This window comes from Kitasatospora sp. NPDC127111 (assembly GCF_042677465.1).
Lineage (GTDB): Bacteria > Actinomycetota > Actinomycetes > Streptomycetales > Streptomycetaceae > Kitasatospora.
Genome location: NZ_JBHXTG010000079.1, coordinates 1 through 42,156, shown reverse-complemented (window position 1 = coordinate 42,156; position 42,156 = coordinate 1). Strand labels below are relative to the sequence as shown.

At 73.9% G+C, this 42,156-nt stretch carries 29 protein-coding genes; 9 read left to right on the top strand and 20 right to left on the bottom strand.

The features are described from left to right. Positions 1 to 34: 34 nt before the first annotated feature. On the bottom strand, positions 35 to 1,537 hold the full coding sequence (gene miaB / locus ACFVHB_RS33640; RefSeq protein WP_380329786.1) for a tRNA (N6-isopentenyl adenosine(37)-C2)-methylthiotransferase MiaB: 1,503 nt from the start codon (positions 1,535 to 1,537) through the stop codon (positions 35 to 37). A gap of 129 nt (positions 1,538 to 1,666) precedes the next feature. On the opposite strand from miaB, the gene ACFVHB_RS33635 reads away from it, so the two are divergent. After that, positions 1,667 to 2,686, top strand: coding sequence for a TAXI family TRAP transporter solute-binding subunit (locus ACFVHB_RS33635; protein WP_380329784.1), 1,020 nt, complete (start codon positions 1,667 to 1,669; stop codon positions 2,684 to 2,686). Positions 2,687 to 2,740: 54 nt separating this feature from the next. Here the strand turns inward: ACFVHB_RS33635 and ACFVHB_RS33630 are convergent, their stop codons facing one another. Both ACFVHB_RS33630 and ACFVHB_RS33625 read right to left on the bottom strand, forming a co-directional pair. Beyond that, the gene (locus ACFVHB_RS33630; protein WP_380329782.1) at positions 2,741 to 4,198 is read right to left on the bottom strand and encodes a sensor histidine kinase; all 1,458 of its coding nucleotides are present in this window, start codon (positions 4,196 to 4,198) and stop codon (positions 2,741 to 2,743) included. 6 nt (positions 4,199 to 4,204) lie between these two features. Then, entirely contained in the window at positions 4,205 to 4,957 is a 753-nt protein-coding gene (locus ACFVHB_RS33625) for a response regulator transcription factor (RefSeq protein WP_380329780.1), read from the bottom strand. A gap of 385 nt (positions 4,958 to 5,342) precedes the next feature. Between ACFVHB_RS33625 and ACFVHB_RS33620 the strand changes: the two genes are divergently transcribed. From ACFVHB_RS33620 to ACFVHB_RS33600, 5 genes are all read left to right on the top strand, one after another. Continuing rightward, complete coding sequence (locus ACFVHB_RS33620) at positions 5,343 to 6,116, top strand: amino acid ABC transporter ATP-binding protein (RefSeq protein WP_380329778.1); 774 nt, start codon at positions 5,343 to 5,345, stop codon at positions 6,114 to 6,116. A 168-nt stretch (positions 6,117 to 6,284) separates the two neighbouring features. Next, on the top strand, positions 6,285 to 7,187 hold the full coding sequence (locus ACFVHB_RS33615; RefSeq protein WP_380329776.1) for a glutamate ABC transporter substrate-binding protein: 903 nt from the start codon (positions 6,285 to 6,287) through the stop codon (positions 7,185 to 7,187). 61 nt (positions 7,188 to 7,248) lie between these two features. Continuing rightward, a complete protein-coding gene (locus tag ACFVHB_RS33610; protein ID WP_380329774.1) occupies positions 7,249 to 7,899 on the top strand; it encodes an amino acid ABC transporter permease in 651 nt (216 codons plus the stop codon). Further along, entirely contained in the window at positions 7,896 to 8,747 is an 852-nt protein-coding gene (locus tag ACFVHB_RS33605; protein WP_380329772.1) for an amino acid ABC transporter permease, read from the top strand. Before ACFVHB_RS33610 ends, ACFVHB_RS33605 begins: the two co-directional genes overlap by 4 nt. 107 nt (positions 8,748 to 8,854) lie before the next feature. After that, entirely contained in the window at positions 8,855 to 10,612 is a 1,758-nt protein-coding gene (locus ACFVHB_RS33600) for an FAD-dependent monooxygenase (protein ID WP_380329770.1), read from the top strand. On the opposite strand, the gene rny is transcribed toward ACFVHB_RS33600, so the two are convergent. The 7 genes from rny to ACFVHB_RS33565 form a co-directional block, all read right to left on the bottom strand. Next, a complete protein-coding gene (gene rny / locus ACFVHB_RS33595; RefSeq protein WP_380329768.1) occupies positions 10,593 to 12,047 on the bottom strand; it encodes a ribonuclease Y in 1,455 nt (484 codons plus the stop codon). The two genes, ACFVHB_RS33600 and rny, sit on opposite strands and share 20 nt — an antisense overlap. A gap of 188 nt (positions 12,048 to 12,235) precedes the next feature. Beyond that, positions 12,236 to 13,372: a regulatory protein RecX gene (locus ACFVHB_RS33590; RefSeq protein ID WP_380329766.1), complete on the bottom strand. Its 1,137-nt coding sequence runs from the start codon at positions 13,370 to 13,372 to the stop codon at positions 12,236 to 12,238. Positions 13,373 to 13,376: 4 nt separating this feature from the next. Continuing rightward, a complete protein-coding gene (recA, locus tag ACFVHB_RS33585; protein ID WP_380329765.1) occupies positions 13,377 to 14,489 on the bottom strand; it encodes a recombinase RecA in 1,113 nt (370 codons plus the stop codon). A 154-nt stretch (positions 14,490 to 14,643) separates the two neighbouring features. Further along, a complete protein-coding gene (locus ACFVHB_RS33580; RefSeq protein ID WP_380329763.1) occupies positions 14,644 to 15,861 on the bottom strand; it encodes an AI-2E family transporter in 1,218 nt (405 codons plus the stop codon). A 192-nt stretch (positions 15,862 to 16,053) separates the two neighbouring features. Then, a complete protein-coding gene (locus ACFVHB_RS33575; protein WP_380329761.1) occupies positions 16,054 to 16,248 on the bottom strand; it encodes a DUF3046 domain-containing protein in 195 nt (64 codons plus the stop codon). A 49-nt stretch (positions 16,249 to 16,297) separates the two neighbouring features. Beyond that, positions 16,298 to 16,852, bottom strand: coding sequence for a GNAT family N-acetyltransferase (locus ACFVHB_RS33570; protein WP_380329759.1), 555 nt, complete (start codon positions 16,850 to 16,852; stop codon positions 16,298 to 16,300). 114 nt (positions 16,853 to 16,966) lie between these two features. Then, positions 16,967 to 18,556: a S8 family serine peptidase gene (locus tag ACFVHB_RS33565; RefSeq protein ID WP_380329757.1), complete on the bottom strand. Its 1,590-nt coding sequence runs from the start codon at positions 18,554 to 18,556 to the stop codon at positions 16,967 to 16,969. Between the two features lie 139 nt (positions 18,557 to 18,695). Between ACFVHB_RS33565 and ACFVHB_RS33560 the strand changes: the two genes are divergently transcribed. Continuing rightward, complete coding sequence (locus tag ACFVHB_RS33560; RefSeq protein WP_380329755.1) at positions 18,696 to 23,426, top strand: ATP-dependent helicase; 4,731 nt, start codon at positions 18,696 to 18,698, stop codon at positions 23,424 to 23,426. A 150-nt stretch (positions 23,427 to 23,576) separates the two neighbouring features. Here ACFVHB_RS33560 and ACFVHB_RS33555 read toward each other — a convergent pair whose 3' ends face one another. The 9 genes from ACFVHB_RS33555 to ACFVHB_RS33515 all read right to left on the bottom strand — a co-directional run bounded on the left by ACFVHB_RS33555 (position 23,577) and on the right by ACFVHB_RS33515 (position 36,950). Then, entirely contained in the window at positions 23,577 to 23,789 is a 213-nt protein-coding gene (locus tag ACFVHB_RS33555; RefSeq protein WP_380329753.1) for a hypothetical protein, read from the bottom strand. A gap of 159 nt (positions 23,790 to 23,948) precedes the next feature. Beyond that, entirely contained in the window at positions 23,949 to 24,317 is a 369-nt protein-coding gene (locus ACFVHB_RS33550; RefSeq protein WP_148642736.1) for a helix-turn-helix domain-containing protein, read from the bottom strand. A 381-nt stretch (positions 24,318 to 24,698) separates the two neighbouring features. Further along, positions 24,699 to 25,175, bottom strand: coding sequence for a CinA family protein (locus ACFVHB_RS33545; protein ID WP_380329789.1), 477 nt, complete (start codon positions 25,173 to 25,175; stop codon positions 24,699 to 24,701). Between the two features lie 58 nt (positions 25,176 to 25,233). Continuing rightward, a complete protein-coding gene (gene pgsA, locus ACFVHB_RS33540; RefSeq protein WP_380329751.1) occupies positions 25,234 to 25,872 on the bottom strand; it encodes a CDP-diacylglycerol--glycerol-3-phosphate 3-phosphatidyltransferase in 639 nt (212 codons plus the stop codon). Continuing rightward, the gene (gene rimO, locus ACFVHB_RS33535) at positions 25,869 to 27,362 is read right to left on the bottom strand and encodes a 30S ribosomal protein S12 methylthiotransferase RimO (RefSeq protein ID WP_380329749.1); all 1,494 of its coding nucleotides are present in this window, start codon (positions 27,360 to 27,362) and stop codon (positions 25,869 to 25,871) included. Before rimO ends, pgsA begins: the two co-directional genes overlap by 4 nt. 107 nt (positions 27,363 to 27,469) lie before the next feature. Further along, positions 27,470 to 28,333 carry a helix-turn-helix domain-containing protein gene (locus tag ACFVHB_RS33530; RefSeq protein WP_380329747.1) on the bottom strand — a complete coding sequence of 288 codons (864 nt, stop codon included), beginning with the start codon at positions 28,331 to 28,333 and terminating at the stop codon, positions 27,470 to 27,472. A 261-nt stretch (positions 28,334 to 28,594) separates the two neighbouring features. Beyond that, the gene (locus ACFVHB_RS33525; protein WP_380329745.1) at positions 28,595 to 31,300 is read right to left on the bottom strand and encodes a DNA translocase FtsK; all 2,706 of its coding nucleotides are present in this window, start codon (positions 31,298 to 31,300) and stop codon (positions 28,595 to 28,597) included. 146 nt (positions 31,301 to 31,446) lie between these two features. Beyond that, on the bottom strand, positions 31,447 to 32,082 hold the full coding sequence (locus ACFVHB_RS33520; RefSeq protein ID WP_380329743.1) for a response regulator: 636 nt from the start codon (positions 32,080 to 32,082) through the stop codon (positions 31,447 to 31,449). Between the two features lie 314 nt (positions 32,083 to 32,396). Beyond that, positions 32,397 to 36,950, bottom strand: coding sequence for a HAMP domain-containing protein (locus tag ACFVHB_RS33515; protein WP_380329788.1), 4,554 nt, complete (start codon positions 36,948 to 36,950; stop codon positions 32,397 to 32,399). Between the two features lie 543 nt (positions 36,951 to 37,493). Between ACFVHB_RS33515 and ACFVHB_RS33510 the strand changes: the two genes are divergently transcribed. Both ACFVHB_RS33510 and ACFVHB_RS33505 read left to right on the top strand, forming a co-directional pair. Beyond that, positions 37,494 to 40,055: a SpoIIE family protein phosphatase gene (locus tag ACFVHB_RS33510; RefSeq protein WP_380329741.1), complete on the top strand. Its 2,562-nt coding sequence runs from the start codon at positions 37,494 to 37,496 to the stop codon at positions 40,053 to 40,055. 357 nt (positions 40,056 to 40,412) lie between these two features. After that, a complete protein-coding gene (locus ACFVHB_RS33505) occupies positions 40,413 to 40,976 on the top strand; it encodes an acetate uptake transporter (protein WP_380329739.1) in 564 nt (187 codons plus the stop codon). 140 nt (positions 40,977 to 41,116) lie between these two features. On the opposite strand, the gene ACFVHB_RS33500 is transcribed toward ACFVHB_RS33505, so the two are convergent. Then, entirely contained in the window at positions 41,117 to 41,989 is an 873-nt protein-coding gene (locus ACFVHB_RS33500) for a phosphatase PAP2 family protein (RefSeq protein ID WP_380329737.1), read from the bottom strand. Between the last annotated feature and the right edge of the window lie 167 nt (positions 41,990 to 42,156).

Below are 42,156 nucleotides of genomic sequence, written 5' to 3'. Positions count from 1 at the left end.
GACGTGGAGTCCCGCCGGGCCGCCGGTGGTGCGATCAGTCGCCGCAGCAGGCGCCGCCCGCCGGAGCGGCGAGCGGCAGCGCGGCCGGGGCGCCGATGGTCGGCAGGCCGAGCATCACTCCGGCCGGCTTGGCGGCGGGCTTGGCCTGGCGCTTCTCCCAGGCGTCACCGGCCCGGGTGCGGCGCACCGCGAGGGTCGGCCCCTCGGCCAGCAGGTGGTGCGGGGCGGCGTAGGTGATCTCCACCGTGACCATGTCGCCGGGCCGGACCGGCTCGGTCGGCCGGGTGAAGTGCACCAGCCGGTTGTCGGGGGCACGGCCGGAGAGCCGGTCGGTCCTGTCGTCCTTCTTGCCCTCGCCCTCGGCCACCAGGATCTCCAGGGTGCGGCCGACCTGCTTCTTGTTCTCCTCCCAGGAGATCTCCTCCTGGAGGGCGATCAGCCGGTCGTAGCGGGCCTGCACGACGGCCTTCGGCACCTGGTCCGCCATCTCGGCGGCCGGGGTGCCGGGGCGCTTGGAGTACTGGAAGGTGAAGGCGTTGGTGAAGCGGGCCTCGCGGACCACGTGCATGGTCTGCTCGAAGTCCTCCTCGGTCTCGCCGGGGAAGCCCACGATGATGTCGGTGGAGATCGCGGCGTCCGGCATCGCCTCGCGGACCTTCTTGATGATGCCGAGGAAGCGTTCCTGCCGGTACGAGCGGCGCATCGCCTTGAGCACCGTGTCCGAGCCGGACTGCAGCGGCATGTGCAGCTGGTGCATCACGTTCGGGGTCTCGGCCATCGCGGCGATCACGTCGTCGGTGAAGTCGCGCGGGTGCGGCGAGGTGAAGCGGATCCGCTCCAGGCCCTCGATCTGCCCGGCGGCGCGCAGCAGCTTGGAGAAGGCCTCGCGGTCGCCCAGGTCGGAGCCGTAGGCGTTGACGTTCTGGCCGAGCAGGGTCACCTCGATGACGCCCTCGTCGACCAGCGCCTCGATCTCGGCGAGGACGTCGCCGGGGCGGCGGTCCTCCTCCTTGCCGCGCAGCGCGGGGACGATGCAGAACGTACAGGTGTTGTTGCAGCCGACCGAGATGGCCACCCACGCGGCGTACGCGGACTCGCGGCGGGTGGGCAGGGTGGAGGGGAAGGTCTCCAGCGACTCCAGGATCTCGACCTGGGCCTTGCGCTCGACCGCGGCCCGCTCCAGCAGCGCCGGCAGGTGCCCGATGTTGTGGGTGCCGAACACCACGTCGACCCAGGGGGCCTTCCGCACGATGGTGTCGCGGTCCTTCTGCGCCAGGCAGCCGCCGACCGCGATCTGCATGCCCTTGTGGCGGCTCTTGACCGGCGCCAGCTGCCCGAGGTTGCCGTACAGCTTGTTGTCGGCGTTCTCGCGCACCGCGCAGGTGTTGAACACGACCAGGTCCGGGTCGCCGTCCTGCCCGGCCTTCACGTAGCCCGCGTCCTCGAGCAGGCCCGACAGCCGCTCGGAGTCGTGGACGTTCATCTGGCAGCCGTAGGTCACGACCTTGTAGCTCTTCAATCCGCTCTCACCGCTCACCAGACCAGGGTACGGGCAGCCGCGAAGCGCTTTTCCCCGACCGGCCCCGGCCGCAGGTCACCGCCCCGGCGCCCGGCCGCGCGGCGTCGGCCCCTCCCGTTCGGTGCGCGCGCCTGGCACTATCCCTCCATGGCCCCCACCTCCGCGCCCCGACCCGGCGCCGCCCTCCGCGCGGCGGCGCGCAGTCCGCTCTGGCGGACGGTGCTGGTGCTGGTGCTGGTCCTGGCGGCGTTCGGCGGCTGGTGGCTCTCGGCGGGCCGCTCGCCGGGCTACCCGCGCGGCGAGACCGGCTTCGCCACCGGGGTGAAGCGCGGGGTCTACGACCGGTACGGGCAGCTGCTGGAGAACCACGTCGCCAAGGCGATGCCGGGCGTGCGGCTGCGGCTGGACAACTCGGAGGGCTCGATCGACAACCTGGCCCGGGTGACCAGCGGCCAGGACGACTTCGCGATCGCCACCGCGGACGCCGTCGCCCAGTACTCCGGCCCCGGCCGGGAGCGGCTGCGGGCGATCGCCCGGCTCTACGACGACTACCTCCAGCTGATCGTCCCGGCCAACTCGCCGGTGCACCGGACGGCCGACCTCAAGGGCCTGCGGGTCGGCGTCGGGCAGGCGAAGTCCGGGGTGAACCTGGTGACCCGGCGGCTGCTCGCCTCGGCAGGCCTGGACCCGGACCGCGACATCAGGCCCGCCATGCTGGGCGTCGGCGACGCGGCCGACCAGCTGCGGGCCGGCAAACTGGACGCCTTCTTCTGGTCCGGCGGGCTGCCGACCAGCGCGCTCACCGACCTCTCCGACCACGTCCGGATCCGGATCGTGCCGCTCGGCGACCTCGCCGAGGCCGTGCACAAGGTCGAGGGCGGCGGCACCGACGCCTACCGGGCGGCCACCATGCCCAAGGGCACCTATCCGAACGCCGAGCCCAAGGACGCGGTGGCCACCGTGGCGGTGCCCAATCTGCTGATCACCCGGGACGACGTGGACACCGACCTGGTCCAGGGCATGACGAAGGCGGTGATAGACAGCCGCGACCAGATCGGCTCCCAGGTGCACGCCGCCCAGCTGGTCGACCTGCGCACCGCCGTCTACACCGACCCGCTCCCGCTGCACGAGGGCGCGGCCCGCTACTACCGCTCGGTGAAGCCCTGAGGGCCGGGTAGGGCCCCCAGACACACTGGCCCCGGGCCCCGGCCCCGGCCGCCGCTAGCCCTTGCCCTCGGGCTCCGCGCGCTTGGCCTCCGCCCGGGGCACCGCCAGGGTCACCGCGAGGCCGGTCGGCTCCACCGGGGCGAAGGTGAGCGAGCCGCCGGCGGCCTGGAGCAGGGTCCGGGCGATCGAGAGGCCGAGGCCGGAGCCGTCCACGTTCTGGTGGCGCGCGCTGCGCCAGAACCGGTCGCCGGCCCGGGCCAGCTCCTCCTCGGTGAGGCCGGGCCCGGCGTCCGAGACGGTCACCGCGACCTCGCTGCGCCGCACCGCGACCAGCACCCGCACCCGGCTGCCGGCCGGGCCGAACTTGAGCGCGTTGTCGATCACCGCGTCCAGCGCGCTGCCGAAGCCGATCGGGTCGGCCATGCCGAGCGCCAGCGCCGGGCCCTCCCAGCCGAGCTCGATCCCGCGCTGGACGGCCACCGGCCGCCAGGCGTCGGCCCGGGCGAGGCTGAGCTCGGCCAGGTCGGTCGGCTCCGGCTCCGGACGGGCGTGCTCGGCGGTGGCCAGCCCGAGCAGGTCGTCCAGCACCCGGGCCAGCCGGGCGCCCTCCTCGCGGACCCCGCCGAGCTCCTCGTCGTGGCCCTCGGGCAGCTCCAGTCCCAGCACCTCGACCCGCAGCAGCAGCGCCGCCAGCGGGTTGCGCAGCTGGTGCGAGGCGTCCGCGACGAAGGCCTTCTGCTGGTCCAGGGCGAGCACCACGTGGTCGGCCATCTCGTTGAACGAACGGGCCAGGCGCTGCAGCTCGGGCGGCCCGCCGCCGGGCGCGACCCGGGCGTTCATCCGGCCGGTGGCGATGTCGTGGGTGGCCCGGTCCAGCGTCCGGACCGGCCGCAGCACCCACTCGGTGAGCCGGACGGCCAGCAGCACGGCGACGATCATCGCGGCGGCCTCGCCGGCCCCGATCACCAGCCAGCGGTGCAGCACCCGGGTGCGCAGCGCCCCGGTCGGGGACTCGCTGAGCACCACCGCGACCACGTCGCCGTCCCGGACCACCGGCGTGGCGATGGTCAGCGTCCGGTCGGGGGTCCACGGCCAGACCTGCGGCGGGTTGTGGCTGCGCCGCCCGTCCAGCGCCTCCTGGAAGGCCTGCTCGCCCCAGCCCGCGGCCGGTACCCGCCAGTCCGCCGGGGCGGTGGCGATCGGGACGCCGTCGCGCTGGAAGATGCCCAGCCGGACGCCGTACAGCTCGTGGTAGCGCGCCACCTCGGCGTCGAGCGCGTGGCGGCGGCTGAGGTCGCCGGGCGCGGGCTCCAGCTCGCCCTTGAGCGCGGAGTCCAGGGCCGAGACGCCCGAGGTGGGCAGGTCCTGGGCGAACCGGGCGGCGTCGTCGAGCCGGTCGACCACCACCCGGCTCTGCTCGGCGGCCGCGACGGCGGCGGCGAGCGGCAGCCCGAGGGCGGCCAGGACGCAGAGCATCAGCGCGATCAGGATGCCGAGCAGGCGGGTGCGCACGTGCGGTCAGTGCTCCGCGCGGGCCTGGGGGGCGTCCCCGGCGGCGGCCGGGGACTCCGGGATCAGCCGGTAGCCGACGCCCCGGACGGCCTCGACCAGGCCGGGCAGGGCGAGCTTGGTGCGCAGCGAGCCGATGTGCACCTCCAGGGTGCGGCCGTTGCCCTCCCAGCCGCTGCGCCACACCTCGCTGAATATCTGCTCGCGGCGGTAGACCACGCCGGGGCTCTGCGCGAGCAGCGCCAGCAGGTCGAACTCCTTGCGGGTGAGCGGGACGTCCCGGCCGTCGACGCTGACCCGGCGGCGCTCGCGGTCGATCACGATGCCGCGCGACTCCAGCGGCCCGCCCTGCTGCGGGACGGCGTCGGGCGTGGCCACCGAGACGGCGGCGGGCGCCGAGCCGCGCCGGGCCACCGCGTGGATCCGGGCGAGCAGCTCGCCCATGTCGTAGGGCTTGGTGACGTAGTCGTCGGCGCCGAGGTTGAGGCCGTGGATCCGGGAGCGGATGTCGGCGCGCGCGGTCACCATGATCACGGGCACGCCGCTGCCGGCCCGGATCCGGCTGCACACCTCGAAGCCGTCCCGGTCGGGCAGCCCGAGGTCGAGCAGGACCACCCGGTACGGCTCGTTGCCGTCCGGCACCAGCGCGTCGAGCGCCTCGTGCCCGCTGCGGGCGTGCCTGACCTGGAAGCCGTGCCGTCCCAGCACCGCGACCAGCGCGGCGGCCACGCGTTCGTCGTCCTCGACGAGCAGCAGTCGCATCGTTCCTCCTCTCCCCGACGTTCCCCGGGGTGTCGCGCGGTGTTCACGGGCCCCACCGGGCAGGTCCCGGTCCTGCGCAGTATGGGCCAGCGGAGCGCCGGACGCCAGGATCGGCCTCGCCCCGGGGCCCCTCGGGACGGCGCGCGGCGGGGCGGGTGCCCGCTGTCACCTGCCCCTGCGGGGACGTCGTGAACAGTACGCACCGGGCGTGTGGCCGGATCGTGATCCTCAAGTTCCGCTCAGATCGGCTGACGGCGCATCGTCAGGGCTCCTATGGTCACCCCACCGGGGGCCGCGGCTCCGCCGGCCAAGGCCCCCGGCTTTCCTATCACCATTGCCGCCCAAGGGAGTTCAGCTCTCGGGCCGACACCAGGGAGCAGGCGCGATGACCGAGAGCCTCGCCAAGGACTCCAGCGCCGCAACCGCCCCACTGGTGGTGCTGAGCGGGGTGAACAAGCACTACGGACCCCTGCACGTGCTCCAGGACATCAACCTGGAGATCCAGCAGGGCGAGGTGGTGGTCCTGATCGGCCCCTCCGGCTCGGGCAAGTCCACGCTGTGCCGGACGATCAACCGGCTGGAGACCATCGACTCCGGCACGATCACCATCGACGGCCGGCCGCTGCCCGCCGAGGGCCGCGAGCTGGCCCGGCTCCGGGCCGAGGTCGGCATGGTGTTCCAGAGCTTCAACCTGTTCGCGCACAAGACCGTGCTGGACAACGTGGTGCTCGGCCAGGTCAAGGTCCGCGGGATCGCCCGCGACAAGGCCGTGGCGACCGCCAAGGAACTGCTGGACCGGGTCGGGGTCGGCGCGCAGGCCGGGAAGTTCCCGGCCCAGCTCTCCGGCGGTCAGCAGCAGCGGGTGGCGATCGCCCGGGCGCTGGCGATGAACCCGAAGGTGATGCTCTTCGACGAGCCCACCTCGGCGCTCGACCCGGAGATGATCAACGAGGTGCTGGAGGTCATGCGCCAGCTGGCCGCGGACGGCATGACGATGGTCGTCGTCACCCACGAGATGGGCTTCGCCCGCTCCGCCGCCAACCGCGTGCTCTTCATGGCCGACGGCCGGATCGTCGAGCAGAACACCCCCGAGGCCTTCTTCACCGCGCCGCGCAGCGACCGCGCGAAGGACTTCCTCTCCAAGATCCTGCAGCACTGACCGCCCCCGGGCGCCCCGGTCCCCCGGGTGTCCCGGACGGTCCGGACCTCCGGGCCGGCATCCGGTCCGCGGTGGCGAGGGCGCCGCCGCAGACCCCCGCCGACCCGGACAACTTCCTGTCGCCAGAGCCCGGTTGAACCGTGGCCCAGCCCGAGGAGAGCTACCCTCATGAGGATCCGTCGCACCTTCGCCGTCGCGCTCTGTGCCATCGCGCTCACCGCCACCGCCGCCTGCGGCAAGGACGGCAAGCCCGGCGCCGACGCCGCCGGCGCGAGCAACGCCCCGCAGCTGCCCACCTACACGGTCAAGACCGACGTCAAGGTGGACTCGCCCCGGCTCGCCGAGGCCAAGAAGCGCGGCCAGCTGATCATCGGCGCCAAGGCCGACCAGCCGTTCCTCGGTTTCGAGGACGTCGCCAGCGGCGACCGCAGCGGCTTCGACATCGAGATCGCCAAGATGATCGCCGCCGACCTCGGCTTCACCCCGCAGCAGATCAAGTGGCAGACGCTGGTCTCCTCGCAGCGCGAGCCGGCCATCGCCAACGGCCAGATCGACTTCTACGTCGGCACCTACAGCATCAACGACGAGCGCAAGAAGACGGTCTCCTTCGCCGGCCCGTACTACGTCGCCGGCCAGGACCTCCTGGTGAAGTCGGACAACACCGCGATCACCGGCCCGGACTCGGTCAACGGCAAGAACGTCTGCACCGCCACCGGCTCGACCTCGATCAAGAACATCCAGAAGTACAACCCGAAGATCACCCAGTTCGACACCTACTCGGCCTGCGTCGAGAAGCTGATCTCCGGCGAGGTCGACGCCGTCACCACCGACGACGCGATCCTCAAGGGCTACGCCTCCAAGTTCGCCGGCAAGCTCAAGGTGGTCGGCCAGCCGTTCACCAAGGAGAACTACGGCGTCGGCCTGGGCAAGGACGACACGGCCCTGCGCAACGCGATCAACGACGCGCTGAAGGCCCACCAGGACAACGGCGACTGGAAGAAGGCGTACGACGCCACCCTCGGCCTGTCCGGCTCGGCCGCGCCCACCCCGCCGGCCCTGGAGCGGTACTGACCGCCCCGCTGACGACCTGTTGACCACCGTTCCTGACCACCTCTGAGAGGAGGGCCGCCGGATGGGTTTCCTGTTCGAGGACGGCAACTTCGCGCTGTTCCGCGACGGCTTCCTGCAGACGATCGAGCTGAGTGCGCTCAGCGCGCTGCTCGCCCTGCTGCTGGGCACCCTGCTGGCGGCCTTCCGGGTCTCCCCCGTGCCGGTGCTGCGCGCCTTCGGCACCGGCTGGGTGACGCTGTTCCGCAACACCCCGCTGACCGTGCTGTTCTTCGCCGTGACCTTCGGGCTCCCCCCGCTCGGCGTGCACCTCAGCCACCTCACCTTCGCGACGCTGGCGCTCGGCAGCTACACCGCGTCGTTCGTCTGCGAGGTGCTGCGCTCCGGCATCAACACCGTCCCGCTGGGCCAGGCCGAGGCGGCCCGCAGCCTGGGCATGACCTTCGGCCAGACGCTCTTCTCGATCGTCCTGCCGCAGGCCGCCCGGACCGTGCTGGCGCCGATGAGCAGCGTCTTCATCGCCCTGCCGAGGAACTCGGCGATCGCCGGCGCCTTCAGCGTCAGCGAGCTCTACAGCGCGCAGCAGACCTTCTCCGAGCGCGGCTACTCGATCTTCTCGATCTTCTTCTGGGTGGCCTGCGCCTATCTGGTGATCAGCGCCACCGTCGCCCTGACGTTCCGCTTCCTGGAAGACCGACTGGCGGTGGTCCGATGAGTTCCCTCTTCACCCGCGCCTCCACGGCCAGCGTCCTCTACGACGCCCCCGGCCCGCGGGCCCGCGCGCGGAACCGGCTGTTCGGAGTGCTGTCGCTCGCCGGCATCGCCGGACTGCTCTGGTACGTCTTCGCCACGCTCTCCGACAACGGCCAGTTCGACGCCGACCTCTGGGACGTCTTCCAGTACACCTACGTCCAGCAGAAGATCGTCGACGGGCTGCTGTCCACGCTGCAGGCCTTCGGGCTGGCCGCGCTGTTCTCGCTCGTGCTGGGCGCGCTGCTGGCGGCCGGGCAGCTGTCCGACCACAAGCCGGTCCGCTGGGCGGCCGTCTCCGTCGTCCAGTTCTTCCGGGCGATGCCGCTGCTGATCCTGATCGTCGCGCTCTACTACGCGTTCTTCGCCAAGCAGCCGATGTGGGCGCTGGTGCTCGGCCTCACCCTCTACAACGGCTCCGTCCAGGCCGAGATCATCCGCAGCGGCGTCAACGCCGTTCCGCGGGGCCAGGGCGAGGCGGCGTACGCGCTCGGCCTGCGCAAGACCCAGGTGATGACCACCATCCTGGTGCCGCAGGCGATCCGCTCGATGCTGCCCTCGATGATCGGCCAGCTGGTCGTCACCCTGAAGGACACCTCGCTCGGCTTCATCATCACCTACCACGAGCTGCTGTTCGTCGGTAAGGCGATCGCCAGTCAGCCGATCAACGCCGCGGGCTTCCCCTACATCCCGGTGGTGCTCGTGATCGGGCCGATCTACGTCGCCCTGTGCCTGCTCCTCACGGCGCTCGCCCGGTGGATCGAAGCACGCGGCCGCCGCGGCGCGAACCGGCGCACATCGGCTGCTGCTTGACGGACACGCAGGTGAACTGTTGCATTGCTCTTCGTGACACCATCCGGGACCATCCTCGCGGCATATGACGCCACCCCGTCGGCCCGCCCATGCCCGGAGGTCCCGGCATGGACCCGGTGATCGTGGTCGGGGCCGGACCGGTCGGTCTGGCCCTGGCCCTCGCGCTCGCCCGGCACGAGGTGCCGACCATAGTCCTGGACGAGGGCTCCGGGCTCTGCCCCGAGAGCCCGCGCAGTGTCGTGCTCGGCGCCGACACCGCCGCCTTCCTCACCCGGATCGGCTACCCGCGGGCCGTCTCCGACGCCGCCCGGTGGGACGCCTTCACCATCTGGCGCCGGCGCCAGGAGGTGCTCCGCTTCGACCTCGCCGACACCCCGGTCCTGCACCTACCGCAGCACCGGCTCCAGCGCGGCCTGCGCGACGCGCTCACCGGCACCCCGCTGGTCCGACTGGTCCCGCTGAGCCGGGTCACCCGGCTCGAACAGGACCGCGACGGCGTCAGCGTCCACACCCGCAACCCGCAGGACGGCACCGAGACCTGGTGGCGCGGCAGCCACCTGGTCGGCTGCGACGGCGCCCGCTCCACCGTCCGCAAACTGCTGAAGATCCGCTTCCCCGGGCGGCCGGCCGTCGACCGCAACGCCATCGCCACCGTCCGGGTCGACCTGCCCTTCACCGAGGCCCGGCTGCACCGCGAGCCGCCGTGGCGCGGCGACCGCGAGGCCTCCGCCCGACCGCTCCCGGACGGCGTCTGGCGGCTCGACTGGCGGCTGCCCCCGGGCAGACCGGCGCCCACCGAACCGGTCGACCCGCACGCCACCTGGCCCGGCATCGTCACCGGCGACACCCTGCTGACCCGGGTCACCGCCACCCTCACCGGCTGGTGCGGCGAACTCCCCCGCTACGAGCTGCTCGCCGCCGCCGACCACACCGCCCAGCAGCGGCTCGCCGCCAGGTTCCGCAGCGGCCGCTGCTTCCTCGCCGGCGACGCCGCCCACCTGCACGGCGCGCTCGGCATGCAGAACCTCGCCGACGGGCTGCGCGACGCCGACAACCTCGCCTGGCGGCTCGCCCTCGCCTGGCACCTCCACACCGGCGGCCCCCAGCCCGGCGGCTCGCTGCTCGACGGCTACGAGGCCGAGCGGCGCGGCGCGGTCGGCGCCCGGCTGCGCGCCGTCGACCAGGCCATGCCGCTGCTGCGCCCGCTGCGCGGCTGGCCGGCCACCCGCCGCTCGCTGCTCACCGGCTCGTTCCGCAAGCACGCGCCGCTGCTCGCCGACGGCCAGCTCGGCACCGGCCGGTTCGGCGGCGCCCCCGCCTACCCGGCCGCCCCCTCCGGCGTCCCCGGGCGGGTGCCGGTCCAACGCGGCGCGCGCGGCACCACCTCGCTCAGCGAACTGCTGCCCGCCACCGCCCCCGGCGTGCTGGTGCCGGACCTGCCGGTACTCGCCACCGACGGCACGCCGGACCGGCTGCACGCCCGGCTCGGCGCGACCTTCCTGCTGCTGCTGGTCGCCCCCGGCACCGCGGTCTGGTCCGCCGAGCACTGGCTGGGCGCCGGGCTGATGCCCCGGCTCGCCGAGGTCGCCGACGCGCTCCCGGTACCGGCCGAGGTCCTGGTCACCGAGGAGTACCCGGGCGCCGGGCCGCACACCGTGCTGCTGATCCGGCCGGACGGCCACCTGGTCGGCGTCACCCAGGGCGCGGCCGCCGAGGACCTCCAGGCGCTGGCCGACGGGGCCCGCGGCGGACCGCAGCCGCTCACCGGGGGCCCCGAGCCCGCGCCGACCCCCGGGACGGGCGGCGGCCAGGCCGCCGCACCGGCCGCACCGGCGGTGGACTCGGCTAGCGGGCCACCTCGGTGACCCGGCTCTCCCGGACCACCGTGACCCGGATCTGGCCCGGGTAGGTCAGCTCCTCCGCCACCTGCTTGGCGACCTCGCGGGCGATCACCTGCGCCCCGAGGTCGTCCACCTCCTCCGGCCGCACCATCACCCGCACCTCGCGGCCGGCCTGCATCGCGTACACCTTGGCCACGCCGTCGTGCGCCCGGGCGATCTCCTCCAGCCGCTCCAGCCGGCGCACGTACACCTCCAGCGACTCCTTGCGGGCCCCCGGCCGGCCGCCCGAACAGGCGTCGGCGGCCTGGGTCAGCACCGCCTCGACCGTCCGCGGCTCGACCTCGCCGTGGTGCGCGGCGATCGCGTGCACCACGTCCGCCGACTCGCCGCACCGCCGGGCGAGTTCCGCCCCGATCGCCGCGTGGCTGCCCTCGGCCCGGTGCGTCATCGCCTTCCCGATGTCGTGCAGCAGCGCAGAGCGGCGCACCGGCTCCGGGTCCACCCCGAGCTCGGCGGCCATCATCCCGGCCAGGTGCGCCGACTCCACCAGGTGCCCCAGCACGTTCTGGCCGTACGAGGCCCGGTAGCGCAGGGTGCCGAGGGTGCGGACGAGCTCCGGGTGCATCGCACCGACCCGCACCGCCAGCAGCGCGTCCTCGCCGGCCCGGACGCAGCGCCGCTCGACCTCCTCGCGGCTGCGCTCGTGGACGCGCTCGATCCGCGCCGGGTGGATCCGGCCGTCCTCGACCAGCTGCTCCAGGGTGAGCCGGGCGGTCTCCCGGCGGACGGGGTCGAAGCAGGACAGCTGCACCGAGGCCGGGGTGTCGTCGATGATCAGGTTGACGCCGGTGACCGCCTCGAACGCCCGGATGTTGCGGCCCTCCCGGCCGATGATCCGGCCCTTCATCTCCTCGCCGGGCAGCCGGAACAGCGACACCGCCGTCTCCGCGGTCTGCTCGGCCGCCAGGCGCTGGATCGCCCCGGCGACGATCGCCCGGGCCCGGGCCTCGCCCTCCTCCTCGGCCGCCCGCTCGATCTCCCGGACGGTGACGGCCGCTTCGCGCCGCGCCTGCGCCTCGGCCTCCCGGACGAGTTGGGCCCGGGCCTGGCCGGCGGAGAGCCCGGCGGCCCGCTCCAACGCCGCCGACCGGCGCCGGACCAGCTCCTCGGCCTCGCCCCGGGCCCGCTCCAACGCGACGGCCCGTTCCGCGAGTTCGCCCTCCCGGACGCTGAGCCGGCGCAGCTCCTCGGTCAACCGCTCCTCGCGCCGGTCGAGTTCGGCCCGCAGTTGTCCGGCCTGCTCCTCGGCCCAGCGCCGGGCCCGCTCGGTCTCGGCCACGGCGCGCCGCTGCGCGGCCTGGAGGCGTCTGACCATCAGCCAGGCCGACACCACGACGGCGACCAGCACCACCGCCGAGAGCAGGGAGGCGACCGTTCCGGTGCTCAGCGCGATCCTCATCCTGGCCACTCCCCGTCCCTGTACGGCACGCCGTCCGGGACCAGCCGCGACCGGGCCCGGGCATGCCTGCCCGAGGGCGTGGCCGAGGAGTGATCGACGCGCTCCCGCACTGAGTGCGAGGCTAAGCGCAGGTTACGAAACGGTCAAGACTGGCCAGGGGCTTGGCCAACTCCCCCACTGAACCGCCGTCAGTCCCACGCGTCGGCGGGTGCTCCGTCCACGTCCTCTTCCTCCGGACCGGCGCCGGCGGCCTCCTCGTCCAGTGCCTCGCGGACCACCCGGAAGGCCAGGCCCTCGGAGTAGCCGCGCCGGGCGAGCACGCCGACGAGCCGGCGCATCCGGGCCTGCCGCTCCAGGCCGCGGGTGGTGCGCAGCTTGCGCTCGACCAGCGCCCTGGCCGCCTCGGTCTCGTCGTCCTGGTCGAGCTGGGCGAGGGCCCGCTCGGCCGGCTCGCCGGTCACGCCCTTGGTCCGCAACTCCTGGGCCAGGGCCCGGCGGGAGAGGCCGCGGACGGCGTGCCGGGACTCCACCCAGGCCTGGGCGAAGGCCGCGTCGTCGATCAGCCCGACCTCCTCCAGCCGGGCCAGCACCTGCCCGGCGACCTCGTCCGGGATCTCCCGCTTGCGCAGGGCGTCGGCGAGCTGCTTCCTCGACTTGGCGGCGCCGGTGAGCAGCCGCAGGCAGATGTCCCGCGCGCGGGTCTCCGGGTCGGCCTGCTCCTCGGCCCGGGCGGCCCGGGCCGTCCGACGCGGCTTCTCCGTTCGGCCGTCGCCGCCGGGGCCACCGTCCGTGCCGTTCGTGCGGTTCGGAGCGTCCAGGCCGTTCGGGCCGTCCTGGCCGCGATCCGATTCGGACCACGACTCACCCGCGCGCCCGGGGGTACGTCCGGTGCGGTCCGTGCGGGCCCGGGTGCGGGTGCGGGCACCACGGCCGCCCGGGCCGGCGGTGGCGGGAGAGACGGCCGCACCCCCGTGACCGGCCGCCTCCTCCCCGGCCCGGTGGCCGGAGGTCTCCTCCGCCAGCGCCGAACGACGCCGTCGCCGCCCGGTGGGCAGCTCGGACGCGGACACCAGCCCGAGCCCGTCGTCCAGGCCGCCGAGGCCGGCCCGGCCCGCGACGCGGACCGACGACGATTCCGGGGCCGGCGTCCGCCCGGGCTCCGGCCGCCGGGTCGCGGCCGGGCGCGGAGCCCGGCCCCGGGTGCGCTCCGGCTCCGGTGCCGGCCGTGGCTCCGGCTCTGCCACCGCGGCGAACCAGTCCGGCGGCCCGTAGTCGTCGTCATCCTCCGGGCCGGCCGGGCTTCCCGCCCTGTTGTGCTGCGTCAACGGCTCAGGCCTTGGCGGCCGCCGCCGTCTTCTTCGCCGCGGCCGTCTTGGCGGCGGTCGCGGTGATCGGCTTGGCGGCACCGTCGGCGGCCGCCGCCTCGCCCTCGGCGGGCTCCTCCGTCTTCGGGCCGATGCCCAGCTTGCCCTTGATCTTCCGCTCGATCTCGTCGGCCAGCTGCGGGTTGTCCCGCAGGAAGTTGCGGGCGTTCTCCTTGCCCTGGCCGAGCTGGTCGCCCTCGTACGTGTACCAGGCGCCCGACTTGCGGATGAAGCCGTGCTCGACGCCCATGTCGATCAGGCCGCCCTCGCGGCTGATGCCCACTCCGTAGAGGATGTCGAACTCGGCCTGCTTGAACGGCGCGGCGACCTTGTTCTTGACGACCTTGACCCGGGTGCGGTTACCGACCGCCTCGGTGCCGTCCTTCAGGGTCTCGATCCGGCGGATGTCCAGGCGGACGGAGGCGTAGAACTTCAGCGCCCGGCCACCGGTCGTGGTCTCCGGCGAGCCGAACATCACGCCGATCTTCTCGCGGAGCTGGTTGATGAACACCGCGGTGGTGTTCGACTGGTTCAGCGCACCGGCGATCTTGCGCAGTGCCTGGCTCATCAGCCGGGCCTGCAGACCGACGTGCGAGTCACCCATCTCGCCCTCGATCTCCGCGCGCGGGACGAGCGCCGCGACGGAGTCGATGATCACCAGGTCGATCGCGCCGGAGCGGATCAGCATGTCGGTGATCTCCAGGGCCTGCTCACCGGTGTCCGGCTGGCTGACCAGCAGGGCGTCGGTGTCCACGCCGAGCTTCTTGGCGTACTCCGGGTCGAGCGCGTGCTCCGCGTCGACGAACGCGACCGTGCCGCCGGCCCGCTGGGCGTTGGCCGCCAGGTGCAGGGTCAGCGTGGTCTTGCCGGAGGACTCGGGGCCGTAGATCTCGATCACCCGGCCGCGCGGGATGCCGCCGACCCCGAGGGCGACGTCCAGGGCGGTGGACCCGGTGGAGATCACGTCGATCGGCTCGTTGGCCTTCTCGCCCAGGCGCATCACCGAGCCCTTGCCGAACTGCCGCTCGATCTGGGCGAGTGCGGTCTCAAGGGCCTTCTCGCGGTCCGTACCTGCCATGGCTTCCACCCTCGGGTTCTGTGCTGTGCGCTTCATCGTCCTCGACGCTAGCGCGTCCCACTGACAAACGGCCCTGACCGGGCTCGGCCTGTGGAAAACTCCACGCCGGAGAGTACAAAGAACACCTGTTCGATTCAAGCCTCGCCCGTTCGGCCTACCGCGCGTCCTCGCGCTCCCCGTCCGCGCCACCCGCCCCCCGGCCCGGGCCGGAGCCCGGCCGCCCGCCGGCGCCGGGGCCGGGTTCCGCGCCCGCCCCGACCATCCGCCGCAGCCGGCGCGCCGCCTCCCGGCGCAGCTCCCGCCGGGCGCGCCGTTGCGCGCCCCGGTCGATCCGCGGGTCGGTGGTCACCTCGTACCGGCGCACGTAGGTGCCGACGAACCCCTGCAGGGTGGCCGCCGCCGGGATGGCGATCAGCGCGCCCACCGCACCGAGCAGCGCCGCGCCCGCGATCACCGAGCCGAACGCCACGGCCGGATGCACGTCCACCGTCCGCGCGGTGATCCGCGGGTGCAGCAGGTAGTTCTCGACCTGCTGGTAGACCACCACGAAGACCAGCACCCAGACCGCGTCCACCGGCTCCACGGTGAGCGCGACCAGCACCGGCAGCGCGCCCGCCAGGTACGTCCCGATGGTCGGCACGAACTGCGACATGACGCCGACCCAGACCGCCAGCGCGGCCGAGTACGGCAGGTCCAGCAGCGCGAACGTCACCCAGTGCGCGAGCGCCGAGGCCACCGCGAGCAGTGCCCGCGAGTACAGGTAACCGCCGGTCTTGGCCAGGGCGATCTCCCAGGCCCGCAGCACCTCGCCCTGCCTGGCGGGCGGCAGCAGCGAGCAGACGGTCCGCCGCACCCGCGGCCCGTCGGCGGTGAAGTAGAAGGTGAAGAGGCCGACCGTGAAGGTCTGGAAGAGCCCGCCGATCAGGGTGGAGGAGACGCCCCAGACGTTGTCGGCGGCCCGCTGGGCGTAGTTCTCGATGGCGCCGGAGTCCTTGAGCAGCTTCTTCTGCAGCTCGTCCAGGGAGAGGTCCTGGTGGAAGGTCCGGTTGATCCAGCCGATCAGGTTGTCGAGCAGGTGCGGCAGGTCCCCCGCGATCTTCGCCACCTGGTCAACCAGCAGCGTGCCGAGCGCGGCCAGGAAGCCCGCCACCGCGACCGCCACCGCGACGAAGACCAGGAAGGTGCCGACGCCGCGGCGCACCCCGCGGGCCGCCATCCGGTCGACGGCCGGCTCCAGCGCCAGCGACAGGAAGAAGGAGACCAGCAGCATCACGAAGAGGTCGATCAGCTGGTGGAAGGCCCAGTCGGCGAGCTGGAACAGCCCGACCAGGACCAGCGCCAGCACCATCGCCCGCGGCAGCCAGCGCGGCATCCCGGCACCCAGGAGCCCGCCGGCCGCGCCCCCGGGCGGCTCCGACGCGCCGGCGGACCCGGGCCGTGGGCCCGCGACCTCGTCGCCGGCCTTCGCCGGCCTGTCCGGATTCTGGCGTTCTGCGCTGCTTGTCACCCGGACAGTCTGTCCCATGCCCGACGCCCGTCCGAGCACCGGGCGCCCGGGCCCGGCCTACCGGAGCAGCGGCGACACGCCCTGGGTGTCGCAGACCACCCGCCAGACGTCCTTGGCCTCCCAGCCCGCCTCCAGCGCCTGACGCACCGTCCGGCCGCCCAGCTCGGTCATCACGTGATCGGTGGCGAACGACTCCGCGTACGCCTCCCCGAAGTGCGCGTACATCCGTCGCCAGAACTCGGTCAGCCTCATGCCCCCCAGTATCCCGGACCGCGCCCTCCCGGACCTCGGCCGCAGCCCCCTACGGCTTCCAGTCCGCCGCCGCGAGGGCGTACTCGACCTCGCCCAGCTCGGAGCCGGGGATCGCCTCCGGATGGTCCTCGTGGAAGGTCCGGACGTAGCGGAGCCCGGCCTTCTCCATCACCCGCCGCGAGCCCCGGTTGACCGCCATCGTGTACGCCACCACCCGGCGCACGCCGAGCCCGGTGAAGCCCTGGCGGATCAGGGCCCGCGCGCCCTCGGTGGCGTAGCCCCGCCCCCAGGCCGGCCGGCGCAGCCGGTAGCCGAGCTCGACCTCGCCCCGGTCCGCCGGGTCGAGCGGCCGGAACTCGAACCAGCCCAGGAAGGCCCCGCCGTCCCGCTCCTCGGCCGCCCACCAGCCGAGGTCGCCGTAGCGCTCGTAGTGGTCGAAGTAGAGCGGCAGCAGGGTCTCGACGACGACCTCGCGCGGGGTGGGCCGGCCGCCGGTGAGGTAGCGCATCACCTCGGGGTCGCCGTCCAGCTCCGTCAGGTGGTCGGCGTCCTCCGGGGTGAAGCGGCGCAGCACCAGCCGCTCGGTGGTCAGGTGGACGGTCATGGGCCGATCGTGCACCACCCGTCGCCGCCCGTCACCCGGTTTTCCGCCCGCCGGCCCGCCCGCCCAGGAGCCCGGAAGCCCGGCCCGGAAGCCCGGAAGCCGCCGCGGCGCCGCTCAGTGCGGCAGCACCAGCGCCCCCGCCCCGTAGTACTCGCGGTCGCCGCAGCCCTGCGGGCCCGGTGGGCAGGCGGCCGCCGCGGTGGTGGCCAGCAGGGCGGCGAGCCGGTCCGAGTCCCAGTCCGGGTGGAGCGCCGCGGCCACCGCGACCGCGCCGGTGACGTGCGCCGCGGCCATCGAGGTGCCGGCCAGCGCGGCGTACTGCCCGCCGGGCCAGTCGGAGACGATCGCCCCCTGGACCCCGCCGTCCGGGTCGCCGCCGGGGGCGGCCAGCGAGACCCTGCCCCGCCCGTAGTTGGTGTACGCGGACGGGCTGCCGTCCCGGTCGACGGCGGTGACCGTGACCACCCCGGGCAGTTCGCCGGGCAGCCGGACGCACTCGGTGCCGACGTAGCGGGACTGCGCCGGGCCGGAGGCGCGGTCGTTGGGACTGCGGTCGTCGCTGCGGGGGGCGCCGAGGTCCTGCCCGTCGTTGCCGGCCGAGGCGACCACCACCGCGCCGTGCCGCCGGGCGTAGCCGACCGCCCGGTCCACCGCCGCGGTCAGCGCGGCCTGGTCGCGGTCCTGCGGGCAGTTGTACTTCCACGGGTCGGCGAAGTAACTGTTGTTGATCGCCCTGGCGCCGTGGTCGGCGGCCCAGAGCATGCCGCAGACGATGTTCTCCGCGTAGTACTGGCCGAGCGGGCCGAGCAGCCGGACGGCGGCGATCCGCACGCCGGGCGCCACCCCACTGACGCCGTGGCCGTCCCTGGCCGCGCCGACGATCCCGGCGACGTGCGTGCCGTGGCCGCTCTCCCCGACGCCGGCGTCGGGCCGCCAGGCGCCGGTCCGGGCGTCGGGACGGCCGTCGGCGCAGGAGACGGAGCTCTTCGGGTCGACGGCCGCGCGCAGGTCCGGGTGGGTGTCGTCGACGCCGGAGTCGAGCACGGCGACCAGCACCTTGCGGAGCGCGTCGGCCGGCGGCGCGCCCGGGACGGCGGAGGGGGTCTGCAGCAGGGTGGGGCCGGTGTCGCCGGCCGGGCCCCCGGCGGCACCCACCATGGCGAGGTTCCAGGAGTCGCGCTCGCCCGGGTCGGCCACGGTGGCGGTGGCGTCGTCCGCCCGGTCGGCGCTCCGGGCGCCGGCCGCGGCGTGACCGCCGTCCGCGCTCCGGCCGCCGCCGGTCCGGTCGGCACCGGTGCCGGCGCCCGCGCCGAAGTTCCCGGCCCCCTCCAACGGCCGGGGCGGGCTCGGCACCGGCGCCGTCCGGGTGGCGCCGACGGCGGCCACCCCGGGGCGTCCCCGGACCTTGTCGGCGAAGCCGCCGGCGCCGTACGCGAGGACCGCCCCGATCTGCGGGTACTCCTGGACGACCTGCCCGCCGGCCGCGCGCGCCTCGGCCCCGGCCCTGGCGGCGCCGGCGGCGTCCTCCTGCTCGGCCAGCACCAGGTAGCTGAGGTAGGACCGGCCGGGCCCGGCCACGTACGGGACGGCGCCGCCGGCCACCAGTGCGGTGAGCAGCATCGCGAGCAGCGCCCGGAGGGGACCGCGGGCCCGGTGCGGACCGGACCGGGCGGGCCCGCCGCCGGACGGGTGCGCCTGCGCCATCGCACGGCTCCCCTCATCGGTCCCGATCGCCTGAATCATCACCATATGAGCGGATTGTCTACTTTGCCTTCTTTAACTACCCCGGACGCCCCCCGCCGACGCTCCGCCCGTTGTCAGTGGCACCCGGCACCATGGGGGCATGGCGCCGCAGACCCAGCCCCAGCCGCCCGCCGACCCGCTCGCCGGATTCGCCCCGGCCACCCGGGCCTGGTTCACGGGCGCCTTCCACGCGCCCACCACCGCCCAGGCCGAGGCCTGGCAGGCCATCGGCCGGGAGACGGACGTCCTGGTGGTCGCCCCGACCGGCTCCGGCAAGACGCTCGCCGCCTTCCTCTCCGCCCTGGACCGCCTCAGCAGCACGCCGGTGCCCGCCGAGCCCAAGCGCCGCTGCCGGGTCCTCTACATCTCGCCGCTCAAGGCCCTCGCCGTCGACGTCGAGCGGAACCTGCGCGCCCCGCTGGCCGGCCTGCGCCAGGCCGCCGTCCGGCTCGGCCTGCCCGAGCCCGACGTCCAGGTCGGCATCCGCTCCGGCGACACCGCCGCCGCCGACCGCCGCCGCTTCGCCACCCACCCGCCGGACATCCTGATCACCACCCCCGAGTCGCTCTTCCTGCTGCTCACCTCCGCCTCCCGCGAGGCGCTGCGCGGCATCGACACGGTGATCCTGGACGAGGTGCACGCCGTCGCCGGCACCAAGCGCGGCGCCCACCTCGCGCTCTCGCTGGAGCGGCTGGACGAGCTGCTGGAGCGCCCGGCCCGCCGGATCGGCCTGTCCGCCACCGTCCGCCCGGTCGAGGAGGTGGCCCGCTTCCTCAGCCCGCAGCGCGGCGCCACCGTCGTCCAGCCCGCCGCCGCCAAGGAGTTCGCCCTCTCGGTCGTCGTCCCCGTCCCCGACCTGGACGACCTGCCCGCCGCCCCCGCCGGCCCGGGCGCCGACGACGACCCGCAACGGAAGCAGTCGATCTGGCCGCACGTCGAGGAGCGGATCGTCGACCTCGTCCAGGCCCACCGCTCGACCATCGTCTTCGCCAACTCCCGCCGGCTCGCCGAGCGGCTCTGCAACCGGCTCAACGAGATCGCCCTCGAACGCGCCACCGGCACCGCCGCCCCCGAGGCGCACGCGCCCGCCCAGCTGATGGGCGGCTCCGGCGCCGCCAAGGGCGCCCCGCCGGTCATCGCCCGCGCCCACCACGGCTCGGTCTCCAAGGAGCAGCGCGCCCTGGTCGAGGAGGAGCTGAAGGCCGGCCGGCTGCCCGCCGTGGTCGCCACCTCCAGCCTGGAGCTCGGCATCGACATGGGCGCCGTCGAGCTGGTCGTCCAGGTCGAGTCGCCGCCCTCGGTCGCCTCCGGCCTCCAGCGGGTCGGCCGGGCCGGCCACCAGGTCGGCGCCGTCTCCACCGGCGTCTTCTTCCCCAAGTACCGGGGGGACCTCGTCCAGTCCGCCGTGGTCACCGAGCGGATGCGGGCCGGCCGGATCGAGGCGCTGCGCATCCCGCGCAACCCGCTGGACGTCCTGGCGCAGCAGCTGGTCGCGATGACGGCGCTGGACAGCTGGCCGGTGGACGACCTGCTCGCCCTGGTCCGCCGGGCCGCGCCGTTCGCCACCCTCCCGCAGTCCGCCTTCGACGCTGTGCTGGACATGCTGGCCGGCCGCTACCCCTCGGACGCCTTCGCCGAGCTGCGCCCCCGCCTGGTCTGGGACCGCGTCGCCGGCACCGTCACCGGCCGCCCCGGCGCCCAGCGGCTCGCCGTCACCTCCGGCGGCACCATCCCCGACCGCGGTCTGTTCGGCGTCTTCATCGCCGGCACGGACCCCAAGAAGGGCGGGGGGAGGGTGGGGGAGCTGGACGAGGAGATGGTCTACGAGTCCCGCGTCGGCGACGTCTTCACCCTCGGCACCACCTCCTGGCGGATCGAGGAGATCACCCACGACAAGGTGCTGGTCACCCCCGCCCCCGGCATCCCCGGCCGGCTCCCGTTCTGGAAGGGCGACACCCTCGGCCGCCCGCTGGAACTCGGCCGCGCCCTCGGCGCGTTCACCCGCGAGCTGGGCGCCCTCGACCCCGCGGCCGCCACCGCGCGGCTCCAACAGGCCGGCCTGGACGACTGGGCGGCCGGCAACCTGCTCGACTACCTCGCCGAGCAGCGCGCCGCCTGCGGCCACCTCCCGGACGACCGCACCATCATGGTCGAGCGCTTCCGCGACGAGCTGGGCGACTGGCGGATCGTCATCCACTCCCCCTTCGGCGCCCAGGTGCACGCCCCCTGGGCGCTCGCCCTCGGCGCCCGGCTGCGCGAGAAGCACGGCCTCGACCCGCAGGTCATGCACGCCGACGACGGCATCGTGCTCCGCCTCCCCGACGCCGACCTGCTCGCCCCCGACTTCGACTTCGCCACCCCCGCCGACCAGCCCGCCACCGACGACGCCCCGGTCGGCGCCGACGCCGCCCTGTTCGACCCGGGCGAGATCGAACAGCTCGTCACCGACCAGGTGGGCGGCTCCGCCCTGTTCGCCTCCCGCTTCCGCGAGTGCGCCGGCCGCGCCCTGCTGCTCCCCCGCCGCAACCCCGGCCGGCGCACCCCGCTCTGGCAGCAGCGCCAGCGCGCCGCCCAGCTCCTCGAGGTCGCCTCCGAGTACGGCTCCTTCCCGATCGTGCTGGAGGCCGTCCGCGAGTGCCTGCAGGACGTCTTCGACGTGCCCGGCCTGGTCGAGCTGATGGGGGACTTGGAGTCCCGCGCCGTCCGCCTGGTCGAGGTCACCACCCCCGAGCCGTCCCCGTTCGCCCGCTCGCTGCTGTTCGGCTACGTCGCCCAGTTCCTCTACGAGGGGGACTCCCCGCTCGCCGAACGCCGCGCCGCCGCCCTCTCGCTCGACTCCCGGCTGCTCTCCGAACTGCTCGGCCAGGCCGAGCTGCGCGAGCTGCTCGACCCGCAGGTCCTCGCCGAGCTGGAGGCCGAGCTCCAGCGCCTCACCCCCGAGCGCCGGATCAAGGACGCCGAGGGCGTCGCCGACGCGCTGCGCCTGCTCGGCCCGCTCACCGAGGCCGAGCTCACCGCCCGCGGCGCCGAGCCGCTCTGGGCGCTGGAGCTGGAGGCCGCCCGCCGGGCGATCGCGGTCCGGATCGCCGGCGAGCAGCGCTGGGCGGCCATCGAGGACGCCGGGCGGCTGCGCGACGCCCTCGGCACCCCGCTGCCGGTGGGCGTCCCCGAGGCCTTCACCGAGCCGGTCAAGGACCCGCTCGGCGACCTCCTCGCCCGGCACGCCCGCACCCACGGCCCGTTCACCGCCGCGGAGGCCGCCGTCCGGTTCGGCCTCGGCACCGCCGTGGTCACCGGCACCCTGCACCGGCTGACCGCCGCCGGCCGGCTGGTCCAGGGCGAGTTCAGGCCGGTGGAGGGCCACACCGCCACCGTCGAGTGGTGCGACGCCGAGGTGCTGCGCCGACTGCGCCGCCGCTCGCTGGCCGCCCTGCGCCAGGAGGTCGAGGCCGTCCCGCCGCGCGCCCTGGCCGCCTTCCTCCCCCAGTGGCAACACCTGGCCGGGCACCGGCTGCGCGGCCCGGACGGGCTGCTCCGGGTGGTCGAGCAGCTCCAGGGCACCGCCCTGCCCGCCTCCGCGCTCGAGAAGCTGGTCCTCCCGGCCCGGCTCGCCGACTACTCCCCCAACCTGCTGGACGAACTGATGGCCGCCGGCGAGATCGGCTGGTCCGGCGCCGGCGCCCTGCCCGGCAAGGACGGCTGGATCAGCCTGCACCTCGCCGAGAACGCCCACCTGCTGCGCCCCGAGCCCGTCCCGCCCGCCGTCACCCCCGTGCACACCGCGCTGATGGAGGCGCTCGCGGGCGGCTACGGGCTCTTCTTCCGCCAGCTCGCCGCCCACGTCCCGGACACCCCCGAACCCGAGCTGGTCGAGGCCCTCTGGGACCTCGTCTGGGCCGGGTACGTCAGCAACGACACGCTGGCCCCGCTGCGCGCCCTGCTCGGCTCGGGCCGGACGGCCGGCGCGACCGCCCACCGGGCGCCCCGGGCCACCCCGCGCGGCCGCTACGGCGGCGCGGGCCGCCCGTTCGGCCGGATCGGCGGCGCCCTGCGCAGCGGCCCGCCGACGGTCGCCGGCCGCTGGTCGCTGCTGCCCGCCTTCGAACCCGACCCGACGGTGCGCGCCACCGTCCAGGCGCAGAGCCTGCTGGACCGGCACGGTCTGCTCACCCGGGGCACGGTGGCGGCCGAGCGGGTCCCGGGCGGGTTCGCCGGGGTGTACCGGGTGCTGGCGGCGATGGAGGAGCGCGGCCGGGCCCGCCGGGGGTACTTCGTGGAGGGCCTGGGCGGCGCCCAGTTCGCGATGGAGGGCGCCGCCGACCGGCTGCGCTCGGTGAACGGCCGGCTGGAGCGGGCCCGGGCCACCGAATGGGGTGCCGGGCCGGCCGCCGAGCCGCCGCAGACGCTGGTGCTGGCCGCCGCCGACCCGGCCAACGCCTACGGCGCCGCCCTGCCCTGGCCAGAACCGCCCGGCACCCCGGCAGGGGGCCCGTCCGGCGCACCGGCGGGGGCGTCGACGGGGGCGCCGGCGAGCCGGGCGGCCAAGGCGCACCGGCCCGGTCGCAAGGCGGGCGCGCTGGTGGTCCTGGTCGACGGCGAGCTGGCCCTGTACGTCGAGCGGGGCGGCAAGTCGCTGCTGGCCTGGCCGGAGGACGAGGCCACCCGGGCGCTGGCCGCCGCGGCCCTCGCCTCGGCCGTCCGCGCGGGCGCGCTCGGCAGCGTCACCGTCGAGCGGGCCAACGGCGAGCCCGCCCTCGGTTCGGCGCTGGGCGCCGCCCTGGAGGAGGCCGGCTTCCACGCCACCCCGCGCGGTCTGCGGCTCCGGCCCTGAGGCGGCGCCCGACCGGAGCACGATCGGGCGAGGAAGGAACGGGCGAGGAAGGAACGGGCGAAGGCCGCGCAGCGGGGTCAACCCGCCGCGCGGCCTCCGCACCACCGTCTTCCGGACCAGCGCCCGTTCCGGCGGCCGTTCGGGGCGCTGTCACCCGATCGGAGGTTCCGCCTCCGTCCGGGCCGCCGGCTCACCCGTCCGGCGCCGCTGCGGCCCGGTGGACCACCGGTCAGCATGGACCGGGATCAGGCCGAGCCCCCAGCCGCCGGCCGCCAGCAGCCCCAGCACGGCGCCGTCGGGCAGCTGTCCCCGGAGCACCGGCAGCCACCAGGCCAGCCCGCCCGCGAGGACGACCAGGCCCACGCGAAACGGCCGGGGCTTCGGGTGCCGTCTCCTGGATCCAGGGACGGGCCCCGAGTGCCCCAGCCGTATTCGGGCTTCGGCGTACGCCGTCGCAGCTCTCCGCACGACCGCCCTCCTTCGCTCGCCCCGGGCACCAGGCGCCCGGGCGTCGAGGCCGGATCAGGCGGCGACCACGTCCATCGCGGCGGCCTTGGGCGAGAGGTTCGCCCGGTCGGTGCCGGGGGCGGGCAGCGGAACCGGTTCGAGCACCGGCCTCAGCAGTTCACCTTCGGAGAGGGTGGCCATCGCCGCAAGTTCGGCGAGCGAGAGTTCGTCGCTGACCTCGCGCATGACCTCGGACATGCGGACGTCGAGTGCGTCGCAGATCGCGGAGAGCAGCTCCGAAGAGGCCTCCTTCTGACCCCGCTCGACCTCGGAGAGGTAACCGAGCGAAACCCTGGCGGCCGCCGACACCTCGCGGAGTGTGCGGCCCTGGCGCTGGCGCTGCCGACGCAGTACATCGCCCAGTAGGCGACGAAGCAGGATCATCGGTGCCTCCCTCCTCGGACTGCGGATCGAGATGTCACGCCCCCACCGTACCGCCTTGCCCGCTTCGCGTGCGGGGACCATGGTCGTGTTCACTCTGGGCTGCAAGGCTGCCCCCTCCCCTGTTTCGGTGTCGCATCCGGGTCGGCGGGCACGACGTCGTGCCCTCCGTACGGCCCCCGGCCACCGCCGAGCCACTCGTTCGCCACCTGGTTTCTGCCCAACCAGGCCCTTCGATGTAACACGATCCTCCAGCCGCGCATTGCCCGTACGCCAGTTCGGCAGATCTCGGTTCGGTGGAGATCGGTCGGGCGTTCGATGGAGATCCGGTCGGGCGGAGCCCCGGTGACGCCCCGGACGCCGGTGCGGTGGGCGGGTGACGGGTCAGTGCGTGGACGCACCGGACGGAAGCCGCCCGACGAGCAGCTCCAGGGCGGCGGTCACCGCCCCGTGACGGATTGTGGCACGCTCCCCCGACAGCCGGGGCGAAGTGACCAGACTTCCCCCCGGACCGGCGACCGCGAGGTGTACCGTGCCCACCGGCTGCCCGTCCTGCGGCTCGGGCCCGGCCACCCCGGTCGTCGCGACCCCGTAGGTGGCGCCCAGCAGTCGGCGCACGCCCTCGGCCATCTGCCGTGCGACCACCGGGTGGACCGGCCCGTGGACGGCCAGCAGCCCCTCGTCCACCCCGAGCACCGAGGCCTTCACCTCGGTCGCGTACGCGGTGACCGAGCCGCGGAAGGTCGCGGAGGCCCCCGGGACGTCCACCAGCGCCGCGGCCAGCAGCCCGCCGGTGAGCGACTCCGCGACGGCCACCGTGCTGCCCTCCCCGCGCAGTGCGGCGTGCGCCCGCACGGCCAGCTCGTACTCGCGCGCCGCCGTCACCGTCGTCACCACTGCCTCCACCCCGTCGTCCCCGTCACCGGCCGGCGCGCTCCGCGGCCAGCCCCTCGCGGCGCAGGCGCAGCGCCTGCGCGACGTAGTCCACCGCGGTGCCGACGGTCAGCAGCACCGCCAGCCCCATCAGCACGGCCCGCGCGGTGGCCAGCCAGCCGGTCAGTTCCAGCACGTACATGCCGACCGCGATGCCCTGGGTGAGCGTCTTCAGCTTGCCGCCCCGGCTGGCCGGGATGACGCCGTACCGGATCACCCAGAACCGCATCAGGGTGATGCCGAGCTCACGGGCGAGGATCACCACGGTGACCCACCACGGCAGGTCGCCCAGCACCGAGAGGCCGATCAGCGCCGAACCCATGATCGCCTTGTCCGCGATCGGGTCGGCGATCTTGCCGAAGTCGGTGACCAGGCCCTTGCGCCGGGCCAGCTCGCCGTCGAACAGGTCGGTGATCATCGCGATCGCGAACGAGGCCCAGGCCACCGAGCGCCACTTGGGGTCGTGCCCGCCGTCGGCGAAGAGCAGCGCCACGAAGACCGGCACCAGCAGCAGCCGGAGCATCGTGAGCATGTTGGCGATGTTCCAGATCCCCGGCGCCGGCGGCACCGCGGCCGCCGGTCTGCCCGGGTGGGCCGCGGCCGGGGCGCCGGGCCCCTTGGTCATTCCCCGGCTCCCGGGACCCGGCGGACCCGCACCTGCTCGAGCGCCTCGGCGACCAGGTCGACGCCCTCGCTGGCGACCACCCGGGCGCGGTAGAACTGGCCGATCCGCGGGTCCTCGACGCCGGTGAGCGTGGTGAGGCCGTCCGTCTCGGGTGCCTGGTGAGCGGCGCGGCCCTCGACCAGGTCGCCGTCCACCGACTCGATCAGCACCTCGACCTCGGTGCCGATCCGCTGCTCGGCCCGCTGGGCGGTCATCTCCTCGGCGAGCCGGCTCAGCCGGTTCAGCCGGTCCGCCACCACGTCCTCGGGCAGCTTGCCGTCGTAGGTGGCGGCCTCGGTGCCGTCCTCGTCGGAGTAGCCGAAGACACCGATCGCGTCCAGGCCGGCGTGCGTGACGAAGCGCTCCAGCTCGGCGAAGTCCTCCTCGGTCTCACCCGGGAAGCCGACGATGAAGTTGGAGCGGGCGCCGGCCTGCGGGGCCTTGCCGCGGATGGTGCCGAGCAGCTCCAGGAACTGGTCGGTGGAGCCGAAGCGGCGCATCCGGCGCAGCACGGCGGGCGCCGAGTGCTGGAAGGACAGGTCGAAGTAGGGCACCACGTCGGTCGTGCCGGTCATCGCGTCGATCAGCCCGGGCCGCATCTCGGCGGGCTGCAGGTAGGAGACCCGGACCCGCTCGACGCCCTCGATCGCGGAGATCTCGCCGAGCAGCGTCTCCAGCAGCCGGATGTCGCCGAGGTCCTTGCCGTAGGAGGTGTTGTTCTCGCTGACCAGCACCACCTCGCGGACGCCCTGCGCGGCCAGCCACTGGGCCTCCTGCAGCACGTCGGACGGGCGGCGCGAGATGAACGAGCCGCGGAAGGCCGGGATGGCGCAGAAGGAACATCGCCGGTCGCAGCCGGAGGCGAGCTTCACCGAGGCGACCGGGCTGTCGTCGAGGCGCTTGCGCAGGGTGCGCGGCCCGGAGGCGGGCGCGACGCCGTCCGGCAGGTCGGCGATCGGCGCGGCCTCGGGCTCGGCGGCGCCGTGGCCGGGCAGCGCGACCTCGGCGGCGGCGGCCTGGCGCTCGACCGGGCTCAGCGGCAGCAGCTTGCGGCGGTCGCGCGGGATGTGCGGGGCGTGGTGGCCGCCGGACAGGATGGTCTGCAGCCGGTCGGAGATGTCGGCGTAGTCGTCGAAGCCGAGCACGCCGTCGGCCTCGGGCAGCGCGTCGGCGAGCTCCTTGCCGTACCGCTCGGCCATGCAGCCGACCGCGACGACGGCCTGGGTGCGGCCGTGCCCCTTGAGGTCGTTGGCCTCCAGCAGGGCGTCGACCGAGTCCTTCTTGGCGGCCTCGATGAAGCCGCAGGTGTTGACGACGGCGACGTCGGCTTCGGCGGCGTCGTCCACCAGCGACCAGCCGTCGGCCTCCAGTCGCCCGGCGAGTTCCTCGGAGTCCACCTCGTTGCGGGCGCATCCGAGCGTGACAAGGGCGACAGTACGGCGTTCAGGCATAGGGCCAAGATTAACGCGCGGCCGCCGGGGCCGTTCGCCCCGGAGGCCGCGCGCCCCGGATTACCGGATCTTCACCGGACCTTCGAGGGGTCCCGACCCGCCCGTGGTCAGCCCGCCTGCGGGTCGCCGGGGGTGTACGTGACATGCACCACCTGGCCGGTCTTGCCCGCCGGACCGAGGTCCTTGCCGTTGACGTACACGTGCACGGCACCGGCGTTGCCGATCACCAGTTTGATCTGCTTGGGGTCGGTGAAGGTCTGGTCCTGACCCTCCTCGATGTTGTTCTGGAAGAGCGACTTGCCGTTGCCGTCCAGCGCGGAGACCCAGCTGGTGTCCTTCTCGGCGACCAGCTTCACGGTGACCTTGTCGGCCGGCGCGGCCGCGATCGCCGCGGCGGTGGGCGCCGGTGCGGGCGGCTGCACGCTCGGCGAGGCCACCGGGGCGACCGAGCCGGTGCCGGAGCCGCTGGGCAGCGGCGCGCTGGCGGAGCCGGTGGTCGTGCCGCCGGTCTTGCCGCTCACCAGGTTGAAGCCGATCAGGGCGACCACGGCGAAGATCGCGGCGACCATCGCGGCGGTCCAGTTCGGCCGGCCGCGGCTCGGCACCTTGATCGGCCCGCTCTCGATCAGCTGGGTCGGCCGCCGGGCGGCCGGGGAGCCGCCGTGCGCGGCGTCGTACCGGGCCACCAGGGCCTCGCCGTCCACGCCGACCGCCCGGGCGATCGCGCGGATGTGGCCGCGGGCGTAGAAGTCACCGCCGCAGCGGGCGTAGTCGTCCTCCTCGATGGCATGCACGATCGGCACCCGCACGCGGGTGGCGGTACTCACCTGATCCACCGTGAGTCCGGCGTCGATCCGGGCAGCGGACAGCACCCGGCCGATGCTCACGGCATCGGCCGCCTGCTCCGCACCGCCGGACGGCTGGGCGGACGACGGGGCGTTCTCGCGGTCGGGGGACTTGCCGATGGTCACGGGGCACGCCTTTCGAGCGGATGGCCACCTGCTGGGGAACAGTCTAGGGGCGCGGGCGGATCGTTTCTCAAGCGGAACAGGCCCGAATGCGCGCACCCGCCCGAACCTGGTCCCGACCGGCCGTTGAGCGGCCGTCAGGGCGGGGGCCGCCGTTCACGGAGACCCTTCTGCCGCCCTGTGACGCCGTGCGCGTCCGATCGGTTCCGCACCCGCCGCCTACCCTCCTCCGAACGGGTGAACACCCCTCCGGGGAACGAACCGTCAGCCGCGGATGCTGACGATCACCCCGTCCAGCTCGTCCGGTTTCACCAGCACGTCGCGCGCCTTGGAGCCCTCGCTCGGGCCGACGATGCCGCGCGACTCCATCAGGTCCATCAGCCGGCCGGCCTTGGCGAAGCCGACCCGCAGCTTGCGCTGGAGCATCGAGGTGGAGCCGAACTGGGTGGAGACCACCAGCTCCGCCGCCTGGATCAGCAGGTCCAGGTCGTCGCCGATCTCCTCGTCGATCTCCTTCTTCGGCCCGCCGCCGACCGTGACGTCGTCCCGGTAGACCGCCGTCAGCTGGTCCTTGCAGTGCTGCACCACCGCGGCGATCTCCGCCTCGGTGACGAACGCGCCCTGCATCCGGATCGGCTTGCTCGCGCCCATCGGCAGGAACAGGGCGTCGCCCTTGCCGATCAGCTTCTCGGCGCCCGGCTGGTCCAGGATGACCCGCGAGTCGGCCATCGCCGAGGTCGCGAACGCCAGCCGGGACGGCACGTTGGCCTTGATCAGACCGGTGACCACGTCCACCGAGGGGCGCTGGGTCGCCAGCACCAGGTGGATGCCGGCGGCCCGGGCGAGCTGGGTGATCCGGACCACCGAGTCCTCGACGTCGCGCGGCGCGACCATCATCAGGTCGGCCAGCTCGTCGACGATCACCAGCAGGTACGGGTAGGGCGTCAGCTCGCGCTCGCTGCCCGGCGGCGGGGTGACCTTGCCGGCCTTCACCGCCGCGTTGAAGTCGTCCACGTGCCGGAAGCCGAACGCGGCGAGGTCGTCGTAGCGCAGGTCCATCTCGCGCACCACCCACTGGAGGGCCTCGGCGGCCTTCTTCGGGTTGGTGATGATCGGCGTGATCAGGTGCGGGATGCCCTCGTACGCGGTCAGCTCGACCCGCTTGGGGTCGACCAGCACCATCCGCACCTCGTCCGGGGTGGCCCGGGCCAGCACCGAGGTGATCAGGCAGTTGATGCAGGACGACTTGCCCGCGCCGGTCGCGCCGGCTACCAGGATGTGCGGCATCTTCGCGAGGTTGGCCATCACGGTGTGGCCCTCGACGTCCTTGCCCATGCCGACGACCATCGGGTGCGGGTCCTCGGCGGCCGTGCGCGAGCGCAGCAGGTCGCCGAGGTTGACCATCTCGCGGTCCCGGTTCGGGATCTCGATGCCGACCGCGGACTTCCCCGGGATCGGGCTGATGATCCGGACGTCCGGGCTGGCCACCGCGTAGGCGATGTTCTTCGCCAGCGCGGTGATCCGCTCCACCTTGACCGCGGGGCCCAGCTCCACCTCGTACCGGGTGACCGTCGGGCCCCGGGTGAAGCCGGTGACCCTGGCGTCCACCTTGAACTCGGCGAAGGTGCCGGTGAGCTGCGCGACGACCTCGTCGTTGAGCGCGCTGCGGGCCTTGGCCGGGCCGCCGCGCTCCAGCAGGTCGAGCGGGGGCAGCGCGTAGGTGATGTCGCCGGAGAGCTGGAGCTGCTCCATCCGCACCGGGGCCGGGCCGTGCTCCTCCGGCGCGCCCGGGCCCGCGCCCGCGCTGCGGGCGGCCGGGACGGCGGCCTCCTCCGGCGGGGCGGTGCGGTCCTGCACCTGGTGCATCATGTCCGCCACCGCCGAGGAGGCGGGCACGCCGTAGACCAGCGCGCCGTCCAGGTCGGCGGCGGCGCCGGCGGCGAGGTCCCGGGTGGCGTACGGGTCGGCCGGCTCCTTGCGGAACGGGTCCTCGGCCGGCCAGCCGGGCTGGTCGGCGGTCTCCGGGTCGTCCGCCTGCTTGCGCCGCCGGCGGCGCCGACGGGCGGCGACCTCGTCCTGCGGGTGCTCGCCGTCGGTGTCCACGGTGAACGGCAGCGCCGAGGGGTCGGCGTCCTCCGGCGGTTCGGTGGAGAGCTCGCGCTCCGGCGTACGCCCCCGCGGGAGCGGGTCCCGCGGTCCGGGCTCGACCACGCCCAGCCGCACCCCGATCGCGCGCAGCCGCTCGGGGATCCGGTTGACCGGGGTGGCGGTGGTGACGAGCAGGCCGAAGAAGGCCAGCAGCAGCAGGAGCGGCACCGCGAGCGGCGGTCCGGCGGCGGCCATCATCGGGGTCGAGGCGGCCCAGCCGACGATGCCGCCGGCCGCCCTTATCCGGGTCGCGCCGCTGCCCATCATGGGCGCGCCGCAGCCGATGTGCACCAGGCCCAGGACACCGACCACCAGCGCGCTGAGGCCGATCATGATCCGCCCGTTGGCCTCCGGCAGCTCCGGGTGGCGCATCAGCCGGATCGCGATCGCCGCGAGCAGGAACGGCACCAGCACGTCGAGCCGGCCGAACAGCCCGGAGACCACGTTGGTGGCCGCCTCGCCGAGCCAGCCCTGCGGGCTGAACCAGGTGCCGGCGGCGGTGACCAGCGCGAGCGCGAACAGCAGCAGGCCGACGCCGTCCTTGCGGTGCGCCGGGTCCAGGTTCTTGGCGCCGTCGCCGAAGCCGCGGAAGACCGCGCCGACCGCGTGCGCGAGGCCGAGCCAGACGGCCCGGACGGCGCGGAAGAGTATCGGGCTCGGCGGCGGTGCCGGGGCGGGCTTGGCCGCGGCCTGCTTCGCCGGGGCGGCCTTCTTGGCGGCCGCCTTCTTCGCTGGCGGCTTGGCCGGAGCCTTCGCCGCGGCCTTCTTGGACGGTCCCGGACTCGAGTTGCGTGCCGCGCTTCCGGGCGTACGTGTGGCCATGGCTCAGCAGCCTACCGGGGCCGGACGGGTGTGCCCATGCGGCCCGGTCCGGGGGTCCGGACGTGTCGCAGACACACCGTCACGCTGATCCGTTTTCACCCGGACGGGGCAAGCGGGCCCGGCCGGGGCGCGTCGGACCCGCCGGGCTAGTCGCTGCCGGGGCGCAGCGCGTCCAGCGCCCGCCGCAGGCCGGCCAGCTTCCGCTCCAGGTGCGCCGCGGTGGCGGCGACCCCGCCGTCCTCGGTGCCGTCCAGCTGCTTGGCCAGCGCCTCGGCCTGCTCCTCGACCGAGGCCAGCCGGGCCGACAGCTCGCCCAGCAGCGCGCCGCCGATCTCCGGCTGCCCGCCGCCCGCCTCCAACTGCAGCCGCAGCAGCGCGGCCTGCTCCTTGAGCTGGCAGTTCTTCACGTAGAGGTCGACGAAGACCGAGACCTTGGCGCGCAGCACCCACGGGTCGAAGGGCTTGGAGATGTAGTCCACCGCGCCGGCCGCGTAGCCGCGGAAGGTGTGGTGCGGCCCGTGGTTGATCGCGGTCAGGAAGATGATCGGGATGTCCCGGGTGCGTTCGCGCCGCTTGATGTGGGCGGCCGTCTCGAAGCCGTCCATGCCCGGCATCTGGACGTCCAGCAGGATCACCGCGAAGTCGTCGGTGAGCAGCGCCTTGAGCGCCTCCTCACCGGAGGCCGCGCGGACCAGCGTCTGGTCGAGCGCGGAGAGGATCGCCTCCAGCGCGAGCAGGTTCTCCGGCCGGTCGTCGACCAGGAGGATCTTCGCCTTCTGCATTACGACCCGCCCTCCTGTCGCCTGCCTGCCTGGGGAAGGCACCCGCGTACTGCCCACCACTACCCCGGTCATGCTAGCCGCACCCCCTCGCCCGGCACACCGCTCCGTCGCGACCCGATCCGGAACGGCGTGCAGCCAGTGCCCCGGCGTACGCTCAGCAGCGAGTCGCCGCCCGGTCACTGTTCGCAACGATCGGTGACCCTACCCGGTTCCCGCCCCTCCCCGCCAGCAAAGCGCTCGGACCCCGGGCGCGAACCCCGGAGCGGGCCACGCGCCGCACGCCCCCGCCGGTCCGGCGGGGGCGCGGGGGCCGGTCAGCCCTTGCGGGCCGTCAGCCACTCGTGCATCACCGTCAGCAGGTGGTCGGTCTCCACCGGCTTGGTGATGTGGTCGGTGGCACCGGCCTCCAGGGACTTCTCCTTGTCGCCCTTCATCGCCTTGGCGGTCAGCGCGATGATCGGCAGGCCCGCGAACTGGGGCATCCGGCGGATCGCCTCGGTGGTCGCGTACCCGTCCATCTCCGGCATCATGATGTCCATCAGGACCAGCGCGACATTCTCGTGCTGCTCCAGCATCTCGATGCCCTCGCGCCCGTTCTCGGCGTAGAGGACGGTCAGGCCGTGCTGCTCCAGGACGCTGGTGAGCGCGAAGACGTTGCGGACGTCGTCGTCCACGATCAGGACCTGCTGGCCGTCGAAGCGGGCGTCCACCCGCCCGCCCGGGCGCGCGACCGGGGCGGCGGGGGCCACGGCCACCGGCCGGCTCCCCGGGGGGACGTCCAGCACGGCGGCGCGGCGGCGTTCGACCGCGCCCCGGCGGCGCTCCTCGGCGAGCTCGCGGACCTCCTGCGCCCAGTGGTCGGCCGGGTTCTCGCCGACCGGGACGGGCGTGCCGGCCGGGGTGACGCCGACCGCGGCCCGGACCGCCGGGCCGTTCGGGGCGGGCGAGGGCGTGCCGCCCGGCGCCTCCGGGGCCTCGCTGCGCAGCGGCAGGTAGAGGGTGAAGGTGGAGCCGCGGCCCAGCTCGCTCTCGGCGTGGATCTCGCCGCCGAGGAGACGGGCGATCTCCCGGCTGATCGACAGCCCGAGGCCGGTGCCGCCGTACTTGCGGCTGGTGGTGCCGTCGGCCTGCTTGAACGCCTCGAAGATCTCCCGCAGCTTGTTGCCGGGGATGCCGATGCCGGTGTCGGAGACCGCGAAGGCGATCAGCTCGTCGTCCGGGCCCTGGATCGCGCCGGCCTCCAGCAGCCGTTCCCGGACGTGCTGCGGGACGTCGCGGCCGGCCGGGCTGATCGAGAAGTCGACCGCCCCGGCGTCGGTGAACTTCACCGCGTTGGAGATCAGGTTGCGCAGGACCTGCTGGAGCCGCTGCTCGTCGGTGTGCAGGGTGACCGGCAGGGCCGGCGAGACCCGCACGCCGAACTCCAGGTTCTTGTCGAGCGCGACCGGCTGGAAGGTGGCCTCCACGTAGTCCACCAGCTGCACCAGGGCGATCCGGGCCGGGCGGACGTCCATCTTGCCGGCCTCGACCTTGGACAGGTCGAGGATGTCGTTGATCAGCTGGAGCAGGTCGGAGCCGGCGCCGTGGATGGTGTCGGCGAACTCGACCTGCTTGGGCGAGAGGTTGCCCTCGTTGTTGTCGGAGAGCAACTTGGCCAGGATCAGCAGCGAGTTGAGCGGGGTGCGCAGCTCGTGCGACATGTTGGCGAGGAACTCGCTCTTGTAGCGGGAGGCCAGGGCGAGCTGCTCGGCGCGCTCCTCCAGGACCTGCCGGGCCTCCTCGATCTCACTGTTCTTGATCTCGATGTCGCGGTTCTGCTGGGCCAGCTGCGAGGCCTTCTCCTGCAACTCCTCGTTGGTGCGCTCCAGTTCCTCCTGGCGGGCCTCCAACTCGGCCGACCGCATCGAGAGTTCGGCGGTCAGCCGCTGGGACTCCAGCAGCAGGCCCTCGGTCTTGGTGTTGACGCTGATGGTGTTGACGGTGACGCCGATCAGGTCGGCGATCTGGTTGAGGAAGTCCAGCGCGACGGTGGTGAAGGAGCTGAAGGTGGCCAGCTCGATCACGCCGAGCAGCCGCCCCTCGAAGAGCACCGGCAGCACCACGATGTGGGCCGGCGAGGCCTCGCCCAGGCCCGAGGCGATCTTGAGGTACCCGGGCGGCGCCTCCTTGAGGATGATCGAGCGCTTCTCCACCGCGGCCTGGCCGATCAGCGACTCGCCGGGCCGGAAGGTGGTCGGCATCGCCCGCCGCTGGTAGCCGTAGCTGCCGATCAGCCGCAGCACGGTGTCGTTCTCGTCGTCGTCCTCGGTGATCAGCTCGGCGGTGCGGCCGGCCGGCTGGGCGAGGAAGAAGGCGCCGTGCTGGGCGGAGACCACCGGCGTCAGCTCGGTCATGATCAGCGAGGCGACCGCTTCGAGGTCCCGGCGGCCCTGCAGCAGACCGGAGATCCGGGCCAGGTTGGTCTTCAGCCAGTCCTGCTCCTGGTTGGTCCGGGTGGTCTCGCGCAGGTTCGCGATCATCTGGTTGATGTTGTCCTTGAGCTCGTCGAGCTCCCCGGACGCGTCCACGTCGATCCGCAGCGAGAGGTCGCCCCTGGTCACGGCGGTGGCGACCTGGGCGATCGCGCGCACCTGCCGGGTCAGGTTGTTGGCCAGCTCGTTCACCGACTCGGTGAGGTCCTGCCAGGTGCCGTCCACGCCGGGCACGCGGGCCTGACCACCGAGCCGCCCGTCGGTGCCCACCTCGCGGGCCACCCGGGTCACCTCGTCCGCGAACGCCGACAGCTGGTCGACCATGGTGTTGATGCTGGTCTTGAGCTGCAGGATCTCGCCGCGCGCGTCCACGTCGATCTTCTGCGAGAGGTCACCGCGGGCCACCGCCGTGATCACCAGCGCGATGTTGCGGACCTGGCCGGTCAGGTTGTTGGCCATCAGGTTGACGTTGTCGGTGAGGTCCTTCCAGATGCCGGCCACGCCCGGCACCCCGGCCTGGCCGCCCAGGATGCCGTCGGTGCCGACCTCACGGGCGACCCTGGTCACCTCCACCGCGAAGGCGGAGAGCTGGTCGACCATCGTGTTCAGGGTGCCGGCCAGCGCCGCGACCTCGCCCTGCGCCTCGATGTCGATCTTCTTGGAGAGGTCGCCGCGGGCCACCGCCGTCGCCACCTCGGCGATGTTCCGCACCTGGCTGGTCAGGTTGTTGGCCATCAGGTTGACGTTGTCGGTGAGGTCCTTCCAGATGCCCGACACCCCGCGGACCCGGGCCTGGCCGCCCAGGATCCCCTCGGTCCCCACCTCGCGCGCCACCCTGGTCACCTCGTCGGCGAACGCCGACAGCTGGTCGACCATGGTGTTGACGGTGGTGACCAGCTCCAGGATCTCGCCGCGGGCGTCCACGGTGATCTTCTTGGAGACGTCGCCGCGGGCCACCGCGGTGGTCACCTCGGCGATGTTGCGGACCTGGCTGGTCAGGTTGTTGGCCATCAGGTTGACGCTGTTGGTCAGGTCCTTCCAGGTGCCGGACACCCCCGGCACGCTGGCCTGGCCGCCCAGGATGCCCTCGGTGCCGACGTCCCGGGCGACCCTGGTCACCTCGTCCGCGAAGGCGCTCAGCTGGTCCACCATCGTGTTGATGGTGTTCTTCAGCTCCAGGATCTCGCCCCGCGCGTCCACCTGGATCTTCTGCGACAGGTCGCCCCGGGCTACCGCGGTGGTCACCTGCGCGATGTTGCGCACCTGGTCGGTCAGGTTGTTCGCCATGAAGTTGACGTTGTCGGTGAGGTCCCGCCAGACCCCGGCCGCGCCCGGCACCTGCGCCTGACCGCCCAGCCGCCCCTCGGTGCCCACCTGCCGGGCCACCCGGGTCACCTGCTCGGCGAAGCCGGACAACTGGTCGACCATCGTGTTGATGGTGTTCTTCAGCTCCAGGATCTCGCCCCGCGCGTCCACCTCGATCTTCTGCGACAGGTCGCCGCGCGCCACCGCCGTGGTCACCTGGGCGATGTTGCGCACCTGGCCGGTCAGGTTGTCGGCCATGAAGTTCACCGAGTCGGTGAGGTCCCGCCAGACTCCGGCGACGCCCGGCACCTGCGCCTGACCGCCCAGCCGGCCCTCCGTCCCCACGTCCCGGGCCACCCGGGTCACCTGCGCCGCGAAGCCGTTGAGCTGGTCCACCATCGTGTTGACGGTGTTCTTCAGCTCCAGCATCTCGCCGGCCACCTCGACCGTGACCTTGCGCGACAGGTCGCCCTTGGCCACCGCGGTCGTCACCTGCGCGATGTTGCGCACCTGCGCGGTCAGCCGGCCGGCCATGGTGTTGACCGAGTCCGCCAGGTCCTTCCAACTGCCCGAGACGCTGCGCACCTTGGCCTGGCCGCCGAGCTTGCCCTCGGTACCGACCTCGCGCGCCACCCGGGTCACCTCGTCGGTGAACTCCGACAGCTGGTCCACCAGGCCGTTCACCGTGCGGCCGATCTTCAGGTACTCGCCGCGCAGCGGGTGGCTCACCCCGTTGCTGTGCAGCGAACGCAGCTCCATCCGCTGGTCCAGGTCGCCCTCGGCGATCGAGGCCAGCACCCGGCCCACCTCGGCCATCGGCCGGGCCAGATCGTCGATCAGCGCGTTGCAGTTGTCGACCGCCGCCATCCAGGCGCCCTCGCCGGCCCCGGTCTCCAGCCGCTCGTTCAGCCGGCCCTCGCGGCCCACCGCCCGCCGCACCCGCGCCAGTTCACCGGTCAGGTGCTGGTTGCGCTCGGCGACCTCGTTGAACACCGCGGCGATCTCGGCCAGCGGCCCGTCGCCCGGCACGGTCAGCCGGCGGCGGAAGTTGCCGTCCCGCATCGCGGTCAGCGCGGCCAGCAGCTTGCGCAGCTCGGCCGGCTCGGCTCCCCGATTGTGGTTCGCTCGCCGGCCGGCCGCGTTCCGCGGCGCGGCCCCGGACCGCGCACCACGCTGAGCGGGCGGCGTCGTACCGGTTGCGTCCTTGGTGGCCGAACTCAACGGGCCCCTCCCAGATCGTGAACTGTCCGGTGGCCGCCCGCACCCCGTCCGGGGCCCGGAGCCGGACACCGGCCCGGCGCAACTGCGTCCCGACCGGCCGCACGGCCCACCGGAACCCACACGACCGTACTGCTGAAACCGGCCGTCGCGGACCCCCCAGTCTGGCAGTACTGGCGCCGGGTGTACGGCCGGTTGCGCTCGGTTGGTACCGCCCCGGCCGAAACAGGTGGGCAGAATCACCCTCAGGTGCCTGTTTCGACGCCCCGCCCCCACGGGGAACCAAGCGGAAAGTAGGGTGGAGCGCTGCACCGGGCCACGACCCGCCCCAGCGCCGCCGCTCCCCCGCCGGCACGCGCGGGGAGGTCGGCGCCGCACCCCGGGCAGCCAGGGCCAGAGCAGAGGAGAAGTGGCAACGTGGTCACCGCGCGCGCAGCCGCCACCTTCGAACCGGTCGGCCGGTCGGCCGCCGCCGCCCGCTCCTTCGTCCGGGACGCGTTGCTCGGCTGGGGCCTGCCCGAGGTCGTCGACGACGCCGTGGTCCTGGTCAGCGAACTCGTCACCAACGCCGTGGTGCACGCCGGCACCGCCGCCGAGGTCTGCTGCCTGCGCGAGGACGGCAGCGTCCGGATCGAGGTCACCGACCACCACCCCGAACGCGGCCTCCCCTCCTTCGTCGACGTCCCCGTCACCGCCTCCGACCGCTACGCCGACCCCGACGGCGAGGGCGGCCGCGGCCTGTTGATGTGCTCCGCCCTCGCCGAACGCTGGGGCGTCGAGTACGCGGCCGGCGGCAAGACCGTCTGGTTCCGCCTCGCCCTGCCCGCCCACGTCGCCGGCACCCGCTACGCCGTCCCCGCCACCCCCGGCGGCGAACTGCCCAGCAGCACCGGCCCGGTGCACGTCGCCGTGGTCCAACTCGACGACGACGGCCGCGTCCTGGCCTGGAACCCCGACGCCGAGGAGCTCTTCCGGCGCCCCGCCGCCACCGTCCTCGGCCGCCCCTGGGCCGACCTCGCGGTCTGGCCGCAGCAGCCCGGCAACGGCCTCGGCCTGGCCGCCACCCTCCGCCTGGCCCGCTGGGAGGGCAGCTACGGCCTGCGCCACGCCGACGGCCGCACCGTCGAGGTGTACGGCCTGCAGGTCCGCATCCGCGACACCGAGGGCACCCCGTCCACGCTCTGCCTGCTCGTCCTCGACGCCGACCGCGCGGTGCTCCGCTCGCCCGCCCGCGCCCTGCCCGGCGACAAGTCCGACCAGGCCGCCGCCCGGCTCGACCTGCTGGCCGGCCCCACCGCCACCGACGACCTCGACACGCTGCTCCAGCGCACCGCCGAGCGCGCCCGCGACCTCCTCGACGCCGACGCCGCGTACGTCCTGCTGACCACCGAGGACGAGACCGAGTTCGAGGTCCGCGCCGCCACCGGCCTCACCACCGGCCACCGCCGGCACAGCCGCTTCCCCGTCGAGACCGGCAACCGCTACGACTCCGCCCGGCTGCCCTCCGTCCACGAGGACCTCGCCACCCGCCCGACCGGCCTCGCCCTGCTCAGCGGCAGCGGCCTGCGCTCACTGCTGACCGTCCCGCTCAAGGTCGAGGGCCGGCTCATCGGCTCGCTCGGCATCGCCGCCGCCGCCCCCGGCCGCTACGACAACGAGGACGCGCTGCGCCTCCAGTTCGCCGCCGACCGGGTCGCCCTCGCCATCGAGAGCACCAGGCTCACCGAACTCGACCGGCTGCGCCGCGGCTCGCTCTCCTTCCTGGTCGAGGCCTCCGACCTGCTGGCCGGCACCCTCGAACACGAGCAGACGCTCGCCCTGATGGCGCAGATGGCCGTCCCCACCCTCGCCTCCTGGTGTGCCGTCTACACCAACGGCGACCACGGCGCCCCGGCCTCGCTCGCCTTCGTCCTGCACGAGGACGAGGACCGCATCGACCCGCTGCGCGCCCTGCTCGACAAGACCCCCGCCCCGGAGTCCGGCCCCACCCACGGCGTCCGCTTCTGGACCACCGCCGCCGAGACCGCCCGGGCGAACGGACTCGCCGACAGCCCCGAACTCGCCGGCCTGCTCGGCGAGACGGTGGTCCTGCCGCTCACCGCCCGCAACCGGGTCATCGGCCTGCTCGCCCTCGGCGTCCCGGCCGGCGTCCGGTTCCGCCAGGAGATCCTGGAACTCGCCGAGGACCTCTCCCGCCGAGCGGCCCTCGCCCTCGACAACTCCCGCCTCTACTCCGAGCGCACCGCCACCAGCCAGGCCCTCCAGCGCAGCCTGCTGCCGCCGGACCTGCCCGAGATCCCCGGCGTCGAAGTGGACGTCTACTACCAGGCCGCCGGCGAGGGCAACGAGGTCGGCGGCGACTTCTACGACCTCTTCACCATCCGCGAGGGCACCTACGGCTTCGCCATCGGCGACGTCTGCGGCACCGGCCCCGAGGCGGCCTCCGTCACCGGCCTCGCCCGGCACTCGCTGCGCCTGCTCGCCCGCGAGGGCCTGGACGCGCCACAGGTCCTCAGCCGGCTCAACGCGGCCATCCTGGACGAGGGTTCGCGCAGCCGGTTCCTCACCCTGCTGTACGGCGAGCTGACGCCGCGGCCGGACGGCAGCACCGAACTGTCGCTGGTCTGCGCCGGCCACCCGCTGCCGCTGCGGCTGCGCACCGACGGCCAGGTCGACCGGGCCGCCACCCCGCAGCCGCTGCTCGGGGTGATGGACGAACTCGACCTCACCGCCGAGCACTTGGTGCTCGCGCCCGGCGAGGTCCTGCTCTGCGTCACCGACGGCGTCACCGAACGCCGGGAGGGGCGGCGGATGCTGGGTGACGACGGGCTCGCCGAGGTGCTCACCGGCTGCACCGGGCTGACCGCAGGCGCGGTGGCCATGCGGGTCCAGCGGGCGGTCGAACGGTTCGCCCCGGAGCCGCCGTCCGACGACATGGCGATCCTGACCCTGCGGGTGCCCACCCAGCGCGTGGGCTGAGCGCCGCGGCACCTGCACCCGGACCGGCACCGGACGCCGGACACCAGTCGCCAGCGGCCGGTCCCGGGTGGGCTGGTGGCCCGGTGGCCGATCGTGAGCGTTCAACAGCTGACAACGCCACAAATTGTGCGATTCACAAGGGTACAAGCTCGAAGGGCCGGGTACACCGATCTCACCGGGGAATCCACCCGGCGGGGCCACGACCAGCGGTTCTCCGCTGGACCGTCATTTCTGACCGCAGCCGTCGCACGCTCCAGCCGTGCGCCCTCGGCGCGGTCTCGCGCATCCACCTCATCGAAAATCCCACCGTGCGGTCGACCGCGCCCTCGCGCGCGCCCGAAGCGAAAGGAGCCTCCGGTGAGCAACGACGCTACCGGGGCACAGAACGCCCGCTCCACCGGCGCCGACGCGGGTAACCTCGGTTACCTCGCCCTCGGCCTGACCCTCCTCGCCTACGGTCTTCTCTCCACCGGCATCCTCAGCGGCACCGGGGTCGGGGACTCAGCACATCTCGCCCACCTCGTCGGCGGTCTCACCCTGTTCATCGCCGGTCTCTGGCAGCTCCGCAGCGGCGAGGGCTTCACCGGCACGGCCTTCACCAGCCTCGGCGCGTTCTGGGCCACCTGGTCCGCGGCCGGCGGGGCCGGCAAGAACGCGGCGGGCCTGTTCCTGCTGCTGTGGGCCCTGCTCGCCCTCACCCTCACCGCCGCCAGCTGGAACGCCGGCCTGTTCAGCCGCGCCGTCTACGGTCTGCTGACCGTCTCGCTGGTGCTCTCCGCCTTCGCCACCTTCAACACCTCCGGCGGCCTCGCCAAGTTCGCCGGCTGGGTCGCCGCGGCCTCCGGGCTCGTCGCCTGGTACTGGGCCACCTCCTCGCTGACCAACAGCGCGTGGGGCCGGAACGTCCTGCCGGTCAAGTAAGGTCCGGCGGCGGAACGCACGAGGGCCGGCCCTCCCCGGGTGGGGAGGGCCGGCCCGTCGGCTCGTCCGCGAAGCGGGTGTGCGCGTCCATGCGCCCGCGGCAGCGTGTTCGCGCGTAGGCGGCCGGGTACCGGCCGCGCTCAGCCCCGGCCGCGGCTGCCGGCCCGCTCCCCGGCCGGCGCGCTCGTCGCCTCCCCGACCACCCGGCCGGACGCCGCGGCCACCGCCTGCCGACGGACCCGCCACCGGGCGAAGCGCGCCTGCGCCGCGTACGAGAAGAGCAGGATCGCGACGGCGACCAGGCCGTCCGCCCAGAAGTGGTTCGCCGTGACGACGACGACCGCGACGGTCAGCACCGGGTGCAGCACGACCAGCCAACGCAGCGAACTCGTCGACACCCTGATGACCGCGACCGCCGCCAGCACGCACCAGGCCACGTGCACCGAGGGCATCGCCGACAGCTGCGCGGCGACCACCACACCGCCGACCGCGCCCCCGTACACCGACTGCCCGTACTCGGCCGCCACGTCCACGAAACCGCTCTGCGGCAGCATCCGGGGCGGCGCCACCGGGAGGAACTGCACGACCAGACAGATCGCCGTCGTGATCACCACGGTGTTCCGCACCCACGCGTACCGCGCGCGGTGCCGCACGAACACCCAGGCCAGCACCGCGATCATCACCGCGAAGTGCATCGAGGCGTAGTAGTAGTTCGCCGCCTTCACCGCCACCGGGTACGGCGTCACCGCCGCCTGCCAGGACGCCTCGTCCGGCAGGCCGACCGCCAACTCCGTCCGGTGGATCCAGTTCGCCCGGTCCAGCGCGTGCTCGGTGCTCATCAGGGACAGGCTGCCCACCAGCTGCCAGAGCGCGAACAGCGCCAGCAGCGTGCCGGCCTCCCGCAGCAAGGCCGGCAGCGGCCCGCGCCGCCAGCGGGCGGCCGCGTACGAGCCCCCGTAGAGAGCGGCTGCGGCGCCCCCGGCGGACTGCCAGGTCAGAGTCAGGTTCTGCAACGGTTCGCGCCTTCCGCCGAGCCGGGTGTGCTGGCAGAGACGTTAACGCAAAAAGACCCCCTCCCGAATGGGAGGGGGTCTTTTCGGAATGATTGTTCGGCGGCGTCCTACTCTCCCACAGGGTCCCCCCTGCAGTACCATCGGCGCTGTGAGGCTTAGCTTCCGGG

What these genes read in the sequence shown, in the direction of transcription:
- ACFVHB_RS33635 (WP_380329784.1), top strand. Translation starts at nt 1,667, where the DNA reads ATGGCCCCCACCTCCGCGCCCCGACCCGGCGCCGCCCTCCGCGCGGCG.
- ACFVHB_RS33625 (WP_380329780.1), bottom strand. Translation starts at nt 4,957, where the DNA reads ATGCGACTGCTGCTCGTCGAGGACGACGAACGCGTGGCCGCCGCGCTG.
- ACFVHB_RS33620 (WP_380329778.1), top strand. Translation starts at nt 5,343, where the DNA reads ATGACCGAGAGCCTCGCCAAGGACTCCAGCGCCGCAACCGCCCCACTG.
- ACFVHB_RS33615 (WP_380329776.1), top strand. Translation starts at nt 6,285, where the DNA reads ATGAGGATCCGTCGCACCTTCGCCGTCGCGCTCTGTGCCATCGCGCTC.
- ACFVHB_RS33610 (WP_380329774.1), top strand. Translation starts at nt 7,249, where the DNA reads ATGGGTTTCCTGTTCGAGGACGGCAACTTCGCGCTGTTCCGCGACGGC.
- ACFVHB_RS33605 (WP_380329772.1), top strand. Translation starts at nt 7,896, where the DNA reads ATGAGTTCCCTCTTCACCCGCGCCTCCACGGCCAGCGTCCTCTACGAC.
- ACFVHB_RS33600 (WP_380329770.1), top strand. Translation starts at nt 8,855, where the DNA reads ATGGACCCGGTGATCGTGGTCGGGGCCGGACCGGTCGGTCTGGCCCTG.
- rny (WP_380329768.1), bottom strand. Translation starts at nt 12,047, where the DNA reads ATGAGGATCGCGCTGAGCACCGGAACGGTCGCCTCCCTGCTCTCGGCG.
- recA (WP_380329765.1), bottom strand. Translation starts at nt 14,489, where the DNA reads ATGGCAGGTACGGACCGCGAGAAGGCCCTTGAGACCGCACTCGCCCAG.
- ACFVHB_RS33580 (WP_380329763.1), bottom strand. Translation starts at nt 15,861, where the DNA reads ATGCCGCGCTGGCTGCCGCGGGCGATGGTGCTGGCGCTGGTCCTGGTC.
- ACFVHB_RS33575 (WP_380329761.1), bottom strand. Translation starts at nt 16,248, where the DNA reads ATGAGGCTGACCGAGTTCTGGCGACGGATGTACGCGCACTTCGGGGAG.
- ACFVHB_RS33570 (WP_380329759.1), bottom strand. Translation starts at nt 16,852, where the DNA reads ATGACCGTCCACCTGACCACCGAGCGGCTGGTGCTGCGCCGCTTCACC.
- ACFVHB_RS33565 (WP_380329757.1), bottom strand. Translation starts at nt 18,556, where the DNA reads ATGGCGCAGGCGCACCCGTCCGGCGGCGGGCCCGCCCGGTCCGGTCCG.
- ACFVHB_RS33560 (WP_380329755.1), top strand. Translation starts at nt 18,696, where the DNA reads ATGGCGCCGCAGACCCAGCCCCAGCCGCCCGCCGACCCGCTCGCCGGA.
- ACFVHB_RS33550 (WP_148642736.1), bottom strand. Translation starts at nt 24,317, where the DNA reads ATGATCCTGCTTCGTCGCCTACTGGGCGATGTACTGCGTCGGCAGCGC.
- pgsA (WP_380329751.1), bottom strand. Translation starts at nt 25,872, where the DNA reads ATGACCAAGGGGCCCGGCGCCCCGGCCGCGGCCCACCCGGGCAGACCG.
- rimO (WP_380329749.1), bottom strand. Translation starts at nt 27,362, where the DNA reads ATGCCTGAACGCCGTACTGTCGCCCTTGTCACGCTCGGATGCGCCCGC.
- ACFVHB_RS33525 (WP_380329745.1), bottom strand. Translation starts at nt 31,300, where the DNA reads ATGGCCACACGTACGCCCGGAAGCGCGGCACGCAACTCGAGTCCGGGA.
- ACFVHB_RS33520 (WP_380329743.1), bottom strand. Translation starts at nt 32,082, where the DNA reads ATGCAGAAGGCGAAGATCCTCCTGGTCGACGACCGGCCGGAGAACCTG.